This is a genomic window from uncultured Maricaulis sp., assembly GCF_963975345.1.
In the GTDB taxonomy this organism is placed as follows: domain Bacteria; phylum Pseudomonadota; class Alphaproteobacteria; order Caulobacterales; family Maricaulaceae; genus Maricaulis.
Genome location: NZ_CAXBGE010000016.1, coordinates 1 through 47,278 on the forward strand (window position 1 = coordinate 1; position 47,278 = coordinate 47,278).

35 protein-coding genes and 3 pseudogenes are annotated in these 47,278 nt (G+C 56.7%); 22 read left to right on the top strand and 16 right to left on the bottom strand.

The genetic code is table 11. The features are described 5' to 3' along the window. Positions 1 to 694: 694 nt before the first annotated feature. Positions 695 to 1,477 carry a polyphosphate kinase 2 gene (gene ppk2 / locus AAC029_RS14905; protein ID WP_290479210.1) on the bottom strand — a complete coding sequence of 261 codons (783 nt, stop codon included), beginning with the start codon at positions 1,475 to 1,477 and terminating at the stop codon, positions 695 to 697. Beyond that, on the bottom strand, positions 1,464 to 2,738 hold the full coding sequence (locus AAC029_RS14910) for a cyclopropane-fatty-acyl-phospholipid synthase family protein (RefSeq protein WP_339749369.1): 1,275 nt from the start codon (positions 2,736 to 2,738) through the stop codon (positions 1,464 to 1,466). The genes ppk2 and AAC029_RS14910 overlap by 14 nt, the downstream gene beginning before the upstream one ends. 211 nt (positions 2,739 to 2,949) lie before the next feature. On the opposite strand from AAC029_RS14910, the gene AAC029_RS14915 reads away from it, so the two are divergent. The 12 genes from AAC029_RS14915 (at position 2,950) to AAC029_RS14970 (ending at position 16,857) form a co-directional block, all read left to right on the top strand. After that, positions 2,950 to 3,579, top strand: a complete 630-nt coding sequence (locus AAC029_RS14915) for a sigma-70 family RNA polymerase sigma factor (protein ID WP_300269645.1) — start codon at positions 2,950 to 2,952, stop codon at positions 3,577 to 3,579. A 499-nt stretch (positions 3,580 to 4,078) separates the two neighbouring features. Then, complete coding sequence (locus tag AAC029_RS14920; protein WP_339749372.1) at positions 4,079 to 5,722, top strand: DUF3141 domain-containing protein; 1,644 nt, start codon at positions 4,079 to 4,081, stop codon at positions 5,720 to 5,722. Then, entirely contained in the window at positions 5,719 to 6,954 is a 1,236-nt protein-coding gene (locus AAC029_RS14925) for an acetate/propionate family kinase (protein ID WP_051602595.1), read from the top strand. Before AAC029_RS14920 ends, AAC029_RS14925 begins: the two co-directional genes overlap by 4 nt. Next, positions 6,951 to 8,015, top strand: a complete 1,065-nt coding sequence (locus tag AAC029_RS14930; protein ID WP_081806088.1) for a bifunctional enoyl-CoA hydratase/phosphate acetyltransferase — start codon at positions 6,951 to 6,953, stop codon at positions 8,013 to 8,015. Before AAC029_RS14925 ends, AAC029_RS14930 begins: the two co-directional genes overlap by 4 nt. Beyond that, a complete protein-coding gene (locus AAC029_RS14935; RefSeq protein ID WP_112062335.1) occupies positions 8,002 to 9,192 on the top strand; it encodes an acetyl-CoA C-acetyltransferase in 1,191 nt (396 codons plus the stop codon). Before AAC029_RS14930 ends, AAC029_RS14935 begins: the two co-directional genes overlap by 14 nt. Positions 9,193 to 9,261: 69 nt before the next feature. After that, positions 9,262 to 10,098: an enoyl-ACP reductase FabI gene (fabI, locus tag AAC029_RS14940; RefSeq protein WP_339749376.1), complete on the top strand. Its 837-nt coding sequence runs from the start codon at positions 9,262 to 9,264 to the stop codon at positions 10,096 to 10,098. Positions 10,099 to 10,442: 344 nt separating this feature from the next. Continuing rightward, a complete protein-coding gene (locus tag AAC029_RS14945) occupies positions 10,443 to 12,392 on the top strand; it encodes a copper-translocating P-type ATPase (RefSeq protein ID WP_051602605.1) in 1,950 nt (649 codons plus the stop codon). A gap of 267 nt (positions 12,393 to 12,659) precedes the next feature. Then, positions 12,660 to 12,947, top strand: coding sequence for a DUF2933 domain-containing protein (locus AAC029_RS14950; protein ID WP_051602594.1), 288 nt, complete (start codon positions 12,660 to 12,662; stop codon positions 12,945 to 12,947). An 8-nt stretch (positions 12,948 to 12,955) separates the two neighbouring features. Continuing rightward, a complete protein-coding gene (locus AAC029_RS14955) occupies positions 12,956 to 13,627 on the top strand; it encodes an isoprenylcysteine carboxylmethyltransferase family protein (protein WP_339749419.1) in 672 nt (223 codons plus the stop codon). 108 nt (positions 13,628 to 13,735) lie between these two features. Then, a complete protein-coding gene (locus AAC029_RS14960; RefSeq protein ID WP_035550535.1) occupies positions 13,736 to 14,611 on the top strand; it encodes a patatin-like phospholipase family protein in 876 nt (291 codons plus the stop codon). Between the two features lie 151 nt (positions 14,612 to 14,762). Continuing rightward, a complete protein-coding gene (locus tag AAC029_RS14965; protein WP_339749384.1) occupies positions 14,763 to 15,734 on the top strand; it encodes a fatty acid desaturase in 972 nt (323 codons plus the stop codon). Position 15,735: 1 nt separating this feature from the next. Then, complete coding sequence (locus AAC029_RS14970) at positions 15,736 to 16,857, top strand: NAD(P)/FAD-dependent oxidoreductase (protein WP_035550533.1); 1,122 nt, start codon at positions 15,736 to 15,738, stop codon at positions 16,855 to 16,857. On the opposite strand, the gene AAC029_RS14975 is transcribed toward AAC029_RS14970, so the two are convergent. The 3 genes from AAC029_RS14975 to AAC029_RS14985 form a co-directional block, all read right to left on the bottom strand. After that, complete coding sequence (locus AAC029_RS14975) at positions 16,854 to 17,372, bottom strand: hypothetical protein (RefSeq protein ID WP_035550530.1); 519 nt, start codon at positions 17,370 to 17,372, stop codon at positions 16,854 to 16,856. The two genes, AAC029_RS14970 and AAC029_RS14975, sit on opposite strands and share 4 nt — an antisense overlap. 40 nt (positions 17,373 to 17,412) lie before the next feature. Then, positions 17,413 to 17,967, bottom strand: a complete 555-nt coding sequence (petA, locus tag AAC029_RS14980) for a ubiquinol-cytochrome c reductase iron-sulfur subunit (protein ID WP_035550527.1) — start codon at positions 17,965 to 17,967, stop codon at positions 17,413 to 17,415. Positions 17,968 to 18,284: 317 nt separating this feature from the next. Beyond that, positions 18,285 to 18,734, bottom strand: a complete 450-nt coding sequence (locus AAC029_RS14985; RefSeq protein WP_290845665.1) for a hypothetical protein — start codon at positions 18,732 to 18,734, stop codon at positions 18,285 to 18,287. Positions 18,735 to 18,872: 138 nt separating this feature from the next. On the opposite strand from AAC029_RS14985, the gene AAC029_RS14990 reads away from it, so the two are divergent. Beyond that, positions 18,873 to 19,781 carry a DMT family transporter gene (locus AAC029_RS14990; protein WP_081806086.1) on the top strand — a complete coding sequence of 303 codons (909 nt, stop codon included), beginning with the start codon at positions 18,873 to 18,875 and terminating at the stop codon, positions 19,779 to 19,781. Here AAC029_RS14990 and AAC029_RS14995 read toward each other — a convergent pair. Genes AAC029_RS14995 through AAC029_RS15005 form a run of 3 tightly spaced genes read right to left on the bottom strand, consistent with a single transcriptional unit; the run spans position 19,778 to position 21,118 of the window. Continuing rightward, the gene (locus AAC029_RS14995) at positions 19,778 to 20,347 is read right to left on the bottom strand and encodes a sigma-70 family RNA polymerase sigma factor (protein ID WP_035550522.1); all 570 of its coding nucleotides are present in this window, start codon (positions 20,345 to 20,347) and stop codon (positions 19,778 to 19,780) included. The genes AAC029_RS14990 and AAC029_RS14995 overlap by 4 nt on opposite strands. Before the next feature lie 10 nt (positions 20,348 to 20,357). After that, the gene (locus tag AAC029_RS15000; RefSeq protein ID WP_339749396.1) at positions 20,358 to 20,792 is read right to left on the bottom strand and encodes a periplasmic heavy metal sensor; all 435 of its coding nucleotides are present in this window, start codon (positions 20,790 to 20,792) and stop codon (positions 20,358 to 20,360) included. Between the two features lie 8 nt (positions 20,793 to 20,800). Then, on the bottom strand, positions 20,801 to 21,118 hold the full coding sequence (locus AAC029_RS15005; protein WP_035550516.1) for a hypothetical protein: 318 nt from the start codon (positions 21,116 to 21,118) through the stop codon (positions 20,801 to 20,803). Positions 21,119 to 21,320: 202 nt separating this feature from the next. Between AAC029_RS15005 and AAC029_RS15010 the strand changes: the two genes are divergently transcribed. From AAC029_RS15010 to AAC029_RS15020, 3 genes are all read left to right on the top strand, one after another. Next, positions 21,321 to 21,800 (top strand): hypothetical protein, encoded by a 480-nt coding sequence (locus AAC029_RS15010; RefSeq protein ID WP_290479231.1) that lies wholly within the window; start codon positions 21,321 to 21,323, stop codon positions 21,798 to 21,800. A gap of 135 nt (positions 21,801 to 21,935) precedes the next feature. Continuing rightward, the gene (locus AAC029_RS15015) at positions 21,936 to 23,534 is read left to right on the top strand and encodes a copper resistance system multicopper oxidase (RefSeq protein ID WP_339749400.1); all 1,599 of its coding nucleotides are present in this window, start codon (positions 21,936 to 21,938) and stop codon (positions 23,532 to 23,534) included. A gap of 24 nt (positions 23,535 to 23,558) precedes the next feature. Further along, on the top strand, positions 23,559 to 24,254 hold the full coding sequence (locus tag AAC029_RS15020; RefSeq protein ID WP_290482969.1) for a copper resistance protein B: 696 nt from the start codon (positions 23,559 to 23,561) through the stop codon (positions 24,252 to 24,254). 119 nt (positions 24,255 to 24,373) lie between these two features. Here the strand turns inward: AAC029_RS15020 and AAC029_RS15025 are convergent. After that, a pseudogene (locus AAC029_RS15025) lies at positions 24,374 to 24,718 on the bottom strand (integrase core domain-containing protein); the annotation flags it as partial. Positions 24,719 to 24,855: 137 nt separating this feature from the next. Between AAC029_RS15025 and AAC029_RS15030 the strand changes: the two are divergent. Continuing rightward, positions 24,856 to 26,128: pseudogene (locus tag AAC029_RS15030) on the top strand (IS110 family transposase). Positions 26,129 to 26,364: 236 nt separating this feature from the next. On the opposite strand, the pseudogene AAC029_RS15035 reads toward AAC029_RS15030, so the two are convergent. Both AAC029_RS15035 and AAC029_RS15040 read right to left on the bottom strand, forming a co-directional pair. Next, positions 26,365 to 27,170, bottom strand: a pseudogene (locus tag AAC029_RS15035) (IS3 family transposase); the annotation flags it as partial. Positions 27,171 to 27,494: 324 nt separating this feature from the next. Next, positions 27,495 to 28,733 (bottom strand): hypothetical protein, encoded by a 1,239-nt coding sequence (locus AAC029_RS15040; RefSeq protein WP_233349717.1) that lies wholly within the window; start codon positions 28,731 to 28,733, stop codon positions 27,495 to 27,497. On the opposite strand from AAC029_RS15040, the gene AAC029_RS15045 reads away from it, so the two are divergent. The 5 genes from AAC029_RS15045 to AAC029_RS15065 all read left to right on the top strand — a co-directional run bounded on the left by AAC029_RS15045 (position 28,702) and on the right by AAC029_RS15065 (position 35,786). Then, entirely contained in the window at positions 28,702 to 31,356 is a 2,655-nt protein-coding gene (locus tag AAC029_RS15045) for a xylulose 5-phosphate 3-epimerase (protein WP_339749404.1), read from the top strand. The genes AAC029_RS15040 and AAC029_RS15045 overlap by 32 nt on opposite strands. Next, entirely contained in the window at positions 31,353 to 32,729 is a 1,377-nt protein-coding gene (locus tag AAC029_RS15050) for an MBL fold metallo-hydrolase (RefSeq protein WP_339749406.1), read from the top strand. Before AAC029_RS15045 ends, AAC029_RS15050 begins: the two co-directional genes overlap by 4 nt. Next, positions 32,726 to 34,246: a thymidine phosphorylase family protein gene (locus AAC029_RS15055; RefSeq protein ID WP_339749408.1), complete on the top strand. Its 1,521-nt coding sequence runs from the start codon at positions 32,726 to 32,728 to the stop codon at positions 34,244 to 34,246. The genes AAC029_RS15050 and AAC029_RS15055 overlap by 4 nt, the downstream gene beginning before the upstream one ends. A 3-nt stretch (positions 34,247 to 34,249) precedes the next feature. After that, a complete protein-coding gene (locus AAC029_RS15060; protein ID WP_112062117.1) occupies positions 34,250 to 35,110 on the top strand; it encodes a ribose-phosphate pyrophosphokinase in 861 nt (286 codons plus the stop codon). Between the two features lie 148 nt (positions 35,111 to 35,258). Further along, positions 35,259 to 35,786, top strand: coding sequence for a hypothetical protein (locus tag AAC029_RS15065; protein ID WP_158535349.1), 528 nt, complete (start codon positions 35,259 to 35,261; stop codon positions 35,784 to 35,786). Between the two features lie 166 nt (positions 35,787 to 35,952). Here AAC029_RS15065 and AAC029_RS15070 read toward each other — a convergent pair whose 3' ends face one another. From AAC029_RS15070 to AAC029_RS15090, 5 genes are all read right to left on the bottom strand, one after another. Beyond that, positions 35,953 to 38,094, bottom strand: coding sequence for a hypothetical protein (locus AAC029_RS15070; protein ID WP_339749412.1), 2,142 nt, complete (start codon positions 38,092 to 38,094; stop codon positions 35,953 to 35,955). Positions 38,095 to 38,098: 4 nt separating this feature from the next. Then, entirely contained in the window at positions 38,099 to 42,358 is a 4,260-nt protein-coding gene (locus AAC029_RS15075) for a helicase-related protein (RefSeq protein WP_035551715.1), read from the bottom strand. Next, the gene (locus AAC029_RS15080; protein WP_035551712.1) at positions 42,355 to 45,123 is read right to left on the bottom strand and encodes a hypothetical protein; all 2,769 of its coding nucleotides are present in this window, start codon (positions 45,121 to 45,123) and stop codon (positions 42,355 to 42,357) included. The genes AAC029_RS15075 and AAC029_RS15080 overlap by 4 nt, the downstream gene beginning before the upstream one ends. Beyond that, positions 45,123 to 46,742 carry an N-6 DNA methylase gene (locus AAC029_RS15085; RefSeq protein ID WP_158535350.1) on the bottom strand — a complete coding sequence of 540 codons (1,620 nt, stop codon included), beginning with the start codon at positions 46,740 to 46,742 and terminating at the stop codon, positions 45,123 to 45,125. Before AAC029_RS15085 ends, AAC029_RS15080 begins: the two co-directional genes overlap by 1 nt. A 288-nt stretch (positions 46,743 to 47,030) precedes the next feature. After that, positions 47,031 to 47,278 (bottom strand): DUF1775 domain-containing protein (locus tag AAC029_RS15090; protein ID WP_339749417.1); only part of this gene is annotated, 248 nt, incomplete at its 5' end.

The window sequence follows — 47,278 nt, forward strand, 5'->3', positions numbered from 1 at the left end:
ATGTGCCAGAAATCCTCCTTAAGCAATTTAACCGATCTGTCTCATGGTCGCTGACGGGGAACACGGCCACTATCAGACCGCCGACATGCTGTTTCAAACTCATAGAGACGATATCGGACTCTATAGCGAGACAGGGGACGCCTTGATTGAAAAAAGCCTGCTCCTGCTGGCCGATTTCTATCCCAGTCCGCGCCTCCCCGATGCAGAGATGCCCTAAACCCTGCGACGCTTCTTCAGCTTGTCCACAGCATAGGGTGTAATGGCCACCCCGCCTTCCCGTCTATTCGTCCAGCACATCTATCAGCGCCAAATCAAAAGGCGCGCAAAGACGAGAACCGCAAGAAGGCACCAGATGAATCACAATCCGAGCCATGAACGACAATCCACCGAGCATGCCAGAACCAGAAAACCTAACAGGCTCAGTGGTGCAACCTGCATTCTATCGACCCTTGGGATTGGCCTTCTTGGCCTTGGCGTCGGCGCCATCACCGCACCCTATTTCAGAGCAACAGCCGCTCTGATTGCACTTCTGGGACTGACCGTTCATCTCATCGCGCTGATCCATACCGCTCGGACCAAACATCACGCATCATCTGCGGGCCGGTTCTGGCTGACAGCGATCTATGGGAGTTGCTGGATCATTCTGCTTGTTCTGACTTTTGCTCTGCTAAGGACGTGGCTTGTACACGCGTGATCAAACGGCCAAAGCCTCAAGGCGGTCTCGCGGCGACGCGATAATAACCGCCGGATCAACAGTCGCGATCGACTTGTCGGTGTCCGGGCACTCGATCGTCCTGATCATGTGGCCAAGCGTGTTCAGCCGGGCCATGCGTTTGTCGTCGGTATGAACCGCATACCAGGGCGCAAATGGGTACTCTGTGCGGGTGAGCATCGCGTTGCGCGCGGCCGAATAGTCGTCCCATTTTTGCAGAGCGACCGCGTCAATCGGGCTTTTTTTCCACTGCTTCAAAGGGTCTTGATCTCGGGCCGCAAGTCGCCGCTCCTGTTCTTCCTGGCTGATGTCGAGATAATATTTGAGGATCTGCGTGCCATCGCGCACCAGCATTTGTTCAAATGCGCCAACATTGTCGTAAAATGCCTCGACTTCTTGATCGCTGGCAAAGCCCATAACCGGTTCAACGCCAGCCCGATTGTACCAGGATCGATTGAAGAGCGCGATTTCACCATCAGCTGGCAGATGTGGTGCGTAGCGTTGGAAGTACCAACTTCTCGTATCGCGGTCGGATGGCTTGCCAAGCGCCACAATGCGCGTCTCTCTGGGGCTGAGATGGTCCGCGATGCGCTTGATAACGCCGTCTTTGCCGGCAGCATCGCGTCCCTCGAAAATCACCAGAATCCGATGACCATGCGTGATCGCACGGCGCTGGATCTTGACCAGTTCTATTTGAAGCGCGCGCAGTCGGCGTTTGTAATCCTTCTTGGAAAGACCCGTGTCAGCGTGATCATCTTTTGGCATTCGCGCGAACCCTTTCATCATTGGCCGGCGAAACTTGTCTTATGGCCGGGCGGGCCAGTTCGGATGAATATAGATAGTCTCGCGTTAGCGGCACTGCGTCCTGGCGTTTACCGAGCTGAAGCTGGAACACATTGTGAAAGCCGTGGCGAAAAGACAGCTCACTTGTGACGAGATAAAAATCCCACATCCGCACAAACCTCGCATCATATAACTTTTCAGCATCATCCGCGCGGTTCAGAAATCGCTGCCGCCAGGCTTTTAGCGTTTCCGCATAGTGCAAGCGCAGGATCTCAATATCCAGAACCACCAGCCCGGCTTTCTCAATGACGGGGACAATTTCCGAGAGTGCTGGAATATAGCCCCCTGGAAAGATATGCCGGGCGATCCATGGATTGGTCGCCCCTGGTCCAGGCGACCGTCCAATCGTGTGAATGAGCGCCGTTCCATTCTCGCCGAGACGGGCCGCAATCTGGTCGAAATATTCGCGGTAATGCGGCACACCGACATGTTCAAACATACCAACCGAGACAATCTTGTCATACTCGCCGGTAAGGTTGCGATAATCTTGAATCTCAAAATCGACACGGTCGCTGAGCCCGGCGGTCTCAGCGCGCTCTTGAGCCAGACAGTGCTGCTCACAGGATAATGTCACACCGTGGACCCGAACATCTTCGCGCTCCGCCAGATGCATCGCTAGCCCGCCCCATCCGCACCCAATATCAAGCACATGGTCCCCGGGTTTCAAGCACAGCTTGCGCGCGATATGATCTTTCTTAAACCGCTGGGCATCGTCGAGCGATGTCTGCGGCTTCGGGAAATACGCGCAGGAATACTGCATGTCGTCATCAAGAAAGAGGCGGTAGAGATCGTTGCCGATATCATAATGGTGCGCCACGTTCCGAGCCGATCGCGCTTGCGGATTAAATTGCGCAACCGCACGAAACGTCTTTCGCAGGAAAGATGGGAGCGCCGCATGCGCGCTGCCCTTAGACAGAATATTGGTCCAGAGAAGCTCCAGCAGATCATATAGATCGCCGGTTTCCAGCACGAGGCCTTCTTCCATATAGGCCTCGCCAAGCTGCAATTCAGGATCGAGCACGATGCGGCGAAGCCAGGCCTCAGATTTCACGGCGATACGAACCGGATGGTCGCAGTGCTGGCCAAAAACAGCTGTCTTGCCATTTGGAAAAACGACTTCCAGGCTTCCCTTGCGAATAGACTTTTCAAGCCGTTTTTTGGCGATTGTGCTCCATACACTCATCAGCGGCGTCCTTCTGGCTTGGCAGCAACGCGCGCCGGCGTGCTCACCATATGATCTGATACGGATAAGACGGCCCGGCCCCTGAACCATTACACTCAGGGCCCAGCGCCATATAAAAACTGACCGAAAATCCGTTCGCGCTTGAGGGCGATTCCGGCGGCGTGCGTATCACACTCCTCAAGCCCCAAAATACGTGGAACCGCTTACGAATATGACGTCCGACTCAAGCCCCTCAGAACGGCGCAAGCGAGCCATTGAAGCTGCGCTCATCGAGTCGCATCAGGACATGTTTCGGTTTCTCAAGCGAAAATTGCGCAACGACGCGGATGCCAAGGATGTGCTGCAAGAATTCTATGTTAAGGCGCTGACCCGGTTTAATGATCTTAAAGATGAAGACCGGCTTCGAGGCTGGTTGTCTCAGATTCTTCGCTCGACAATCGCTGATCATTTTCGAGCAATGACGCGCTCAGACAAAGCGCTGGAAACCTATGCGGCAGAGGCTGCCCTCCTGTTCGATGATGATGAGATCGACTTTGTAATTTGCGCATGCCTCTACAAAATGTTGCCGACACTGAATCCCGACTACGCGGATCTGATCTGGCGGGCTGACCTTATCGGTGAAGATCGCTCTGTGATTGCTCATGATCTCGGCCTGTCTGAGAATGCGCTTCGAGTGAAGCTTCACCGCGCACGCCGGGCCATGCGCCAGCGCCTGGAACAAACCTGCCTGACCTGTATCGAACACGGCTATTTTCAATGCGCCTGTCCGGGCGCCGAAGACTTGCGAAAACGCGTTGAAGCGACCGCCTTGTCCATACCTCCGGGCCAGGTTGTTCCTTAATACATTTTCGCGGCGGCGGGGTGTAACGCCGCTCCGGTTTGCGCGTCTTTGTTTTCAGGTCCGCAATAGGCGGTTTTTGCTTGTGCTCGCCGAGCCAGGACGAAGTTGAAGAGAAGGAGATCGCTATGAACCGTGTCAAGAAAAGCGCCGTCCAAACGCCCAAAGCCAAAGTCAAACCGCCCGTCAAAAAGGGCTGTTGTTGCGCAGGCGGCTCGAAGCCGGGCCGAGGCAAGGAAAAATCGACGCCAGCGCCAAAAAGCGCTGGTGACGCAGCCTGACCCTTTCGTTCTCAATCGCCCCCTTACCGCGAAAGGCTCAAGCCATGCCAGATGATCAAAGTATGACAGCTAAAAAACCCCGCAAAGCCAAACGCTCTGATCCCAAAAAGAAAGCGTCCAAGAGCGCCCGCCGGGCGCAATCAAGGCCGGAGTCCGCAAAGCCCATTCAAGCCTCGTCCCGGCCCAGCCTGCCAGACGCCGCTGCTTATGGGGTTGATCTCATGCAGAGACAAACTCTGTTCTTTGACGCGTTGCGCCAGCGCGCCAACACAATGCTCGCCCATGAGCGAGACGGCATGCCACCTGTCTTGAAGTTCAAGTATGAGCTCGTGGCGGACGCAGCGACATTTGAACCTGCGTGCAATTATCAACTTCTAAAAATACTCGAGATTGGCGATATCTGCCTCGACGATTGTCTTGATCCAGACAAACCACCCGTGATCATTATCGATCCCCGCGCGGGTCATGGCCCCGGCATTGGCGGATTCAAAGACGATTCTGAAGTCGGCATCGCTCTACATGAAGGCTACCCCGTATACTTCGTCGTGTTCACGCCTGACCCTGTTTCCGGTCAAACGCTAGCCGATGTGTTGGCGGGCCTGCGCCAGTTTGTAGAACTCGTGGCCGAGCGACATGATGGCGAGGCGCCAGTGCTCTATGGCAATTGCCAAGGCGGATGGGCGGCGGCACTTCTGGCGGCTGATTGCGAAGGCCTTGCCGGACCGATTGTGATGAACGGGTCACCGCTCTCCTATTGGGCCGGTGAACCCGGTGCCAATCCGATGCGGCTTGCGGCAGGATTCCTCGGAGGGGCCTGGATCAATCACTTCTTGTCTGATCTCGGAAATGGCCGGTTCGATGGCGCCTGGCTGGTCCAGAATTTCGAAACCCTCAAACCTGAAGGGGCAATCTTCCGGAAATATGCCGATCTGTTTGAAAACGTCGATACAGCCGCCGACAGGTTCCTGGATTTCGAGCGTTGGTGGGGCGGCTTCTACCGCCTGAGCCGCGAAGAGATTCTTGCGATTGTGGAAAACCTCTTTATCGGCAACCGGCTTGAAAAAGGTCTGGTGAAACTCGGGGCCCATTGTGAGATTGATTTAAAACAGATCCGCAATCCCCTCGTCATCTTCGCCTCACATGGCGACAATATCACCCCGCCGCATCAGGCACTTGGTTGGATCCCAGCGGTTTATGAGACGACCGAGGCACTCATCGCAGCCGATCAACGCATTGTCTATCTGATCAATCAACATGCCGGGCATCTCGGCATTTTTGTATCTGCGAGTGTCGCGCGCCTCGAACATCGCGCGATGCTGGAAAACCTTTCCGATATCGAAGCGCTGGAGCCTGGGCTCTATGAAATGAGGATCGATAATCCGACCGGCGATCCTGATTGCGACCACGACCAGTACATTGTGCGGTTTGAACCCCGCCGGGTTGAGGACCTGGTATTCGAAACCCAGCCTGAGGCATTTGAGCGTGTCGGGCGTCTGTCGGCGCAATTGGAGACGGCTTATTCGAACTTCGCCAGCCCGTGGGTGCGCGCCTGGTCTAATCCGGTCACAGCAGAGCTTATGAAATGGTCTCATCCGATGCGGGTGACACGCTACATGTTCTCAGAACGGTTCAATCCAGCTATGGCGATGACCGCCGCGTTTGCGCCCATGGTTCGCGCCAATCGAAAAGTGGTCAATGAGGACAATCGCTTTCGCACAGCTGAAAAGATGGGCGTCGACTGGATCGAGACTGGCCTGACCCGCATGCGCGAGTCTCGCGATGCCGCATCCGAACTGGCCTTCAGCTGGCTCTATGACTGGCCCAGATTGCCTGAACCTATAAAGGACGAGGCGGCAAAGAAATGAGCGCCCTCGACACCCCCCAGCGCGAAAACCATCGCGTCCTCACCGTCAATAGTGGGTCTTCAAGCCTGAAAATCGCGCTCTTCCGGGTCGGAAACGACGTGGTCAAGACAATGTCGGGCGCCGTCACTGGCATTGGCGCATCAGAGGCGAGAATGTCAGCTGAGACCGCTTATGGCGACACACTTTGGGACCAGCGCACCTGCTGCATCAACCACCCCGTTGCGCTGGAAACCTTCTTTCATGAGATGGCCGTTCATGTCGATCTCGGCGGAATTTCTGCTGTCGGACACCGGGTTGTGCATGGCGGCCCGCATTATACCAGCGCCCAGCGCCTGACGCCCAAGGTTGAGGCCGATCTCCGCAAACTGATCCCATTGGCGCCGCTGCACATGCCTGCCAATCTTGACGGTATTGTCGCCGCGCGCCTGCGTCTACCGAATGCGTTGCACTATGCCTGTTTCGATACGAGCTTTCATTCAGACATGCCGATCGCGGCCCAGCGCACGGGATTGCCGCCCGAGATGGAAGACCCATTCATCCGTCGTTTCGGCTTTCACGGTCTCTCTTATGCATACATCGTCGACGATCTCGCCGCGCGCGCTGGTCAGGCGGTGTCCCGGCAGCGCCTGCTCGTAGCCCATCTCGGTGCCGGCGCAAGTATGGCCGCAATCGAGAATCGCCAAACCATAGACACGAGCATGGGGTTCTCGGCGCTTGCCGGACTGCCCATGGCGACCCGTAGCGGTGACGTCGATCCCGGATTGCTCTTACACCTCATCATCGAGAAAGGCTGGGCGCCATCTGTCTTGCGCGACCAATTGTATCTTGGGGCGGGTTTGCTGGGGCTTTCAGGTCTCAGCGGTGATGTGAAAACTCTGCTCAAATCACAAGACCCAAATGCAAGCGAAGCACTTGCGCAGTTTGCCTATCAAGCGCGCAAGCAGGCCGGCGCCCTGATCGCGGCTATGGGCGGCGTTGACCGGATCATCTTTACCGGCGGGGTTGGCGAACACGCCCCGTCGATCCGGGCCGCGATATGCCAGCCGCTTAGCGATCTCTACAGAATCAAATTTGACGCGGCCGCAAATGATCGCGGCGAAGCGTGCATTTCAAAGCCGGATAGCGGCGTGATTGTCGAAACGGTTCACACGGATGAAGCCATGATGATTGCCCGTTATGGGCGCGAAATGTTTGAAGCCGCGCCGGCGCAGATGAAGCGGCGAGCCTCATGACGGGTTTTCGAGACTTCGCCGCCCTGCAAACCGCTGCCGACGCCGGCCCGCCGGTCAAGGTCGCCATTGTCTGTGCGGCGCAACGTGAGGTTTTAATCGCCGCCGATACGGCGTTCAAGCGCGGCTGGATCCATCCCATTCTCATCGGCGATCCTGATGCCATAAAGGCTGAAGCCGAGGCGGCAAATCTCTCATTCCATCCCGATCAAGTCTTGCCGGCCTGGAGTGAGACAGAGGCGGCCCAGCGCGCCGCCAGCTTGCTTCGATCAGGCAGCACGCATGCCGCCATGAAAGGTCTTATCCATACTGACATCTTGTTGAAGGCATTGCTCAATGCCAGCGCTGGCCTACGTCAGCCGGGCACGCGGGTCAGCCATGTCTTTCTGGCGGACATTCCAGCCTATCCGAAACTGCTTGCGATTAGCGACGCGGCGGTCAATATCGCCCCGGATCTCAGCGCGAAGGCCGCTATCCTGCAGCACGCGATCGATCTTATGGCGTCTATTGGCGTCGATCTGCCGAAAGCCGCCATTCTGTCTGCGGTTGAGACCGTCAACCCGCTGATCAGCTCCAGCCTCGATGCCGCGGCGCTCTCGGTCATGTCACATCGCGGTCAGGTTCGCGGCGCGCTGGTTGACGGACCTCTTGCCTTCGACAATGCTATTTCGCTTAAAGCCGCAGAGGTCAAAGGCATTGCCTCGCCTGTGGCTGGGGATGCCGACATCCTGCTCGTGCCAGATCTCGTTTCTGGCAACATTCTGGCTAAGAATCTGGAATACATGGCTGACGCCACGCTGGCCGGTCTCGTCCTCGGGCTGAACGCCCCCATCGTCTTGCCATCGCGCGCCGATCCAGTGGACGCACGGCTCGCAGGCCTGGCGCTGGCGCGCCTTAGCCTGGCCGCCAAGGCGCGCAAATCCGCGCCGCAAGACAAAGCGCCTGTGTGGCCGGTACATGCAACGCGCAGCTCTCCGATGCCAGAAGTCGATTGCTGCCCGCCCAGCGATTCCACGCCAACCTCCCCCACATCACTCAATGGAGGCGCTCATGCCGAGCCCTGATCCTGTTATCTGCGCGCCCGTGCGCACCGCCATCGGCGCCTTTGGCGGCAGCCTGAAAAACGTCCCGGCGTCCGATCTTGGCGCGATCGCGATCAAGGCCGTTCTGGAACGGGCAGGACTTGCACCGGATCGGATCGATACCGTTATTATGGGCCAGGTTCTGCAAGCCGGCGCCGGAATGAACCCGGCGCGTCAGGCAGCGATAGGTGCGGGTCTTCCTGTCAACGTCCCCGCGATGACGGTCAACCGGGTCTGCGGATCCGGCGCGCAAGCGGTCATAACCGCCGCGCAAGACGTCATGCTTGGCCACGCGGCGTGCGCCGTCGCCGGCGGCATGGAGAATATGGACCAAGCCCCATTTCTGCTTGGCAAAGCGCGCTATGGCTATCGCCTTGGCGACGGAGCGCTGATTGACAGCCTCCTAAATGACGGGCTGAACGATGCTTTTTCCGGCGAGCATTCCGGCTGGCATACCGAAGACTTAGCCGAACAGAACCAAATCAGCCGCGCAGCGCAGGATGCCTGGGCGCTGCGTTCGCAAAGCCGGTTCTCGAAAGCTCAGAGCGAAGGTCTTTTCGACGCCGAGATTGTGCCCATTGAGATGAAAACTCGTAAAGGGATTTCGGCATTCGATCGGGACGAGCACAATCGCCCGGATACGACGCTAGACACGCTTGCGCATCTAAAGCCGGCCTTCCGAGAGGCGGGGACGATCACCGCCGGAAATGCTCCCGGATTGAATGCGGGCGCTGCTGCAATGATCGTTGCTGACCGGGCCTGGGCAGAGACAAACCAGTTGCAGCCTGCTGTCCGGATTGCCGGCATGGGCGTCGGCGCCGTCGACCCCGGACTGTTCGGCCTTGGTCCTGTGCCCGCTGTGAAACAGGCATTGGAGCAGGCCGCCTGGCCGCTTGCATCTGTGGAACGGGTCGAAATTAACGAGGCTTTTGCGGCCATTGCCGTCGCTTTGGTCGGCGAGTTGGGGTTCCCAGAGGACATCGTCAATGTCGAAGGCGGCGCCATTGCACATGGCCATCCAATCGGCGCAACGGGCGCTATTCTGACCGTACGGCTGATCCACGCCATGCAACGAGACAATCTTAAGCGCGGCATCGTTACCCTCTGCATTGGCGGCGGACAGGGCGTCGCGCTCGCGCTCGAACGTATCCCATCCTGACCCGGCGCATCTCCCCCCAACTGCCCCGACGCCGGTTAACAGGGAACGCCGTCTCTCACGATTGCCTCCGTGAGGGACGGCGGCTTTGGCTGCGTATTATTCTGCAAGGAGCTGGATGTGAGCACACCCGATTGTGATCTTAGCGGAAAAACCGCACTGATTGTCGGCATTGCGAATAGCGATAGTCTGGCCTGGGCGGCGGCCACGTCCCTTCGCGATGCAGGCGCGCGTCTGGCGATCACCTATTTGAACGAGAAGGCTCGCCCGCATGTTGAACCTTTAGCGAAAAAGGCAGATGCAGATCTCATTCTCGAATGCGATGTCACCAAACCTGGATCGTTGGACGCTGTCTTCGACGCGGTCGAAGCAAAATGGGATCGGCTTGATCTTGTCTTTCACGGGATTGCAAGTGCGCCAAAATCTGATCTTAAGGGGCGTTTGACAGACTGTTCGGCCGACGGTTTCGCCGCCGCCATGACGGTGTCTTGCTATTCGCTCCTTCATATGGAGCGGCGGGCTGAACCATTAATGCGACGCGGCGGCTCTCTGATCACGCTCAGTTTCTATGGCTCAGAAAAAGTCGTTGATCACTATAATGTCATGGGCCCGGTCAAAGCTGCGCTTGAAAGCGCTGTACGCTACCTCGCCCATGAGCTCGGACCCTCGGGCATCCGCGTCAATGCCATTTCCGCCGGACCCGTTGCGACAAGAGCCGCGTCTGGCCTCACCCATTTCGAAGAATTGCTAAACGAGGCCGCAACCAAATCACCGCTGCGACGAACAATCGATGCCAGCGAAGTCGGAAAAGCAGCATTGTTTTTGGCCAGCGATCTGTCCAGCGGCGTGACCGGTGAAATCGTTCATGTCGATGCCGGGTTCCATGTCGATGGCATGATTTTTCACTGACAAGAGAAACGATGATGACCGTAGAAGACCCTGTTTGCCGCAACACGATGCCCCTCGAAAACGCTCACGCGTCGCAGGAATATGGTGGATGGGCCTATTTCTTTTGCTCAACCCATTGCCACACAGCCTTCAAACTAAATCCCGAACGCTATGCAGACGCGCGCATTCCCGCCGCCTTCAGCGCGCCGGGCGACGCCTCTCACCCATCCCGCAAAGCATGACTTAGCAGACAAAGACCCTCCACCATGGATCACTCCACCCACGCGCCCCCATCTCGCCACGCACCTCATGGCGGTCACGGACAGAAAAAAACGGACCCGCATGGCGGCCACGACCACGAAGGCATGATTGCCGATTATCGCCGGCGGTTTTGGGTCGTGCTGGCAGCGACGATCCCCATCCTCGCTTTGGCACCGATGATCCAAGGCTGGCTTGGCCTCGAAGACGCCTTGCGGTTTCCGGGCGACCGCTACGTGCTGGCGGGGCTTTCAAGTCTTGTTTTCTTCTATGGCGGCTGGCCGTTCCTGAAAGGGTTTTTACGAGAGATCACTGCCCGCGACATCGGTATGATGACGCTGATCTCGGTCGCGATCACCGCTGCTTACGCCTATTCCATCGGCATGGTCGCAATCGGCAGTGATGAGACCTTTTTTTGGGAACTCGCAACCCTGATTGCAGTTATGTTGCTCGGGCACTGGATCGAGATGAAATCGGTGCTTGGCGCTGGGCGCGCCTTGGAAAAACTCGCAAGCCTGATGCCGGATGAAGCCCACCTCGTGGCTGATGATGGCAGTGTAATCGATGTGCCCGTTTCGACACTGAAAGGCGGCGAACATCTTCTCATCAAGCCAGGCGAGAAAGTCCCAGCTGACGGGATCATTGTCAGAGGCGAGTCGTCTCTCAATGAATCCATGCTCACCGGAGAGTCCAAGCCGATTTTCAAGACCGTGGATACCGAAGTGATCGGCGGATCGATCAATGGCGAAGGTTCGCTAACAATCCGGGTCGACAAGACCGGTGATGAAACCTTCCTGTCGAGCGTCATCAAGCTCGTTAAGGAAGCCCAAGCCAGCAAATCCAAAACCCAGGATCTCGCCAACACGGCGGCCAAATGGCTGACTTTCATCGCACTTGGCGGAGGCTTATCGACCGTTTTGTTCTGGACCCTGTTCACCGATCAGGGATTTGGGTTTGCTATGGCGCGCGCCGTTACCGTGATGGTCATCGCCTGCCCGCACGCGCTTGGTTTGGCTGTGCCGCTTGTGGTTGCGCGCTCGACCGCGATCGCGGCCACCAATGGATTGCTCATTCGGGATCGGACGGCATTCGAAGAAGCGCGCAACATCAATGCCATCATTTTCGACAAAACCGGCACGCTGACCAAGGGCGAGTTTGGGATCACCGATACGCTTGTTTTTGATACGACATTCACCGAGAGCGATATCGTCGCTTATGCGGCGTCGATTGAAGCTCATTCTGAACACCCAATCGCCCAGGGGATCGTTCGCGATGCGCCAGAAGCATGGGGTGTCGACAAGTTCAAGGCGATCCCTGGCAAAGGTGCAGAAGGCCTCGTTAAAGACCGCGACGTGAAAGTCGTCAGCCCCGGCTATTTGCGCGACCAAGGTCTTGAAATGGATGATCCCCGGTTCGAAACCCTGAGCGCGCAGGGCAAGACAGTCGTTTTCGTGCTCATTGATGACAAGCTCGCTGGCGCAATCGCGCTGGCCGATATCATTCGTGAGGAATCGGCGAAAGCCATCCTGATGCTTCAGGCCATGGGCATTCAGTGCATCATGCTGACCGGCGACAATCAACAGGTGGCGGAATGGGTCGGCCAGGAAATCGGCCTGGACGAAGTGATTGCCGAAGTCCTGCCAGAAGAAAAAGCCGCTAAAGTCCGCGAAGTTCAGTCCCGCGGTCTGATCGTCGCGATGACCGGCGATGGCGTGAACGATGCGCCGGCGCTGGCTCAGGCGAATGTCGGGATCGCAATCGGTGCAGGCACGGATGTCGCGATCGAAACCGCCGACATTATTCTTGTCCGGTCCAGCCCGTCTGATGTCGTGGCGATCATTGAGCTGGCGCGCGCGACCTATAATAAGATGATGCAAAACCTCGCTTGGGCGACCGGCTATAACACGTTCGCCATTCCAGCGGCAGCCGGCGTGTTTTTCCCCTGGGGCGTCATTCTCACACCCGCGCTTGGCGCCGTGTTCATGTCGGCAAGCACCGTGATCTGCGCCATCAACGCCCAACTCCTCAAACTGTCTCGATCCCGGGTGTCGACATGACAGTGCGAGGTTTTGTTCCGGGTTTCGGATTTTTGACGCTCTGCCTCAGAGCGCTCAGCATCGGAGCCCTCCTGCTCCTGGTCCTGGTCCTGGTCCTGGTCCTGGATCATGCCGGGCATTTGAGCTGGCAAGACTGGCTGCTGATCGTTTTTATTTTTGCGGCGCAACTAACCGGTTTGAGGCCTTCAGGCCGGAGCCGCGTAACAAACCCATCATCGTCAACCCGCGGATCCCGTCCGTTCTGATCCCGCCATAGGAGCAATCGCCGTGCACAACCATTCTGATCATGACGACCATCAGCCAAAAGGCAGCCGGTTTTGGCTGCCGCTTTTGGTCTTCGCCGGAGCGATCGGGTTTCTTTTATTCTATGAACACCGCGCTCACATTCCCGCTGATGCGGTCTTCCTTGTTGGCTTCCTGCTTCTTTGCGGCGTGATGCACCTCTTCATGCACAGCTCAATGGGCGGACATGGAGGCCATGGCGGCCATGGCAATCACGAAGGCCAGAGCCCGTCCCAACTGGATGAGGATGATGACTGGAGGACACGGCGATGAGTGAGAGCATGGCCCATTCTGAATATGGTCTCTGGTTCCTGGTGATCCTGAACTCGGCCATCTTCATCATTTTCGCGTTTAGTTTCGCAAAGCCATCCAAGTCAAAAGACTGGACGTCATTTGGCGCCTTTAGCGGTTTTGTCATCGCCCTTTTTACCGAGATGTATGGTTTCCCACTTTCGATCTACTTTCTCTCGCCATGGCTAGAATCGCAGTTTCCCGACATCAATTGGTTCGCCCATGATTCCGGGCATTTCTGGGAGATGATTTTCGGCTGGCAGGGCAATCCACACTTTGGCCCATTCCACTTTGCAAGCCTCGGCTTCATTTTGCTGGGTTTTAGCGTTTTGTCATGGGGCTGGCCGATCCTGCACGGGGCGCTACGCAGCGGCAAGCTCGCCAAGACCGGCATTTATGCCCGCATGCGCCACCCGCAATATGCTGGATTTGTGTTGATCATGTTTGGCTTCTTGCTGCAATGGCCGACCATCCTGACCCTGATCATGTTCCCGGTTCTTGTCTTCATGTATGTCCGTCTCGCTCTGAAAGAGGAGAAGGACGCCGAAGCCGCATTCGGCGACGAGTATCGCGCCTACGCCGCGGTCACTCCGCGCTTCTGGCCGCGTTGGGGACGCTTAGAGACCCTCACGCAATCCCGCCCGAATGATTTGCCTTCCTAGCCCTTCTCATTCTTGCGATCCGCCGGACCAGGCGGATCGCGGAACTGAGGGATACCTAAACATTCAAGTTTACACTGCTACAGGCTCATCCAGCTTGAAGGAGGCAATATGCAGCACAAGAGCTTTGGCCTCGTTCTAGCCGGCGGCGGTGCGCGCGGGATGGCGCATGTTGGAGCCCTCAGAGCGCTCAACCATCTTGGATATTATCCAAGAGTTGTTGCTGGAGTTTCGATCGGCGCGCTCGTCGCTGCCACCTATTCGCTCAATCCGAACTGGTACCAGGACTTGAGAGAGATGGATGTATCGGGCTTCCCTCGCCTGCCAGCGTTCAAAACGCACGGCCTAAAGGAAAAGCTCAAAAGTTTCGTATTGGCTGGGCGTGATCTTAAGTCTCTAACCTTTGGCTGGGGTATTGGAGCGCACACCGTCGATTGGGGACGTTCGGTGATCGAAGATTTAACCCTTGGCAAAGACCTGCAGCAAGGCCGTGTGAAAACCCTGATTACGGCAACGGATATTCTGAGCGGTGAAAGGATCATTAAAACAAAGGGGCATGCCGTCGATGCGGTTTATGCCAGCTCGGCGATCGCCGGCATCTTACCACCTTTTGAAGACGGCAAGCATCTCCTGGTTGATGGCGGCTACTCTGATAGCTCACCCGTGGACATTGTGAGAAATGCAGGCGTGGATCATGTTATCACGCTCGATCCGGGTCAACGCATTAGCGATCATCCACCTCAAAATGGGCTGGATGTCTTCCTGCGCTCGATCGAAATCACTCATAAAGCCTTTTCGAGATCACGCTACGAACACGCTGATCTGGTGTTGACCCCGCATTACGACGCTCAGATCGGGTTGTTCGACTTTCAACACACTGGTCGCTGCATCGCTGCTGGAGCCAAAGCCGTTAAAAGCGCCGCACCTCAATTAAGGGAGCTTCTGGCGCCCGCTCAATCCGACGCCGAGATGTTATCCGCAGAATGAGCATCCCTTTATCCATCCCGCTCCTACCTGCGCCAGGGCAGCCAAGAAAGATCAGCTCATGACATATCTGGCCACACCTCAGAGCGCTGCGTCATCGCATCCCCCTGCCAGAGATTGGGTAAAGATATTAGCCGGCTATCGAGAGCCCTCGATGGTTCGAAGCCTGTTCGAACTGACTATTACAATGGTCCCTATTTTAATTCTTGCGGGCGCTGCGGTCTGGTCAACCAGCATTAATTATTGGCTTACCGTTTTGTTCAGCGCCGCAGCATCAGGATTTCTGGTTCGATTGTTCATGATCCAGCATGACTGCTCACATGGTGCATTTTTCAAATCGAAACGCGCCAATGATTGGACCGGGCGCGTCATCGGCGTTTTAACCCTGACGCCTTTCGACCTCTGGAAGCGATCGCATAATGTACATCACAGTTCGCAGGGAAACCTCGACCGGCGCGGCATTGGCGACATCATGACCCTGACCGTCGAAGAATACAATTCCCGCTCGTTTTCAGGCCGTCTCGCTTATCGGCTCTATCGCAATCCATTCGTCTTGTTTGGGGTCGGGCCAATTTTCATTTTCCTGTTTCACCATCGCCTCCCGATAGGCTTCTTGCGCGCTGGCATGAAGTATTGGCTCAGCGTGATGGGCACCAATATTGCAGTTGCTGCGCTTCTCATTGGAGGCATCGCCGCGGTCGGCTGGCTCCCCTTCCTGGTGGTATATCTACTGATTACAATGCTTGCCGCAATCATCGGTGTTTGGCTGTTCTATGTGCAGCACCAGTTTGAACAGACCGTCTGGGACGGCAATGACACCTGGCAACTCCATGAAGCTGCCCTCCATGGCAGCTCTTTCTATGATTTGCCTCAACCTTTGCGATGGTTGACGGCGAATATTGGCATCCATCATGTCCACCATCTCAATAGCCGTGTGCCGTTCTATCGTTTGCAGCAAGTCCTGCGCGACCACCCTCCTCTCGCAAGGATCGGCCGGATGACCCTTTTAGACAGCTTTAAAACCACACGGCTGAAACTCTGGGACACCAGCACTCGAAGGCTGGTCTCGTTCAAAACCGCGCGGGCCTTGTGCGGTGAGAAAGAGACGTTGCCAATGATACAATAGAATGACGACGAAGACCGACATCACGATTGTTGGCGCCGGCCCCTCGGGCCTTGTGTGCGCGACGGTTCTGGCGCGAGCCGGTCGCAAAGTGATCGTGCGCGAGTGGCATCGTGATGTCGGACACCGCTTTCATGGTGATTTTCAAGGTCTGGAAAACTGGACCGATCCACAAGACGTGCTCGAAGAGCTTGTCTCAGCCGGGATCAATATAAATTTTGAACACCGCGGCGTAAAGACAGGCATTGTCTTCGACAGCCAGGCCAAGTCTCATCGCGTGTATGGCGCGCGTCCATTATTCTACTTGCTGAGGCGAGGCCGCGCAGACGGCAGTTTGGACCGCGGACTTCTCGAACAGGCCGTCGCGGCTGGCGTGGAGGTTCGCTTCAATGACCGCGTAGCGCAAACATCAGGCGAGATGGTGCTTGCCGGCGGCCCTCGGCGCGCGGACATCATTGCTGTCGGAAAGATCTTCGATACAGAGATGGCCGATGGTGCCTGGCTCGCCCTGGACCCTGCGCTGGCGCCAAAAGGCTACGCCTATCTGCTTGTGCATCAGGGACGAGGCACTGTGGCAAGCTGCATGTTTACCGGCTTTCGCGACCAGGCATTACACCTTTCCGAGACGGTAGCGTTTTTCGAGCGTCATGCCGGACTGCGCATGCAGAACCCCCGGGCATTTGGCGGTTTCGGTAATACCCGCTTACCGCGAACAGCGCTGCAAGGCGGTTATCCCGTGATCGGTGAGCATGCCGGCTTCCAGGATGCGCTGGCCGGCTTCGGATTGCGCTATGCTATGCGCTCGGGTCGGTTGGCCGCTGAAAGCATAATTGGAGAAGCCAGCTATCGTCAGGCTTGGCGAAAAACGCTCCAGCCAACGCTTAGAACTGGCGTGGTCAATCGCTTCTTATTCAATATGGCTGGGCGTCGCGGAATTGATTTCATGGTTGGACATCTTGCCCGCACCGACACAGGCGAGGCCCTCCGGCGGGCATACCGCCCATCAGTTGTAAAACGTCTTCTATTTCCTCTGGCGCGGCGCCGTTTTCGAGCGCCGCTCGCAGACCCCAGCTGCACTCATGAAGATTGTAGCTGCATTTGGTGCGAGCATGGCGTCCACAATTAATCACCTAACGCTTGAGCGCAATTTTTATGGCACGCTGCCGACTGGGCCTGCACGATCGAATCAAGGTCTGCATATCTCACGAATGGCGACGCATTGAGCTGCTGTGTTATTTCGTCGAGCGTTGGACGTGGTATCCTATCATCCGTACGAGGGTCGTAAATCAGCAGCGCCTCACCAGAATATGCGACACGGTCCAGCGCCAGTCCGCGAAACGCTGGCTTGTCCCGCGCCCAAACGCCGAATGCCTGAACAGCGCGCTCGCGCTGCGGGCGGTAGAGCGCAAGAATTTCAGCTAATCCCTCATCCGCATTGAACTTCACGATGAACACGTAAGATTTGCCGGGATGAAGTTCAGCGCCGTCGGCAGGTCCGGCCACCAGATCAGCGCGTTGCAGCTCGCCTTGAGACTTGTTGGTCCCGCCACCCGCCGCTCCTAAAAGACTCAAGCCCGCAAGGGCAAACAGGCAAAGTACAAGAAAGACGATCAGGTGTGCGTTTTCAAATTGGTGTTTCATTGTCTGTCGCTCTTGGTGACAAGCGCTCCAAATCGGTTTTTCAAATCGAGATCGTCACTAAATCATTGGTCAGATAGACATAGTCTGGGACAGGCAGATTCAGCGGCGCCGGTCCTTTTCTGATCCGCCCAGAAATATCATAATGCGATCCGTGGCAGGGACAGTACCAGCCGCCATAGTCTCCGACCGCGCCCTGATTTGGACCAACCGGCACACAGCCAAGATGGGTACAGACGCCCGATGTAATCAATATAGCGGGGTTGAGCGTGCCATCGGGGCGGGGTCTTAAGCGGGCTTCATCCGTCTCGGGGTCCGGTAATCGCTCAATATTCACGCTATTGGCAGCGGCGATCTCCGCTTCGGTGCGGCGGCGAATAAAAAACGGCTTGCTGCCGATCAGAACCCGGATTTCACCGCCAACCGGTATTTTCGAAACGTCTACATCGAGCGAACTTGACGCACGTGTGTCGCTGGCGGGGTTCATCTGATCAACAAGCGGCCAGGCCGCTAAGCCTGCTCCAGCGGCAGCTGCGGCAGTCGTCGCAATAAAGATAAAATCACGTCGCTCTGGATCTGCGGGAACGGTGTCTGACATGAAATATACTCCCTGAAGCCTTCATCACTGGAACAGACGCTGGGCACACCTTTTTCATTACAGGACTTATTGCAGCCTGCTGTCCTTCATTGAAAATCTTGCCGCGCCCCATGATGGCTTTGGAGGGCATATGGGACGCGGCAAGTTCAGAACGAGATCGCACGAGAAGGGGGGGGGAGGGCATGATCGCGTTCTGGTTCATTGTTCGTCGCAGCGAACAATTTCTGGTCCGGGCCTTCGCAATGTAAGGGGGGGGGACGCACTGCGAGGGCCCGGGACCAAGGCGGCGGCGCTGAACAACAACGCCCGAAAACGCCTTATTCTGTGGCAGCCTCCTCCTTATCGCCCGTCATCATTGGGCAGTGCTCAGCTGGATCATGGCCCATGGCTTCATGCTTGGCCTGACAGTCTTCCGGAGACATTGGATGCTCGCCTGATGCGTCATGCATTTTATGGCCATCCGCGCCATGTTCCGTCATTTTGTCCATGTCCATCGCCATGCCGCCCTCGCCCATCATGGGTTTGTCGCTATCCATCATGTGATCGCCGCCATGGTCCATCATATGACCTTCAGCCATCTTATCTTCCATGTTGGCCATACAGCCCTCCATGCCCTCCATGCCTTCATGACCCGCCATGCAGGTTTTGGCCTCGGCGGCGTCTGCCTCTGCTTCAACGGCAGGTGTTTCGCTGTGATCGTGCGTCTTGTGGCCGTCTTGAGCCAAGGCCGTGGGCGACAAGGCAAAAATAGCGGCGGCGGTGATCAAGATTGGTTTCATGAGGGGCATCCTTTATATAATTATTCGAGCCCAAGGGTATTGGGCACTTGCAACGTATTACGCAGCACACAGGCGGCGCCCTCATAATCGGCTCCACTCTTTCAAGTGTTTCACCGGAGCCCTGGTTTGATTGTCAGCCCCCGCATTCTCGCAGCGCTCGTCATGGTCTTATGGGCCTCCTGCTATCCGCTCATCACGCTGGGGCTCGACTATGCGCCTCACCTGACCTTTGCAGCGCTACGCGCCATTCTGGCTGGTAGTATTTTAATAGGCGTCGCCGCTCTGCGCCGAGCCGCGTGGCCTCGCGGGTGGAGCGTTTGGGGCTGGATCACGCTTGCTGGCCTCGGAATGACCGGCATTGGCTACTTTGGCATGTTTCACGCCGCCGAGTTTGTGTCTCCCGGTCTTGCCACCGTGATCGAAAGCCTCCAGCCGCTGATCGCCGCTGTGCTTGCCGTCGTGTTTCTGCGCGAACGCCTTGGACCGATTGGCTGGTTTGGGCTTTGCCTCGGCGTCGGCGGCGTGGCGCTCATTGCGATACCGCGCGTCCTGGCCTCGGGCGGGGGATCAACAGCTTTCGGTCTGGTCCTGGTGATTACGGCGACCAGCGGCGTGGCGGTCGGCAATATCGCCATCAAGTCCTTAGCGACACGCATCGATGCGGCGATGGCGATGGGGTTGCAGCTTTTGATTGGAGCGATCCCGATCTCAATTTTAGCTTTCACGACCGAATCCCCAACAGCTATAGACTGGTCGCCGCAATTCATAATTTCACTTCTTAGCCTCGCCCTGCCCGGGACGGCGCTGGCCTATTGGTTATGGCAGGTGACGCTGCAGTCGCTGGATGTATCCAAGGCGGCTGCATTCAGTTTTCTCGTTCCGATCATTGGTGTTTCAGTTGGCGCGCTATTCTTCTCAGAGCCAATGACGATGAATGTTTTTGGCGGCGGCGCGCTCGCCGCCATCGGGGTCTATCTCGCATCGCGCCCAAGGTCGGAAACGTCGCCGCTAATGTCTGCCGAAAAAGAAGCCTAATCGAGCTTTTCGACCTGTTCCTGCAAGATTTTCCGGGCGCGATAAACCCGTGTTTCCACAGCCTTGATGGAGACACCAAGGATTTCGGCCACCTCACTTTGGGGCATGTCTTGTAGAACCTGCAGCGTAAAGGCCTGCCTCAGCTTATCTGGCAGCGCGTCCACCATTTTCGAGACACGGCTCAGCTCATCACGGTGTTCATAATCAGCTTGAACATTTTGCGAGTGGTCGGCGATATCCGGCCGATCCGGGCTCTCCAGAGGTGCCGCTTGAAAGAAAAAGCTTCGCACGGCGCGTTTGCGGCCATGATCACGAACTTTGTTGAGCGCAATGTGGTAGATCCAGGTCGAGAACTTCCGCGACGGGTCATATCGGTCAATCGAACGCCAGGCTGCGGTAAAGGCTTCCTGCAGCACATCATAGGCGTCTTCGTTGCCACGCATCGAGCGATGAACATAGCGGTAGAGCGGTTCCTTGTAACGGCGCATGAGCTCGGTGAAGGCGCGTTCCTCGCCCCCTGCTGCGGCTACAGCAAGCTCTGCATCTGTTCGCTCTGTGTTGTGCACGTGTATATGTCTAAAGCTCCGTCAGTGATCGAACGACTTCCACGTCAAAGACGATCGCTTGTTCCTCAGTAAGGATCTCGCGCACCTCAAACACATGCTCGATAGTGACTTTTTGCAGCTCCCCCATGGCTGTGTGGAAATCATCGATCGCCGCCTGAACAGCGGGCGAATAGGATTTGTCGGCCTCCATAGCGCCAGCGAGTGCGAGGTTGGCCGCGCGAAGTTTTTGTTCCAGCTCAGCTTTTTTAGCCGCGAAACGGTGTTCGATTAGCTCGAGTTCTGCCCCCTGATCCGCTGAGAGATCCAAGTCGTGATGGACCAGCTCATGCAAACCGGAAGCGGTTTCAACCGGATGCGTCGCGGCCCAGTTTCCAGCGACAAACACGCCGGTCATGCCCGCGCACAGGGCTAGGAAAACGACAATAATCCAGTGTTCGAGTTTCATTACCCGTCTTACCTCAGAATCCCAGACGGGGCATATGGCGCATCAACAGAGAAGACCGAAAAATCACTCGATGATGACTGGCTGGGCGCCCCGAACAATCCGACCACAAGGCCGATTGCAACCGCAAGCGCAACCGCTGCGGTTCGGCTTACGGCCGGTGTCGCAAAAAGGCGTCCGTCTGTGGTAATTGCTGCGGGCGAAGCTGGGTGTCCGGCCGGGTTGCGCGCGTCAATTCGCTCCCAAACCTCGACTTCGAGATTGTGAAGGTCGCGATCAAGGGGCGCCGCCTTTAAATCTTTGATGAGCGCGTCTATGTCATTTTTCATGGCGCTCTCCTTTCGAGAAGCAAATTTAGGGAGGATTACGTATTGACTTATACGCAGCGGCTCTCGCGCTCCCTCAAAAAAACATTGATTAAAGTCAATATGCACCGATCGCGCGCCTGACAATGCCGATCTGCATGTGAGGGATGTTACCTGTCGACACGTAGAAATTGGCAACCTGATCGCATTTTCGCAAGAGACGCCAATGACGCAAGAACTGGACATTCCAAAACCAAGCACTGCTCCAAACTGGCGGTTGGTACAGTTCCTGTTCGCCTACAGTCTGATTATCGCGGCCGCAAACCTGATTTGGGAAATCGCTCACGCGCCGCTTTACACGATCTGGATTGATGGAACACGTGCCGAGATCGCCTTCGCCATTGCTCACTGCACATTTGGCGATGTCCTAATCGCCGGGTCTTCGCTGTCGATCGCCTGGCTCATCGCGGGGCGCCGTGGATGGCCAGACAAACACTATTGGCGCGTTGCAGGGTTAAGCCTCCTGATTGGACTGACCTATACGGTGTTCAGCGAATGGCTGAATATTTCGATCCGCGAAAGTTGGGCCTATCGCGAAACAATGCCGACGATCGGACCGCTCAACACTGGGCTGTCGCCACTCTTGCAGTGGCTAATCATCCCGAGTCTGACCTTTGCCTGGCTGAAAAGCGCGATGCGGCGGTGACGGGTCGCTAAAGTGTCACCCCTCATACCCCAAGGGGGCATAAGGGGTGACTGGTCTGGCCGCGTAACCATCCGACAAGGACGCCCATTCCTCCCCCAATATTCCAACGGCGTCCAACGCAAGAAGGAGAACATCATGCGTTTCAAACTCGCCGGACTGCTCATCGCGACAAGCAGCGTGATCGCGCCTGCCGCACTCGCAGACGTCTATAATCTGGAGATCGACCAATTTGAACGGACGGTCGATGGCAAGACGCTGACTGGCGTCAGCATTAACGGGACGAGCCCTGGCCCTCTATTGCGACTGCGTGAAGGCGAAGACGTCACCATCAATGTCACCAATACACTCGACGTAGATACCTCGCTTCACTGGCATGGGATTATCCTGGACGCTGGTATGGATGGCGTTCCGGGGATCAGTTTTGACGGCATCGCGCCGGGCGAGACCTACACTTATAACTTCACCGCCAATCAGTCAGGTACGTACTGGTACCATGGACACTCTGCCCTGCAGGAACAGGAGGGCGTCTTCGCGCCCATCATAATCGAACCGGCAAAGCCCGACCCCTTCGAGTATGATCGCGAGCATGTGATCATACTCGCCGATTGGCTGAACGACAGTCCTTACAAAGCGCTCGCCAATCTCAAGAAGCGCTCGAACTATTACAATTATAATCGCCGAACCGTTTTTGACCTCTGGCGCGACTGGAGAAATGCTGATCGCGGCGAAAAGACGGACGTCATCCAGGAGCGACTGGCGTGGGGCCGGATGCGTATGGATCCAACCGACATTGTAGACATTACCGGTTACTCGTTTCTGGTGAACGGTGAAACACCTGAAGACAATTGGAACGGTTTTTTTGAAGCGGGCGAGAAAGTCCGCCTCCGGTTCATCAATGCTGCCGCGATGACCTATTTCGACGTCAAGATTCCGGGGCTTAAAATGACAGTGGTCCAGGCCGATGGTCAGAACATCGAGCCAGTCTCGGTTGATGAGTTCCCGATCGCTATCGCTGAAACCTTCGACGTTATCGTCGAGCCTGAGGCGGGACAATCATATACGATCTTCGCCGCCGCAAAGGACCGCTCAGGATATGCCCGCGGCACCCTCAGCGAGACACCCGGCGCCGAAGCGGCGATCCCGGAACTTGGGCCCCGGCCAGAGCTGACAATGGCAGCGATGGGAGAAGGCCATGCCAGCCACGGCGCAATGGCTGAAAGTGAAGCTGCCGGCATGGATGAGATGACCATGGACATGAGTGGAGACGCCCATCGCGGACATGGCGCAATGCCTGCGATGGAGCATGGAGAGAAAGTTCTCTCCTATGACGATCTTCGCGCGCTTACCCCATATACGGACCGGCGCGCGCCAGACCGCGAGGTCGAGCTACGTCTCACGGGCAATATGGAACGATATTTCTGGTCGATTAATGACGTGAAGTTCGGTGACGCTGGCCCGCTTGAATTCAACTACGGCGAACGCGTTCGTATCACATTCAAGAACGAAACCATGATGGAGCACCCGATGCACCTGCATGGATTGTGGATGGATCTGGTGAATGGCGAGGGCGACATGGCACCGCGCAAGCACACGATCACCATCCGGCCAGGTGAAACCATCTCCGCCGATGTAACCGTCGATGCCACCGGATCCTGGGCCTTTCACTGCCACATTCTCCAGCACGCCGCGACCGGCATGTTCCGGCAAGTCAATGTCATTGGCGGCGTTCAATAACAAACACCCATAAGGACAAAACAGATGAAACCCAATTTCCTGCTCGTGGGTGCGCTCGCTATGGCGACCGCCCTGCCCGCCCTCGCAGCCGAAGGTGACCCGGTCTACAATTACACGCTGATCGAAGCCGATATTGCCGAGATTGATGATGAAACCGTCGGCGCCTTTGATGCCCAAGGCTGGGTTGGCGGCGATTATAATCGCTTCTGGTGGAAGGCCGAAGGTGAATTTGCCGATGGCGACTTCGAGGACGCCGAGGTCCAGGCGCTGTATTCACGATACATTTCAAAATTCTGGGATGCCCAGATTGGTGTGCGCTACGACCTTGAGCCTAAAGGCGAGACCTATGGCGTTATAGGGCTGCAAGGACTTGCGCCCTATTTCTTCGAAGTTGATGCAGCCGCCTTTGTTTCTTCGAGCGGCGATGTCAGCGCCCGCTTTGAAGCGACTGGGGAACTTTTGTTCACGCAACGCCTGATCCTCGAACCCGGTATCGCGCTCGATTTCTATGCCGAAGACGATCTGTCCCGGCAGATTGGTTCGGGATTAGCGACGGCGGAATACAGCGCTCAATTGCGCTATGAATTCACCCGTGAATTCGCACCTTATGTCGAGCTTGCCTATGAAGAAGCCTATGGCGACACCGCTGACTTTCAACGATTGGAAACCGGCAGCGCGGATGACACCGTTTTTAAAGTCGGCTTGCGAACCATGTTCTAGCGATTCTTAGGAGGCAGCGTTTCTATTGGCGACTCCGGACCGGCAATCAATCAGCAGACGGAAGCTAAGGCCCGCATCGAAGGATGCGGGCCTTGACCTGAGCCCTTCGGCTCCCTCGTTTATTTCGAGAGTCTGACCCTTTCATAGTCCAAGGTTTGATGTCTGGCGAGCGCGCCGGGAGTGGAGCCCCCGACAAGCTCGAGCGACCGGCGCGCTGCGGGCGTCAGCCCGCCCAGCGATGAGTGAGGCCGGTGATGATTGTAATCGTGCCGCCAGCGCCCCAGTACCTTTCTGGCGTGGGAGAGACTGTCGAAGACTTCCTCGTTGAGGCATTCGTCACGGAGCTTGCCATTGAAGCTCTCGACGAAGCCGTTCTGCTGCGGCTTGCCCGGCGCGATGTAGTGCCAGGCGATGCCGGTCTCGTTCTGCCATTCCAGGATGGCGCGCGAGGTCAGCTCGGTCCCATAGCACATTGGGAACCGGCGTTTCGGAGGTCGTGACCGCCTGCTTGGCTTCGTCCATGCAGGCAGGCGGTCACGACCGGGCCTTCAGGTCTCTTACAGTGGTTTTGCCGACCACGACTGAAGAGAGGAGCCCAGCCATGACCAAGTCTGATACTACGCCAGTTCATCCCATTCTCGTAGCCATCGATATCGCCAAGCATCGCAACGAGGTGCTGATCGCCGAGCCGGGGCGCAAGCGCCGGCGGCGGATCACCGTTCGCAACATCAAGGAAGATCACGAGCGCCTCGTAGAGACGCTCACTGCTTACAATGCGCCCGTGGTCGTCGGCTTTGAGCCGACCGGCGACTATCACCGCCCGATCGCTTGGCGACTTCAGGAAGCGGGCTTTTCACTCAAGCTGATCTCGTCCTTGTCACTCGCCCGAACACGCGAAGCGATGCACAACTCCTGGGACAAGAACGATCCGAAGGACGCTCAGGTCATGCTGCATATGATGCAGACCGGACTGACCCAGACCTGGCACGATCCTTTGGTCCACGGCCTCAACGACCTGCAGGAGCTGTCGAAGACGCACGCCGTCATCTCACAGACCAAAACCGAGTTCTGGCATCGCCTCCGAACGCATTACCTGCCGCTCTATTTTCCGGAGGCTGAACGGTTCGCAGGCAACTCCCGCAGCGACTGGTTCCTCGCTTTCCTCGAGCAGTTTCCAACACCGGGATCGATCACCTGCATGCCTGAAGACACCTTTGCCGAAGCGGCCTGGGATGTGGTGGGCAGGAAGGTCTCGAAGCGTCGCTTGATCTCTGACATCTACGCGACAGCTGCAGATTCCATTGGGCTTCCGGTATCTATCGACTCACCTGCGATCGCCATGTTTCGGCTGGTCCTCGCTGAAGGGCGCAGTCTCGTGGCGCAACGCGACCAAATCGAACAACAAGCTGAAGACCTTCTCGGCGAGCATGAGGACTTCATCCGTTTAAAGACGATCCCTGGCGTTGGCCCGATCAACGCGTTGACCATTCTGGCCGAAGCGGGCGATCTGCGCCGGTTTCGGCACCACCGCCAGTTCCTGAAGTTCTGCGGGTTCAACCTGTCGACCCAGCAGTCGGGCGTCTTCCGCGGCCAGACGAAATTGTCGAAGTATGGCAACGCCAGGCTCAGGCGCACATTCTGGATGGCTGGCCAGGTCGCCATCCGGCAGCGCGAGAATGGCTTCCGCGACAAGTACGAACGCTACATCGCTCGCGATCACGCCGATCCCCATCTCAAGCGCAAGGCGTTCACCGCGATCGCCGCCAAGATGGCGCGCACCGCCCATGCCGTGATCAAGACCGAGACAGACTACCGCCCCTTCTTCGAAGGACGCGGTCCCAGGCGGAAGGACCCCGCTCTGCAAGTGCCGTTGAGGCGCGCCCACAGCGCGACCTCGTAGATAATGTTCGGGTCTTCTGCCTGGGAAATCGGATCTCGTCTTAAGGACGGTGAGGGCCACAATCCCATGGACCCTGTGTTTGCTATGGAAGAACTGACTTCTTGACCGCAGAAGACGCCTGGGAGATTTTAATCGCAGCGCGAGGCCAAAATCGGCCCCGCGGACAACTGACCTGTTGGCCCATTCCCGCTGAGCTTCCTTTCATAGGACGTTGTCCGAGACGATGGTCTCCGGCCGGCCATAGAGGCGGATGCAGCGATCAAGCTCCCGCGCCACACGCGCGCCTGACAGGGAGGTGTCGGCCACCAGTGCCAGGCATTGCCGGGTATAGTCGTCGATCACGTTCAGCATCCGGAACCGCCGCGCCGGACCGAAGACATCAGACACAAAGTCAAGGCTCCAGCGTTTCGATGGACCGTCCGGGACAGGCATCGGCTCGCGCGTCCCGGTGGCGCGCTTGCGTCCCCGTCGTCGCTTCACCGCCAGGCCTTCCTCCCTGTAGAGGCGCCTCAGCTTCTTGTGGTTCATAACGATGCCTTCGCGTTCGAGCATCAAGCCGATGCGGCGATAGCCGAACCGGCGGCGCGTTGCCGCGATCTCGCGCATACATTTGCGGATCTCCGGATTATCCGGCTCCGCTTCTCGCCTGACAGTCTTCGGATCGACGCTGACCAGTCGGCAGGCGCGACGCTGGGAGATGTCATGATCCGACATCGCTCCGAGCGCCGCCACCCGCTTCAACTGGGGCGTCGTCAGTACTTTCCCAGCAGATCCTTCAGAACGACATTATCAAGCATCGCATCCGCCAGAAGGCGCTTCAATTTCGCGTTCTCACCCTCCAGCGTCTTCAGCCGGCGGGCATCGGACACGTCCATCCCGCCGAACTTTGCCTTCCATTTGTAGAAGGTGGCCGAGCTGACGCCATGACGCCGGCAGACATCCGCCGTCGACATGCCGCGCTCCTGTTCCGCCAGGATCGCGATGATCTGTTCTTCCGTGAATTTGCTCTTGCGCATTGTCTGTCTCCATAACGACAGACTCTCAATTCAAATGCGGGACCAATCGGGGCTCAGGTCAATACCCGCGTTGAAGCAACGCCTTAGCGACACGCTTTTCAGGCGCGGCCAATGAGCCTTGTTTTGATCGCTTAGCCATTTCAAAAAACTAGCACAGATCTCTTAAGAGTTGATTTTTTGATTTTCTTCAACTCGTCCGAGTTGCGGACGATTTGGCTAATTGAACTCAGATTGGCGTTAAATCGAGAGGCAGCGATGAGCGCCCTAGTTAGAGCGTTTGGTGTGACTTCGCACCATTATCCGAAAACGAAGCATGCCAGATCATCAGAACTGATACACCGGCGCAAACCCGCCGCCGCTGGTGCGGAAGTTGGTCGTCTGTCCCTGATAAACGCGGGCAGCCAACAGCAGTGTTTTCCCGGCATAAGTGTAAAGCCGAACGTCATACTTCAGTGTTACCGGCTCTTGGTCGACAGTTACAGCGCGCACCGTCGGCGGGACCAGGGCTTGAGCAATATAATCCCCTTCCAGGATTGCCGACCAGACGCGTTTCGTCAGCTTGTCACCACGATAAGCAGCACGGCTGCCAAAACCCGCGGCGGGTTTAAAGAAGTATCCTCGCCGCGTCGCCCAAAGCTCATCAGCGACGTCTTCGGTAACGCGCCGCGTATCGGGGATCGCCGCAAGCACCTGTCGGTCTGCGTCATCCGCGCCAAACGATTTAAGCGAATCTGGATCGCTAAGCCAAATCAGGTTTCGTTTGTTGGCATAGAGCGCGTGGTGGCGCGGCGCCGGACTGATAACCACCGCCTCGTCGAGGAGCGCGGCGCGCAGATGTGCATGACCTGGCTCGGACAGATCAAAATCCGTTAGCCGATTATAGACCATGTCGATAGCTCTTCCACCGTGCGCAAGATCGCCGTTCTCATAGGTGAGCGCCTCGGGGTCAAGGATGAGGGTTTCGATGCCGTTGCGGGCCAACAAGTCTCTCGCGAGCACCATGTCCGGATAGAGATACTGCCCAGATGCGTCCTGATCGAGAATAGCCAACCTGCCCGGACGGCCCTCCCGTCCCGTCGCCTGCCACTCAGAGATGAAGCTTTCAACAAGGACTGCATCGATTGCGTCCGAATCCGCGAGACGCGCATCTCCGCAAGCCTCAGCATGTTTCGCCGCAGCGCGCTGGAGCTCGCTGACCAGGAAGGCTCCGCCGGCATTTGTATTTATCTCAATGAGTTTGGGTCCGTCTTCAGAGATGTGAAAATCGTATCCCATGAACAGACCGCGTGCGCCGGTCTGAGCGCTGAAAATATTATCATTTGAGCGTGCCAGGGCGACCTCTTGATAAGACGTCAGGGATGCCACCGCTTCAATTGCAGACACTTGCGCCTGCATCGCCCGCAGGTCCGATGGTGAGACAAAAACGGCCGTGGCCGCAAATAGATTGGGCCGCGCCGCCAGAAGCGCCGAGAGCTCATCATTGCCGGCATGATCCAAAATGGCTTCATCAAGATCGGCCCTGCCGAGCGTCATGCAAAAGCAGGACTTGTTGAGGGAAATCAAATCACTTGCGCCAGGCAGTTCGCAGGTTTTATCGCACCGCATCAAAACCCCTTTCTGGGCGAGACTGAACCATCACACTCATCGCCTTTCTCCTGCTTATAGGCTGCGTTTCTGGACCGCGAAAGCCGGCCTGAATCCACGCAAATCTGATCGTGAGGGTTTGCCCGCCACGCGCCGTATCAAGACTGCTCACCTGATTTTTGATGCGCGAACTGGCAGGGGGATATCGACGATCATGACAGAACAATGGACCAGCGGATATGGTGTGATCGTCCATAATACCGAGACGAAGCAGCGACTTCAGAGTATCTTGCAGAACGCCGACCGCGGGCTTTTGGCGCTCACACAAACCGAGGCTGCAGACGTGTTCTCGGCGACGGACAGACTGGCGAATGCGGCAATGTGGCTCATCGCGCACATGTCATATGCACGCCGCGTCGACCTGTCTGGCGCACCCCTGAAGGCGGAGGATTTCAAACCCTCGCCAGAAGGCCATATGGGCGGGTCGCTCAACATGGCGATCGCATTTGCAGGCTATCTCGCCGCCAATGCGTTGAGCGGCCATACCCGTGCCTGGACCCTTGGGCAGGGTCATTGCGTCGCTGCAATTGAAGCCATCAACGCGCTCACAGGCGATGTCTCAGCCGCGCAGCAAGGACGCTATGATCGCAGTGAAGTAGGCCTTTCCCGGCTCGTCAACGACTTTTACGGCTATGCGATCACCCCCGATGGCCGCCCCGGCGTGCCGCTCGGTAGCCACGTCAATCCGAATACAGCTGGCGGGTTGTCGGAAGGCGGGTATCTTGGATTCACCAGCCTTCAATATATCCACATGCCATTGCCGGGCGAGCGCCTTGTCGCCTTTCTGAGCGACGGCGCATTCGAAGAGCAGCGCGGATCCGATTGGGCGCCGCGCTGGTGGCGCGCCAGCGATAGTGGTTTCGCCGTGCCTGTGATGGTGCTGAATGGCCGGCGGATCGAACAGCGTACCGAAATCAGTCAGGAAGGCGGACTTGATTGGTTGGTCAAGCATTTGACCTTAAGCGGGTTCGACCCGATCATTGTCGATGGCCATGATCCCCTCTCTTATGCATGGGGCATATTGGAGGCGGAAGCCCGGCTTTCAAAACTGAGCGATGCAGACGGCCCCTACCCCGCGCGGCTGCCTTATCTGATCGCGCCCTGCATCAAGGGTTTTGGGTTTCCAGGAGCTGGCGGAAATAGCGCCCACAATCTCCCACTAGACGGAAGTCCGCATACCAATAAGGGCGCACGCGCGCTCTTTAACGACGGCGTACAAGCGCTCCACACACCGCCTGACATGCTTGAGGATGCGGTCCGGACGCTAAGCGTCCATAAAATGCAAAACCGCGTGCTGGAAAGCCAGAACGCCCTCGCCGTTCGCAAGGTATCTGATCCCGTATTGCCTAGGTCGGACGCGCGTTCGCTCGGCACCCCCGGCCTAAATTGCGCAATGGACGCGATCGATCAGTGTTTCACCGAAATTGTGCGCGCAAATCCGCACTTGCGAGTCCGTGTTGCAAACCCTGACGAGCTTCGCAGCAACCACATGCCGCTGACACTCGAGATGCTCAAGCATCGGGTCAATGCGCCTGAGCCCGGCACGCCTGAATCCATAAATGGCCGCGTCATCACGGCGCTGAATGAAGAGGCTGTGATTGCAGCAGCCCTTGGCAATAAGGGCGGGCTGAATCTCGCAGTGAGCTACGAGGCCTTCGCCATGAAGATGCTCGGCGCGTTGCGCCAGGAGATTATCTTCGCACGTCGCCAGAAAGAACTCGGTCAGATTCCGGGCTGGATCAGTGTTCCGCTTATTGCAACATCGCATACTTGGGAAAATGCCAAGAATGAACAATCCCACCAGGACCCGACACTGCCCGAAGCGCTGCTCGGAGAAATGTCGGAGACCGCTCGGGTGATCTTCCCGGTGGACGCGGCCAGCGCTGCTGAAGCGCTGCGCAACATCTATCGTGGGCGCGGCGAAATCGCCTGCCTGGTGACACCGAAGCGAGATGTCCCAAACCTTCTATCCGAAGAGGAAGCCGAACACGCGCTGGAAAATGGAGCGCTTCATATCGCCGGTGATATCATGACAGCCGACATTCAATTGGTCGCGATCGGCGCTTATCAGGCGCACGAAGCCCTCGCCGCATTCCAGCGTCTCACTGAACGCGGCGTGCCATGCTGTGTCACCTTGATCCTTGAACCGGGCAGGTTCCGCATGGGACGCGACGCAATGGAGCAGGCTTTCACAGCGAGCGAAGACAGGCTTGAAGCCCTTTTCCCGCGCGGGCTGGCAAGAGTACTACTAACGCATACGCGGCCCGAACCGATGACGGGTGTGCTGAGACGCCTGGATGGCGGGCCGGAACAATTGCGCGCGCTCGGCTACATTTCTCGCGGCGGAACATTTGATGTCGCAGGCATGCTGTTCGCCAATCGCTGCACCTGGGCTCATACTGTCGATGCCGCCATGGCGCTGCTTCCGAATAAACCTCTCGATCTTCTATCGGAGGAGGAACGGTGCGCCATTGACGGGCAAGGCGACCCATCCGCTCTCGAGCGCTCAAAACCTGTTCTGCGCCGGGAGCACGCATCATGACCCTCACCCTGACCAGTCTTGGCGGCGCTGGAACCGTAACCGGCTCACGCCATCTTCTTGAATATGAAGGTCAGCGTATACTGATCGATTGTGGTCTGTTCCAGGGATATAAGGCGTTGCGCCAGCGCAACTGGGCGCCCTTCCCGATTGATCCAAAATCCATCGATGCCATTGTCCTCACGCACGCCCACATTGATCATAGTGGTTATCTACCAAAACTGGTCAGAGAAGGTTATCGCGGTCCCGTTTATTGCTCGAGCGCGACCAAAGATCTTTGCGAAATCCTGCTGCGCGACAGCGCGTATATTTCAGAGCGAGACGCCGAGCGGGCCAACCGCCTTCGCTACACGCGCCACAAACCTGCTCAACCACTTTATACGATCGCCGATGCCGAAGCGGCGATTGAGCAGCTCACCCCAATCGACTTTCACCAGGACGTTCATCTCGCGATTGGGGCCGATATCTATTTACGCCGCGCTGGGCATATTCTTGGGGCATCGACCGTTGAAGTTCGTTGGGGCGGCAAAACCATTATCTTTTCTGGTGACCTTGGCCGCTATGACGACCCTTTCATGTTTGACCCTGAGCCGGTGCAAAATGCCGATTACGTCGTCATAGAGTCGACCTATGGAGATCGCACTCATCCGAAGCTCGATCCCATGGAACAGCTGGGTGACGTGATTGCACGCACCGCCAGACGCGGCGGGACAGTGGTCATTCCAGCCTTTGCGGTCGGGCGCGCTCAACTCATTCTCTACCATATCTGGATGCTCAAGAAAGCGGGCCGGCTCGAGAATGTCGCGATCTATCTCGACAGCCCAATGGCGATAAACGCAACTGAACTTCTCTGCGCACACCTCGATGATCACAGATTTGCGCGGCAGGTTTGTGAAGAGACTTGCGCGATTGCGACTTATGCGCGTGACGTCGACGCTTCAAAAGCCATTACCAATGATCTGATGCCAAAGGTTGTGATCGCAGCGAGCGGTATGATCACAGGCGGCCGCGTTTTGCACCATATTCAGGCATTTGGTGGAGACCGGAAAAACACGATCCTGTTTGCTGGATATCAGGCCGGTGGCACGCGCGGAGACAAGATTCTCAAGGGCGCAAGCAAGGTCAAAATGTTCGGCCACGACGTTCATATCGGCGCCGAGATCGCCAGCCTGCCAGCTTTGTCAGCCCATGCGGATGCCGACGAGCTGATCTCCTGGCTTGGCGGCTTTGAAAAGCGTCCGGCAAAAGCATTTATTGTTCACGGCGAACCCGATGCATCAGAGGCGCTAAGCACGCGAATGCAGGATGAGCTCGGCTGGCGCACTGATGTTGTTGCCATCGAGAAGGCCTATGAGCTTGGAGGCGGCGACGAATGACGCATGATAATCAACCCCACGCCGCCACGACCCTGTCCGCGCGACGCCTGAAATGGCATGCTCAGGACGAAGCGATCGTTCTAATGCGGACCGACTGCCCGGTCTGCCGTTCAGAGGGACTGACGTCGCGCGCGCGTGTGCTGATCAGTTGCGACGGGCGGGACGTGGTCGCGACCCTGCACCAGATCGACGATGACTGGCTGGCCCTTAGCGAGGCTGGTCTTTCTGAAGCGGCTTGGAGCCGGCTTGGCGCCGAGCCCGGCGCAGATCTTAAAGTCAGCCATGCTCCGACACTTCCATCTCTCTCTGATGTGCGTCAACGGATGACCGGCAAACGGCTGGCAAGCGATGGATTTGACCGGATCGTGACTGATATCGCCGCCGGACTGTATTCTGATATTCATCTGGCCGCCTTTATCTCAGCCTGTTCCACGCTGAGCCTCGACATAGACGAAATCACCTCGCTGACCGGCGCCATGGTGAACGTTGGAGAGCAACTCGACTGGAATACCGACATGGTCATCGACAAACACTGCGTGGGCGGCCTACCCGGAAATCGCACGACGCCGATTGTTGTTGCGATCTTGGCCAGCCTGGGTTTGACGATCCCAAAGACCTCCTCGCGCGCCATCACATCGCCCGCTGGAACCGCAGATACGATGGAGACGCTCACTCAGGTCGATCTGTCACTGCCAGACATCAGGCGGGTTGTTGAAACGGAAGGTGGATGCCTTGCCTGGGGCGGCGCGGTCCAGCTCAGCCCGGCCGATGATATTCTCATCCGCATTGAACGGGCCCTCGACATCGACGCCGAAGGTCAGCTGATCGCGTCAGTCTTGTCAAAGAAGATCGCCGCCGGCGCGAGCCATGTGGTGCTCGACTTGCCCGTCGGACCAACCGCTAAACTGCGTAGTGTTGCCGGTGCCCGCGCCCTTGCCCAGCACATGACGATCGTTGCACGTGGGTTTGGCCTCAAGACCCATTGCGTGTTCAGCGACGGGCTTCAACCCGTCGGGCGCGGCATCGGACCGGCGCTCGAAGCCTGGGACGTGCTCAGGGTCTTGCAAAGAAGCAAAAGCGCGCCGCCAGATCTTCGCGAACGGGTGCTGACGCTGGCTGGCGCCGCCCTTGAACTTGCGGGCCGTGCCAAACCGGATACCGGAGTGGCCATGGCTCAGGACGCGCTCGACAATGGATCTGCCTGGTCGAAGTTTCAGGCCATATGCGCCGCTCAAGGCGGTTTGCGCGAACCACCGCGCGCAGCGCAAACTGCGCCCGTCGCGGCAATTCGGTCAGGGGTCTTGAAAGCAATCGATAATCGAAAGCTCTCCAGGCTCGCAAAACTTGCTGGTGCTCCCGAACGCCCGGCCGCTGGTCTGACCGTTCACAAGCGCCTGGGCGAACAAATCACGATCGGGGAGCCGCTTCTCACCATCCACGCAGAGGCGTCTGGCGAGATCGACTACGCCATGAGCTACGCTCACGCCAATGCCGGCCTCTTCACCATTGAGGGTTGACCCATGACGATTTACATTCCGCTTCCCGGTAATGAAGCTATGGCTTTCGAGCTTGCCAAAATCACAAGTTCTGAACTTGGCACCCTTGAACACCGCAGATTCCCGGACGAAGAGACCTATGTGCGCCTCACCTCAGATGTCTCTGGAAAAGCAGTCGAACTGGTTTGCACGCTCGCCCGGCCTGACCCGCAATTGCCAGGACTTCTTTTTGCCGCTTATACAGCGCGTGAGCTTGGTGCCACGTCGGTTGGGCTGATTGCGCCCTACCTTGCCTATATGCGTCAGGATAAGAGATTTTCAGACGGCGAGTCTGTGTCATCAGGACACTTTGCCAGATTGCTCTCAGGTGCGTTTGACAGGGTTGTCACTGTCGATCCGCATTTGCACCGGATCCACGATCTCAATGACGTTTTTTCAATCAATACAAAGGTTGTGCACGCCGCCCCGGCACTGTCCGATTGGATCAAGGCCCATGTCGACAAGCCGCTCATCATTGGCCCGGACGCGGAGAGCGAGCAATGGGTGTCCGACGTGGCCGACCGGGCGAGCGCCCCGCATCTTGTGCTCTCCAAAGTCCGCCATGGCGACCGCAATGTAGAAGTGACAGCGCCTGGCCTTAAAAACTGGACCGGCCATCAACCCGTTCTTGTCGACGACATTGCCTCTTCCGGGCGAACCATGATGGAAGCGGCCCGCCACTTTGAGACCGCTGGTTTTGCAAAACCGGTCTGCGTGATCGTCCATCCGCTCTTTGCCGGCAATGCCTATGAGGACCTTAAGTCTGTCTCGACACGTGTCGTATCGACCAATGCGGTCCAACATGCCTCAAATGAGATTTCGATCACGCCCTTACTGGTCGGCTAGGCGCTGCAATGAGGGCGCGCAGTTTGACCGGTCCCAACGGTCTTTTTGATAGAAATCAAACCGGCAGGGTCGCCATGCTTTATCAAACAAACCGGCTTTGGAACAAAACGCCTGACCGTGTCACGGTCAGGCCTTCATGGAGTGTGTCATGAAACACAAAGCTACACGTCTTATCTCAACCTTGCTCACCACCTCGTTACTCCTGACGAGCATGGCCGCAGCTGAAACCCCAAACCCTCAGCAGGAAAAAGAACCAGCGGCACACATGACAGAGCGCGACGGCGTTCGACTACACCTTGGCCTACGCAGCAGGATGCAAGAACACGATCTTGACGGTAACAGTTTACTCAGCCGCGCAGAGTTTGATGCCTGGCACAGCGCGAATTTCGCGCTGATGGATGCCGATGGCGACGGTCTGACGCTTGAGGATTTTCAAGGCACGCAGCTCGGACCAGGCCCCTATGGCGCCGGCCATCATGCGCGCCGGGCGAAAATGCGTGAGCAGGCCGACCTGCGCAAGAAAGCACGTTTCCAACTCATGGACAGCGACGGCGACGGTGTTGTGACCCTCAGCGAGCATGACGCATTCACCGAGCACGTGTTTCTGGAAGCAGACGCCGATGATGATGGGTATCTCACTTTTCAGGAACTGCAGCAGCACAATCGCGGCATGTAAGGCATGCCAATCGGTTAAGTCCTACTGACCTCGGCGACAGTATTGCCGAGGTCAGCAAAGCGTTTTCAGAGCAACGCTGCTATTGAGCCCGTTTTAACTACTCGCCTTAACACCGAATGAAACAAGCTCAACATCGCACTAAAATCCGCAATACGCATTGCAGGCATCAGATCTCAAAGAACCCCTTGATACGTTCAGAATTGGTATCCCAGGCCATTGCCGGCCCTCCGCCGAGAAAAGCGCGTGAAAGAATATTGTTGCCGGCGACACAGCTCACCTCAGGTATCATGATGCAAGCCGGGCATGCGCCCCCGCGATGGTCGCATAGAGACCCTGATCCGCAGCGCAACGCGCGCGGATGATCAAGCGCGCTGAGCACTTCTAATCCATAGTTGCGCCACATCGCAGCGATATTACCCAAATCGGGCGTCATGCCTTTCCGGTAGATGACAAATGCGAGATCCGCCGGGAAAATGCGTTCTCCGAACGAGCCCAAATCAAGCCCGCTATACTTTGAGCAGGCATGAATAAGTTGATGCGAGAGCGTATGAAGGACACCGAACACAAATACGGGCACATCCCGTTCCCGCCGTCCCGTTGTCTCAGAATAGGTTTCAGCAAACCGGCCAAAATCATTGTAGAGTTCAATGAGGCGCCCTCCGAGCTTTTGCCCGTCTTCCATTTGGAGGTCATCGCCAAGACCATTGTCGATCAGCCAGGTCCGCACGCGCGCTTCATCAAGTTTGATGTAAAGGGCTTCATTGCTTTGGCGAAGCACATAGATGGGACGCTTGCCTCCATCGATCTTCGGAAAACCGCAGAGGCGCACTGGCATTTGCATATGTTTCTGCATTGTCGTCGGCGTGGCTGACACACGGCTATATCCGAACGAATATTGAAGCATGTTCAAATTCCGCAGAAGCTTAAGCTCGGTAAATCCAAGTTCTGTCTTCCTGAGGATCACCTTTTTGAGTTCGGCGAGGCGCGCGGCGCTGTCGCCGCTTGGCTGAAGATCTTCATCTGGACTGGTTAAGTCCACGACTGGACTAATGGCATCTTTGGAGACGGGCACATCAAGCTGCTCTGAGCGCAAGGTCTCATGCTCAACCCCGAGCCGTATTGGGTCGAACTTTCGGGCATATTGTGACCGATGTCGAATTTGGCGTGAGAGCGCGGCAGGCGGTTGCGGTCCACCTTTTATCCAGCCTTGATCGAAAGCAGTCTGCCGATAACCCGCAAGGGACGTTTTTAGTGCCTCGATCGCCGCTTGGATACCGCTCGCTTCAACGGTCGCCAAGGCTTTTCCGGCTTCTTCGATCTTCGCGGCGAGATCGAGTGCGGCAGGCTGGTTCACGCCCTGCAACGCCTCGATAATTGCCCCATCATCGGCAATCTGCGCGGGATAATCGTAGAGTTTTAGAAGCCTGGTCGTAAGCTCCTCAATTTTGTCATCTGCCATTAAATCGATGTGCTCGGTCGACTCGTAGGAGATCATTTGTTCCGATTGCACATAGTACAGACTGTTGGCCCGGTATGAGACCGGCAGCATATTGATTTCTTTGAGCGTTGAGCGATCCTGCACATAGCGATCATGCAGCCACTTTAGCGAGTATTCGTCCTTCTGGATCAATCCGCGTTGTTCGCCGCAATGACAATGGAAATACCAATCCCGGAACTTTCCGGACCGGCCTTTGTGAAGCTTGAACGCGCATTTCAGGCCAGCAGCGCAACGGCCGGGAAATTGCTGATTGATGCCTCCATTCGCATCGGAGTCTTTTCGAAATGGCGAGAGAGGATCAACCCGCCCCGACCAATGCGCAAATACGACATCAAGTTGTCTCCACTCATGGACACCGTCGCTGGCGTCTTCGCACGGCGCCACATTCCTAAATTTTCCGTCGGCGTGCGCGAGTTCTTTGAGCTTTACTTCGTGCACAAGTGAGCAGTTTGCGCACACCAAGAGGAGTGGATCGGGCCGATAGGCCAGCCTGTCCGGTTTGCAATATTCGAACCTCGCGCCATCGAAGCCAGGTTTGCCGTCATGATCGAGAAAAACCTGATCATCAAGCGCTTGCCGGTTCTGAACAGGCGGATCCAGGCGGACAGTTGCTCGGCGGAGCCAGTTTTGAATAAATTCTAAAACGCCTTCGTGAATCTGATTTTTTTCAGCGCGTGTTATGCTTGTATCCGGGCGTGCAATCGGCACAGAGCGGCATGCGCCGACGCCCCCCTCAAAGGTGAAGTGCTTGTCGGGGGCATAGGTCGTCGCGATCTGATTTTGCGATCGCTGCATCGTGAGTTTCACCATTTATCTAGCCTCCAAACTCGTCGTCTAATTCTGATCCGTCACCGCGTTGCCGACGCAGAAACTTCATCGCCTCTTCGATGTCTTGCTGATAATCGGGGTCGTTGCGCATCGCTGGACGAGACGCTGCAGGCGTGATGAGCCCAGCATCTTCCACATCACGCAGGGACATCATTGGGCGACGTACTTCTGTCGTACTGTTCCAGAATTCATGGAGCTTTCCGCCGAGTTCGGCTGCATCACCTGTAAACATATCGTACATGGCGTGCGCCTCCCTTGTGACCAGCGTTCGGTAGTAAGCCGTATTGGCTGGTAGTCCGATATGAGCCGGCCCCCGCCCTTCCACGCCAATAGCGCCAAGTACGAAGTCGACGAAATTCGGAAGCAGTTTCTTGCGACGTTCTACAGGATCCAAATAGGCGTGAATGTGATCCAGGCGCCAGAATTGCGGTGCCTTTGTCTTGTCCGGCGCGTTCGCAAAAAGCCGCGGCTCAATAACGCCCATGAGCCAAGCCTGGAACAGGCTTGGCATAACGCGTTTGACGGCATGCGCTGCCCACCGATCTATCGCAGGCGGCGAAATCATCCGCTCCAGGAAACGATGAAAGGCTGTATGGGTTTCGACCACATATCGGTCGCGGCGTGATTGTGGGGTCGGCACAAGAAGGCTGAATCCAACATGGGTACGCCCGACCCGAGAGGATGCCTGAATGTATTCTGCGATATTGCTTGGAATGCCGGCAAAAATCATCGCATTGAACCGGTCAACATCGACGCCGTGAGAAATTGCAGACGTCGCAACAATGTTTCGCAGGCTCTCTCCCAGCGGAACAAAGTCTCCACTCGCGGTGCGGCTGCGCTCGGCCGCGCGCATGACGCGCTCTATCCCTTCCATATCGACACCGCCAGAGATCAAGTCGAGCTTCAGCTCATCGGCTGGCAAAGCATCATACTGATGGGTCTCGCGTGAGACGGCCTGGAGCGCGTCAAGGACGACATCTCCGCCCTTTTTATTGGTGACATAAGTCAGTGCGACCCGATGCAGATCAACAAGGCTCGCGATTAGATCAAATCGCGCCTGGTTTCGCTGTTCCGTTAAAAGCTGGCGCCGCTGCGACGAAACCGGGTCGGCCTGCGTCAGCCCCCTAATCAAGAGGTCGACAGCGGCAACCTGTGTGCTCGTATCACCTTCGTTCCAAAGGTCTGTGAGCAGCCCGGTGAGCGTCGCGTGCAATGCTGCGAGGATATTCACACTGGTAATCGTGTGGGTCCCGCCATTGGTCATGAATGAGACGTATACCCGCGACCAGGGCGCAAACGTCTCAATATCTTTCGTCGTCTCCAGCTGCGCACGGCGATCTGTCGCTTTTGGCGCTTTGGGCTGTGAATAGAAGGACGCATAAAGATCAGGTCCTGGATACGGAAACTGGCGGCACGCGCGTTGATAGAGCATCTTGGTTTGCCGGGCCGGGTCCGACACTGTCGCGGTTGCGGCAATCACTTTGGGCATCCGAGGCAGGCCGCGCGCTCCATCTGCGCTGGATCGCCGTACCACCATATTCCCGAGCAGATCGCTATTGTGTTTGAAGACTTGTTCCAATGTGGTTTCGAACAGCCCCGCAAAAGCTCCGAGACTTTCTTCGAGAAGATGCGCCTCGTCCTGAATAATCAGCGCAGGCAAAGGGTCGAAGAAGAGTTGGTCGCCATCCTCATACAATGGCTGAAGGCTGCGGCGGCCTGTTGGAGGATTGTGGCTCTTGATGTCTCGCGGCGCTGATATCCTGTCCTGTCCGTTTATCGCCCATCGCCCGAGGCCAAACATTCCGAACACGCTCGAAATTGTGCTGTGATATTGTCCAATCAAAGCGAGCTTATCGATCGTCCCAAGGACAACAGCCGGCGCACGGGCATAGATGTCCTCATCCACGAGAAGAAAGGGCAGCGGTTCAAAGCCCTGGTCGGCGGTTTGAGTATTCCACTGACAGGTTTTGTTCAAACACAAGAGCGCAAGTCGATAGCGCTGATCTCCGCCCTCCGAGCGAACTCGGCGCAGCTCCGTCGGTTCGCTGCAGAACGGGCAAGTGGGCACCTTATTCAGCGCTCGGCGAACAGATTTATAGTCAGCCTCTTCAGCGCTTCCGGCAATTAGCGGCGACGCATTATCAAAGGGAACAGCCGTCAATCTCTCATCCATCAACCCATTCGGCGTATTACTTTTTCCAACCCAAAAACCCAATTGAAAAGGCGCACCTGGCACATTGTGAGATCGCCTCACCAATTCTGCATGAACAAGCAGTCTGAAGAGACGCCGGGCTTGTTGTACCGTGAGCAGACGAAGCGGATAACGCACCAGAGCGCTCACGCCGAACGTCTTTCCGCGCAACCTGTCCATGAACAAGAGGAAGGTTAGAGCCCCAAAGAATGCCTCTGATTTGCCGCCACCCGTCGCGAAATAAAGCAATGATGCGGTATCCTCGTCACGATCAGGGTCAAACCAGTCAGCATATGAATTTAGTCTTGAGGCAAAAGCAGGTAGCTGGGTCAGGATGAAGGCCATTTGGAAGAGCCGCCAGCTCTCAAATTTGACGTTGCCCTCTTCATCCTTGCCGGCCTCACGAAAACTCTCATTCGTCATCAACCAGGCCTTGTAAGGCACAGCCTTCTCGCATTCGCGATCATCCAAAAACGCTTGCCGAGCCTCAACCAGGATATCAATTCCTCGCTGGATATCTTTTTGCTCGGAGCGATAGGCCTCTATGTCGCGTTCAAAATTGCGCAACTCGTTTGCTTGATCGCTTGCCGATGTCACGCCTTCGGTCGGATCGGTATTTGCCGAAACATATTCAATCCAAGTGCCATATTCCTCAGTCAAGCCGGCGAGTTGCGCAGGATCGAAACCAGGGTCTGAAAGTGTGGCATAGTCGCGTGGAATGGCAGAATTTGAGCGCGGAACTTGCCGAGGCAGCACATAGCGCGGCGCCCAGCTTGTGCGCAAAAATAATTTATCACCCTGGCTCGCAGCAGAGACGCCGCAATTCACACCGATCGCTGGCTGGCTCATATATCGCTGATAGCGGTAACTCGGCTTCACCCGGTCAAGCGGCATCATGATCAAGGCCTGCGACGCCAAAGCGACTTTTAACTCAATTTGGAAACAGGCGGGTTCGATCAGCGCCTGCTGACTGCCAGCCGCGCGTTTGCCGCAATGCTCCAAAGAAACTCGAACGAGGCTTTGATTATCGTGCCGACGGTCAAAACTGGCGCTGACCAGGAGGCGCAAGTCAAACGGATCCGGCAAGAGCTGACGCGCATCCACGCTTTGGTGTCTCGCAGTTTCGAGGAACGCTTCCCAGCTTTCACGATCGACGCAATTTGAAGGTGCGATCCGCACATCACGATAAGCGCGCTTTCGTCCTTCGTCTGTGTCCAGCCACGCCTGAACGCTTGTCTTTATTCGCTGTTCAATCTCATTGGAGATAACATCACTTTGCAATGAGAGATCGTCTGACAAATTGATGGCCCAGGGCCCGAGTGAAACAGGCACGCGTATCCAGACTTCCGGCGGGCGTTGGCGCTCGGCGAGCGCGTCGGACAAGTTTGGCACAGCGCGCGCATAAATGCGGTCGGACTGATCGCTGCTGCTGTTGCTGTCCTCCTCATCCTCAGGGTCTGCGTTGATATCGTCTTGTTCAACATCTTCTGTGGCCCGTTCAGGCGCAAGTTCCTCGAGATTTGCGCTCGGTGCCGGAAGGCCAAGCCGAGAACAAGCAGCAGCATATGCGGCCTGTTTGTCCGCGAGGTAGTCTTCGTAGGATCCGCGGCTGCGCCCATTGCTGTCACGTTTTGCCATGTGTTCACGCACGGCGGCCCGCAGCTCACGTTGAATTTCAGGTGTGGGCTGAAAAACAGGCACCAGACCATAGCCTGGAGTCTGGATCTCATCCCACTCAGGTAGCGCCCGCACATAAACCGCAATCGAGGCGGACACTTCAATCTCGTCTGCCTCTGAGCGCGATACCGTAAAGTCGAGTCCATGCGTGTTGATCCGGATATCACTGGTCTCATCATCCTGACCGGTCGGGTCGAAACCTGGCGCCAAAAAGCCAGACACAAAATGTCGACTTGGTTTGCGGCCAAAAACCATGGCACCGGTCGGTCCAAAACCACTGACCCGTTCAAAAGTCAGATTGATCAAACTATCGCATACAGCTTCTTTCAGCGTTTCGAGATCCCCATGGGCGGCATCATTCAAGACAACCGGCTTCATTGTACATCCTCCTGGGCCAACGCGACCTCGGCGATTTCTGTAAAATATTCAGACGACAGATCATGTATGAACTCGATCAGCTCGCCAGCTGCTGGATTGTCCCGGCGCAATGCATCTGGATCGACAAGTGCAGCAGTATAGAGCCGCCGCATCTGGAACCCTGAGCGGATGCGCGTGCTTCGGGTCGCTAGAATGCCGTAATGCCAATAAACATCCCCAAGCGCTTTATCGACCTTGAGCACGTTCATAAGGGCCGCAAAATGGGTGTATGTTCGCGGCGCTTGCGGGATCCGTAGCTCAACAGGGATATCACCCTGCCGGTCAATATCGATCCACCGCTCGACGCTGGAGACGGTCGGTTGATCGCTGGCCGTTTGCCCAAATTCGGGGTGTAGGCGCTCTGCCTTTTGCCGCAAGCTTGCGCCGGGTAGCTGCGCGGCGCGCTGGCGCACAAGTTCATGATAGTCAGACAAAAGCGGTACAGCAGCGGCCCGAAACGATTTAGCTGACGCAATCGCATCGATAAAAGCTGGGCGCGGGACCAGGACTTCCCGGCCAGCCGTAACAGATTTTCCAAGCAGAAACTCGAACGTATCGAGCGACGCTCTTTTGCGCGCAACAAGCTGAGTTTCTGGTGTCACCCGAATGTCTTCGCCCTCGACGCTCATCAGTCGCAGAACCTCTGAACCACCAGAATAAGAGCGTCCGGTGAGGTCGGTTACGACACCTGCCGCACGAACGGAGTCGCCAAGATCAAATTGCGGAAGTGACGCGACATTCCGGTCAAGCGCGGAACGAACCCGCGTGATCATATGGGATATGCGAGCATGAGGCGGCGCGGTCTTTGGCGCAAGCTTGAGAACCGCAGCGCCATAGTCGGCCAGAAACTTCCCGCTGGATGCATCACAGAGAAGTTCCACTTTTTTCGGGCACTGGTCGCCGGCAAATACAGCAAGGCAAACCTGCGGGGGCGGCGAGAGAAGGAGGAGATGCCCAAATGGCCGCGTCGAGGCCGCCGCGACAGCTATTTCCGCGGCAGCTCTTTGCGGTGCGCTAATGTCGAACTTCTGACCCAACTTCTCCAGAACGGGTTCCAGCGAAGGGTCGTTTTCGATCCAGGTCTCCAATGCGCGGGCCGCAGCTCTGCTTTGGGCAATCACCAAGGTCCGTGTCGCGCGTTTGGGAAGCGCACGGAGCCGGTTCATTAAGTCTTTGCCGATGGTTTCGCGCGCGCTTCGAGACAAGCCACGAGCAAGTTCACCAGCCCGCTCCGCAAGCGCTTCAACCGCCGCTTCGTATCGATCCGCCTGCGGCGCAGCCGATCTTAGATCAGCCAAAGCGCCAGTGATATTGTATGCTTCAAGAATTCGGCGCTCAGCGCCTGTGTCCCCGGTCGCGGTGAATAATGCGCCAAGTTCGGACTGTGAATACGGCGCGTTCGCCATCGCGCGCAGTTTAGACAAACAAACGCTGATCGCTCGTGCGACCTTCCCATCTGCGATCTTAATTGTGTCGGTTCTCAGTTTGAGCGCGTCAGCGGCAAATTTCGCCAGATCACTCGCGAACACGTCGACAACCAGCTCAGGTGCCTCAACTGTCGCGAGTGCATCATTATTGACCGGCCCATCCTCGATTAGTCCCAAGGCGGTCTGGTGATTGAACCGAACGGGTAAAGGTTTTGTACGACGACCCTTTTTGGCTTGGGGCGAAAGCTCGTAGCGCGCAAACTGCGCGACGAATGGATCATCGGTGACGGCAATCACGGGCAGATCTGTGTCGCCATGGCGCAATCTAGCAACTGCATTGACCACATTTGCTCGCCAGGTTTCTCCGAGTCTCGCTCGGGCTGGATACTGTAAATCAATCAAAAGAACGTCCGGCTTGCGCTTGGATGGCGCGCTATAAGCGATCCAACTCCCCGGGGCGCTCGCGCCGTGCAAAGTCGAGATCAGCCATGGTGTCAAAGCTTGATCAACGGCCTCAATCCGTTGCCAGTCTTCCGCTCCTCCTTTGCCCATCAGGAGGCGCGACAGCCTGCGGCATCTGTCAAGAAATGTCTGCTCCGGCCCGACCAGCTGACCATTGGGCTTGATTGAGCGTCTTGCAATGATTTCGTGGAGTGTTGGATGGCCGCGGTCGCGTGTGCGTTCAACAACCGCCTGACCTCGCTTGAACTGCTCTAAAGCATTCGGCCGTAATTCACTCATCAATGAGAGAATGGCGTGGTAGCGCGCCCTTATATAGTCGTCATCTTTTTCGGTCTGCCGGAGCGATTTAAAGGTTGCATCCAGCCAAGGCCGATTGGTTTCAAGCAGCCATTCCCGATCAACAAGCAGACTCTTTTGATTACCGCCTGTCCGTGCACTGGCGGGATAGAACAAGGTTGTCAGACCTGCAAACCTGTCTGGACCCTCAGCCAATTCGCACAATACCGACAGCCCATGAAGGGCTGCCACACCTGGCAACCGGTTCGGCCAATTGAATATGACAGTCGACTGGCGATCTCGAACCGCACTGCGAAACTGCTCCACCGCTTCTGAGATATCAGGTTCAAGCGTTGCAGACTGCAAACTCGCCGGGCGGACAAATCTCAATCCGTCAGCCCGAAAGAAGGCTTGGGGCGGACGATCTTCAACCGGATCTTTGGACACCCGGCGAGCATTGGCATTAAGCCGCTTTTGCAGGGCTTCGAGCTGAGCCTTTTTCCGATCGGCGTCAGAATGGTCACCGGGGGCTGGCTTTGAATGCCTTCTTCGCCGTGCCATTACTTATACGCCTTCTCGAGGGCGGCCTCAAACCTTGCAAGGTCGGGCGTCTTAAAGATGGTCGTTGAAAGGCGAGCCAGATCGGGCAGCGCCAACGTGCGCAACGCCGTCACGTTGACGCTGTTAGACGATAGCAGAGACCGCAACCTCTTGTCCACAGCACCTGACGAAAGCACTCTCAAAAGCGATTGCAAATCGACAGCTTGATCTTGCCCCTCAAGGGGGGAAACGACAACAACGTGGTTCTCACCATAAAAACCGCCATAGGTATCGATCCATGACCGATCGACGATTCCAGCGCGGATACGCCGAGCCTGATCTCCGCTCGTTGTTCTTTGGAGCACGATTGAGGGTTTGACGATTGGCGGGGTTGCGCGTTTCGTGGAAACGAATGTGATTTTTCCTTCTCCGGGCGGCGAACGGCGCGAAGCTGGCGCAACTGTAGCACCGGGTTTGATAACGTGTCCCCATACGAGCGGAACGGCATGTTTTCGTTTGCGTCGGATCCCCTCGCTCAATCCAGTATCTCGATTGTGCACGATAGAACCGCATGTCACGGCATAGCCATACGATTCCAGTGTGACGTGTCGCGCAATACCGGCTACGGTCGGACGCGGCAGCCAGGGGTCGGGCGCGCCAGGCGAAATTTCATAGTCCTCAGAAGCAACCCAGTTGAGATCGCGCCCAACCGCTCGCGCGGACGCGCAATGGCTTTGAGGCGCGCTGGTCTTGCGGCAAACAAGCAAACAAACATCTTGAGAAACGTCGCGAAAAAATTCTTTGCGTTGCGCGATCGTATCAATTGCAAGAACTTCGGCATGTGAAGAAATGTGCGCCCGAAGAGACGAGAAATACATGCCCGTGATAAAGCTCGTCGGGATCAATAAGGCCATTGTTCCGCCGTCCCGGAGCAATTGCAAACTCCGCAAAATGAACAAGGCATAGAGATTTGCGTAGTTCGCGAGCGTCGACTTTGCCCAGGCGGGCATCCGTCGTCTTTGGTGTGGTGACAAGACGCGGTAAGGTGGATTGCCGATAACACAGTCAAAGCTTGCTTCTGCGCCAAGCTTCAAGCCGTCTCCAGTTTCAACCATCGGTGTGGCATCAATGCCGACAACACTGCGCGCCGCCGCACGGGCGAAGTCCGCCAATCCAGGATCGATCTCAACACCAAAAACAGTATCAAGAATGCTGTCCGGGGCGGCGCCCTTAGTCAGCTTACGGTGTGCGATCGGCCCAATAAAAGATGCTCCGCCTGCCGCTGGATCAATAAACCGGTCACTTTGGAAATCGACACCAAACTTTTCAACGCGGTCTAAAACATACTCGCTAAGCCGCGGCGGCGTGAAAAACATTGCGAGCCGTTTCCGGCGCGCGGGTGGCTGAGCCAATGCGTAAACAAGCGAAGCAGAATAAATCCGCTCCAGAGTGCTCAATGGCTCGCAATAGCGCCGTATCGTGTCATTTTTCGCCTGTTCTGATGCCAGCAGCTGTTCGCAATATGTCGCCCATGCCAGATTTCTATCGGTCAGATTGAGGCGTCCCGGCTTGTCCGACCGGATCGTCTCAGCGCCAGACGTCAGGGACTCGGCGAGAAACAGTGCTTCAGTCAGTTTCAATGATGCCCTCCCTTGTGTCTTCGTGAAGACCCGGCCCGTCTCTATTACGCCGCCGCCGGTTCGTCCCCCTACTGCATGATCAACGCCCCGATGTTTCTTTGCATGAGTCGCATCCATTTTGCATAAAGCCTGACAAGCCAACGCACAATCTAAGCGCGAACTTATTTGCGGTTAGACTGAAAAATTATCTTCGCGCTGCCGTTCAAAACCCGACAGTATTATCGGTTTACTTGCCGCGTGTATTTCTGAGCTTAAAGACGAGCGCCGATGAAAGCGCTGGCCGGGCGCTCAGTTCGGCTCGAGGAAGATAAACGGCGCTGGCTCTTTCAGCGCCCAAGGATCTTCGTCATGACCGGCGATATCGTCCCAGTTTAATTCGCCGGTTTCGCAGCCTTGATGAACTGGGAAATCGAGACGCTCGCCTGGTGTGTCGGGCAGCATCATTCGGATCTCAAACTGTTCATACGCATAATCTGGGAATGTTCCGCCCGACCAGGTCACGGAACCAACGACGTCTGTCACTTCAAACCCATGTA

What these genes read in the sequence shown, in the direction of transcription:
- AAC029_RS15020 (WP_290482969.1), top strand. Translation starts at nt 23,559, where the DNA reads ATGAAACCCAATTTCCTGCTCGTGGGTGCGCTCGCTATGGCGACCGCC.
- AAC029_RS15065 (WP_158535349.1), top strand. Translation starts at nt 35,259, where the DNA reads ATGAAACACAAAGCTACACGTCTTATCTCAACCTTGCTCACCACCTCG.
- AAC029_RS15000 (WP_339749396.1), bottom strand. Translation starts at nt 20,792, where the DNA reads ATGAAACTCGAACACTGGATTATTGTCGTTTTCCTAGCCCTGTGCGCG.
- AAC029_RS15070 (WP_339749412.1), bottom strand. Translation starts at nt 38,094, where the DNA reads ATGGTGAAACTCACGATGCAGCGATCGCAAAATCAGATCGCGACGACC.
- AAC029_RS15045 (WP_339749404.1), top strand. Translation starts at nt 28,702, where the DNA reads ATGCAAAAGCAGGACTTGTTGAGGGAAATCAAATCACTTGCGCCAGGC.
- AAC029_RS14935 (WP_112062335.1), top strand. Translation starts at nt 8,002, where the DNA reads ATGCCGAGCCCTGATCCTGTTATCTGCGCGCCCGTGCGCACCGCCATC.
- AAC029_RS14955 (WP_339749419.1), top strand. Translation starts at nt 12,956, where the DNA reads ATGGCCCATTCTGAATATGGTCTCTGGTTCCTGGTGATCCTGAACTCG.
- AAC029_RS14920 (WP_339749372.1), top strand. Translation starts at nt 4,079, where the DNA reads ATGCAGAGACAAACTCTGTTCTTTGACGCGTTGCGCCAGCGCGCCAAC.
- petA (WP_035550527.1), bottom strand. Translation starts at nt 17,967, where the DNA reads ATGTCAGACACCGTTCCCGCAGATCCAGAGCGACGTGATTTTATCTTT.
- AAC029_RS14970 (WP_035550533.1), top strand. Translation starts at nt 15,736, where the DNA reads ATGACGACGAAGACCGACATCACGATTGTTGGCGCCGGCCCCTCGGGC.
- AAC029_RS15055 (WP_339749408.1), top strand. Translation starts at nt 32,726, where the DNA reads ATGACGCATGATAATCAACCCCACGCCGCCACGACCCTGTCCGCGCGA.
- AAC029_RS15010 (WP_290479231.1), top strand. Translation starts at nt 21,321, where the DNA reads ATGACGCAAGAACTGGACATTCCAAAACCAAGCACTGCTCCAAACTGG.
- AAC029_RS14925 (WP_051602595.1), top strand. Translation starts at nt 5,719, where the DNA reads ATGAGCGCCCTCGACACCCCCCAGCGCGAAAACCATCGCGTCCTCACC.
- AAC029_RS14930 (WP_081806088.1), top strand. Translation starts at nt 6,951, where the DNA reads ATGACGGGTTTTCGAGACTTCGCCGCCCTGCAAACCGCTGCCGACGCC.
- AAC029_RS14945 (WP_051602605.1), top strand. Translation starts at nt 10,443, where the DNA reads ATGATTGCCGATTATCGCCGGCGGTTTTGGGTCGTGCTGGCAGCGACG.
- AAC029_RS15050 (WP_339749406.1), top strand. Translation starts at nt 31,353, where the DNA reads ATGACCCTCACCCTGACCAGTCTTGGCGGCGCTGGAACCGTAACCGGC.
- AAC029_RS15075 (WP_035551715.1), bottom strand. Translation starts at nt 42,358, where the DNA reads ATGAAGCCGGTTGTCTTGAATGATGCCGCCCATGGGGATCTCGAAACG.
- AAC029_RS15005 (WP_035550516.1), bottom strand. Translation starts at nt 21,118, where the DNA reads ATGAAAAATGACATAGACGCGCTCATCAAAGATTTAAAGGCGGCGCCC.
- AAC029_RS14960 (WP_035550535.1), top strand. Translation starts at nt 13,736, where the DNA reads ATGCAGCACAAGAGCTTTGGCCTCGTTCTAGCCGGCGGCGGTGCGCGC.
- AAC029_RS15060 (WP_112062117.1), top strand. Translation starts at nt 34,250, where the DNA reads ATGACGATTTACATTCCGCTTCCCGGTAATGAAGCTATGGCTTTCGAG.
- AAC029_RS14975 (WP_035550530.1), bottom strand. Translation starts at nt 17,372, where the DNA reads ATGAAACACCAATTTGAAAACGCACACCTGATCGTCTTTCTTGTACTT.
- AAC029_RS14910 (WP_339749369.1), bottom strand. Translation starts at nt 2,738, where the DNA reads ATGAGTGTATGGAGCACAATCGCCAAAAAACGGCTTGAAAAGTCTATT.
- AAC029_RS15015 (WP_339749400.1), top strand. Translation starts at nt 21,936, where the DNA reads ATGCGTTTCAAACTCGCCGGACTGCTCATCGCGACAAGCAGCGTGATC.
- AAC029_RS14965 (WP_339749384.1), top strand. Translation starts at nt 14,763, where the DNA reads ATGGTTCGAAGCCTGTTCGAACTGACTATTACAATGGTCCCTATTTTA.
- AAC029_RS14915 (WP_300269645.1), top strand. Translation starts at nt 2,950, where the DNA reads ATGACGTCCGACTCAAGCCCCTCAGAACGGCGCAAGCGAGCCATTGAA.
- ppk2 (WP_290479210.1), bottom strand. Translation starts at nt 1,477, where the DNA reads ATGCCAAAAGATGATCACGCTGACACGGGTCTTTCCAAGAAGGATTAC.
- AAC029_RS15080 (WP_035551712.1), bottom strand. Translation starts at nt 45,123, where the DNA reads ATGGCACGGCGAAGAAGGCATTCAAAGCCAGCCCCCGGTGACCATTCT.